This window comes from Shimazuella alba, from assembly GCF_009831235.1.
Classification (GTDB): domain Bacteria; phylum Bacillota; class Bacilli; order Thermoactinomycetales; family Thermoactinomycetaceae; genus Shimazuella; species Shimazuella alba.
Map to the genome: position 1 here is coordinate 115,343 of NZ_WUUL01000010.1, position 48,014 is coordinate 163,356.

Annotated in this window: 49 protein-coding genes and 1 pseudogene (1 of these 50 cut by a window edge); 33 read left to right on the plus strand and 17 right to left on the minus strand. The window is 35.6% G+C overall.

Annotated features, from left to right (window positions below; translation table 11 throughout):
- The 14 genes and pseudogenes from hisJ to GSM42_RS14840 all read left to right on the plus strand — a co-directional run.
- On the plus strand, positions 1–731 hold the 3' portion of the coding sequence (gene hisJ, locus GSM42_RS14775; protein ID WP_160802312.1) for a histidinol-phosphatase HisJ. It extends 100 nt beyond the left edge of the window; the window shows 731 of its 831 coding nt (coding positions 101–831); the start codon falls outside the window, past its left edge; its stop codon occupies positions 729–731.
- Between the two features lie 37 nt (positions 732–768).
- Positions 769–1,767, plus strand: coding sequence for a phosphotransferase (locus GSM42_RS14780; RefSeq protein WP_160802313.1), 999 nt, complete (start codon positions 769–771; stop codon positions 1,765–1,767).
- Positions 1,768–1,831: 64 nt separating this feature from the next.
- Positions 1,832–1,939: an NUDIX domain-containing protein gene (locus GSM42_RS20705; protein WP_338055312.1), complete on the plus strand. Its 108-nt coding sequence runs from the start codon at positions 1,832–1,834 to the stop codon at positions 1,937–1,939.
- A pseudogene (locus GSM42_RS20710) lies at positions 1,936–2,207 on the plus strand (LD-carboxypeptidase); the annotation flags it as partial. The gene GSM42_RS20705 and the pseudogene GSM42_RS20710, both read left to right, overlap by 4 nt.
- Before the next feature lie 103 nt (positions 2,208–2,310).
- Entirely contained in the window at positions 2,311–3,291 is a 981-nt protein-coding gene (locus GSM42_RS14795) for a S66 family peptidase (protein ID WP_160802314.1), read from the plus strand.
- Positions 3,292–3,315: 24 nt separating this feature from the next.
- On the plus strand, positions 3,316–3,816 hold the full coding sequence (locus GSM42_RS14800; protein WP_160802315.1) for a protein kinase family protein: 501 nt from the start codon (positions 3,316–3,318) through the stop codon (positions 3,814–3,816).
- A gap of 51 nt (positions 3,817–3,867) precedes the next feature.
- Positions 3,868–4,284 (plus strand): phosphotransferase, encoded by a 417-nt coding sequence (locus GSM42_RS14805; protein ID WP_160802316.1) that lies wholly within the window; start codon positions 3,868–3,870, stop codon positions 4,282–4,284.
- 75 nt (positions 4,285–4,359) lie between these two features.
- Positions 4,360–6,306 carry an ATP-binding protein gene (locus tag GSM42_RS14810; protein ID WP_160802317.1) on the plus strand — a complete coding sequence of 649 codons (1,947 nt, stop codon included), beginning with the start codon at positions 4,360–4,362 and terminating at the stop codon, positions 6,304–6,306.
- Between the two features lie 2 nt (positions 6,307–6,308).
- Entirely contained in the window at positions 6,309–7,625 is a 1,317-nt protein-coding gene (locus GSM42_RS14815) for a hypothetical protein (protein WP_160802318.1), read from the plus strand.
- 8 nt (positions 7,626–7,633) lie between these two features.
- Positions 7,634–8,494, plus strand: a complete 861-nt coding sequence (locus tag GSM42_RS14820) for a DNA adenine methylase (protein WP_160802319.1) — start codon at positions 7,634–7,636, stop codon at positions 8,492–8,494.
- A 396-nt stretch (positions 8,495–8,890) separates the two neighbouring features.
- Entirely contained in the window at positions 8,891–9,940 is a 1,050-nt protein-coding gene (locus GSM42_RS14825) for a Wadjet anti-phage system protein JetD domain-containing protein (protein ID WP_160802320.1), read from the plus strand.
- Positions 9,933–11,465 (plus strand): hypothetical protein, encoded by a 1,533-nt coding sequence (locus GSM42_RS14830; protein WP_160802321.1) that lies wholly within the window; start codon positions 9,933–9,935, stop codon positions 11,463–11,465. Before GSM42_RS14825 ends, GSM42_RS14830 begins: the two co-directional genes overlap by 8 nt.
- A complete protein-coding gene (locus tag GSM42_RS14835) occupies positions 11,462–12,199 on the plus strand; it encodes a DUF6063 family protein (protein WP_160802322.1) in 738 nt (245 codons plus the stop codon). The genes GSM42_RS14830 and GSM42_RS14835 overlap by 4 nt, the downstream gene beginning before the upstream one ends.
- 4 nt (positions 12,200–12,203) lie before the next feature.
- Positions 12,204–16,556 carry a coiled-coil domain-containing protein gene (locus GSM42_RS14840; protein WP_160802323.1) on the plus strand — a complete coding sequence of 1,451 codons (4,353 nt, stop codon included), beginning with the start codon at positions 12,204–12,206 and terminating at the stop codon, positions 16,554–16,556.
- A 362-nt stretch (positions 16,557–16,918) separates the two neighbouring features.
- Here the strand turns inward: GSM42_RS14840 and GSM42_RS14845 are convergent, their stop codons facing one another.
- The gene (locus GSM42_RS14845) at positions 16,919–17,581 is read right to left on the minus strand and encodes a tyrosine-type recombinase/integrase (RefSeq protein WP_160802324.1); all 663 of its coding nucleotides are present in this window, start codon (positions 17,579–17,581) and stop codon (positions 16,919–16,921) included.
- 115 nt (positions 17,582–17,696) lie between these two features.
- On the opposite strand from GSM42_RS14845, the gene GSM42_RS14850 reads away from it, so the two are divergent.
- From GSM42_RS14850 to GSM42_RS14865, 4 genes are all read left to right on the plus strand, one after another.
- The gene (locus tag GSM42_RS14850) at positions 17,697–18,500 is read left to right on the plus strand and encodes an AraC family transcriptional regulator (RefSeq protein WP_160802325.1); all 804 of its coding nucleotides are present in this window, start codon (positions 17,697–17,699) and stop codon (positions 18,498–18,500) included.
- A gap of 91 nt (positions 18,501–18,591) precedes the next feature.
- The gene (locus GSM42_RS14855) at positions 18,592–19,998 is read left to right on the plus strand and encodes an MFS transporter (protein WP_160802326.1); all 1,407 of its coding nucleotides are present in this window, start codon (positions 18,592–18,594) and stop codon (positions 19,996–19,998) included.
- Positions 19,988–20,365: a VOC family protein gene (locus GSM42_RS14860; RefSeq protein ID WP_160802327.1), complete on the plus strand. Its 378-nt coding sequence runs from the start codon at positions 19,988–19,990 to the stop codon at positions 20,363–20,365. The genes GSM42_RS14855 and GSM42_RS14860 overlap by 11 nt, the downstream gene beginning before the upstream one ends.
- Positions 20,366–21,152: 787 nt before the next feature.
- Positions 21,153–21,335 carry a hypothetical protein gene (locus GSM42_RS14865; RefSeq protein ID WP_160802328.1) on the plus strand — a complete coding sequence of 61 codons (183 nt, stop codon included), beginning with the start codon at positions 21,153–21,155 and terminating at the stop codon, positions 21,333–21,335.
- A gap of 194 nt (positions 21,336–21,529) precedes the next feature.
- Here the strand turns inward: GSM42_RS14865 and GSM42_RS20715 are convergent, their stop codons facing one another.
- The 5 genes from GSM42_RS20715 to GSM42_RS14890 form a co-directional block, all read right to left on the minus strand.
- Entirely contained in the window at positions 21,530–21,640 is a 111-nt protein-coding gene (locus tag GSM42_RS20715; protein WP_237446628.1) for a cytochrome P450, read from the minus strand.
- 500 nt (positions 21,641–22,140) lie between these two features.
- Positions 22,141–22,980, minus strand: a complete 840-nt coding sequence (locus GSM42_RS14875; protein ID WP_160802329.1) for an alpha/beta fold hydrolase — start codon at positions 22,978–22,980, stop codon at positions 22,141–22,143.
- Positions 22,981–23,080: 100 nt separating this feature from the next.
- The gene (locus tag GSM42_RS14880) at positions 23,081–24,376 is read right to left on the minus strand and encodes an ArsB/NhaD family transporter (RefSeq protein WP_160802330.1); all 1,296 of its coding nucleotides are present in this window, start codon (positions 24,374–24,376) and stop codon (positions 23,081–23,083) included.
- Between the two features lie 164 nt (positions 24,377–24,540).
- Positions 24,541–24,822 carry a hypothetical protein gene (locus GSM42_RS14885; RefSeq protein ID WP_160802331.1) on the minus strand — a complete coding sequence of 94 codons (282 nt, stop codon included), beginning with the start codon at positions 24,820–24,822 and terminating at the stop codon, positions 24,541–24,543.
- Positions 24,823–25,425: 603 nt separating this feature from the next.
- The gene (locus GSM42_RS14890; RefSeq protein WP_237446641.1) at positions 25,426–25,860 is read right to left on the minus strand and encodes a fluoride efflux transporter FluC; all 435 of its coding nucleotides are present in this window, start codon (positions 25,858–25,860) and stop codon (positions 25,426–25,428) included.
- Between the two features lie 274 nt (positions 25,861–26,134).
- Between GSM42_RS14890 and GSM42_RS14895 the strand changes: the two genes are divergently transcribed.
- The 6 genes from GSM42_RS14895 to GSM42_RS14920 all read left to right on the plus strand — a co-directional run bounded on the left by GSM42_RS14895 (position 26,135) and on the right by GSM42_RS14920 (position 30,612).
- Positions 26,135–27,346, plus strand: a complete 1,212-nt coding sequence (locus GSM42_RS14895) for a chromate transporter (protein WP_160802333.1) — start codon at positions 26,135–26,137, stop codon at positions 27,344–27,346.
- A gap of 181 nt (positions 27,347–27,527) precedes the next feature.
- Positions 27,528–27,812, plus strand: coding sequence for an ArsR/SmtB family transcription factor (locus tag GSM42_RS14900; protein ID WP_202404942.1), 285 nt, complete (start codon positions 27,528–27,530; stop codon positions 27,810–27,812).
- 77 nt (positions 27,813–27,889) lie between these two features.
- On the plus strand, positions 27,890–28,942 hold the full coding sequence (locus tag GSM42_RS14905; protein WP_160802334.1) for a flavin-containing monooxygenase: 1,053 nt from the start codon (positions 27,890–27,892) through the stop codon (positions 28,940–28,942).
- Between the two features lie 126 nt (positions 28,943–29,068).
- Positions 29,069–29,518, plus strand: coding sequence for a MarR family transcriptional regulator (locus GSM42_RS14910; protein ID WP_160802335.1), 450 nt, complete (start codon positions 29,069–29,071; stop codon positions 29,516–29,518).
- Between the two features lie 107 nt (positions 29,519–29,625).
- On the plus strand, positions 29,626–30,024 hold the full coding sequence (locus GSM42_RS14915; RefSeq protein WP_237446629.1) for an ArsI/CadI family heavy metal resistance metalloenzyme: 399 nt from the start codon (positions 29,626–29,628) through the stop codon (positions 30,022–30,024).
- A gap of 27 nt (positions 30,025–30,051) precedes the next feature.
- Positions 30,052–30,612: an NAD(P)H-dependent oxidoreductase gene (locus GSM42_RS14920; RefSeq protein WP_160802359.1), complete on the plus strand. Its 561-nt coding sequence runs from the start codon at positions 30,052–30,054 to the stop codon at positions 30,610–30,612.
- A gap of 268 nt (positions 30,613–30,880) precedes the next feature.
- On the opposite strand, the gene arsC is transcribed toward GSM42_RS14920, so the two are convergent.
- From arsC to GSM42_RS14935, 3 genes are all read right to left on the minus strand, one after another.
- Entirely contained in the window at positions 30,881–31,303 is a 423-nt protein-coding gene (gene arsC, locus GSM42_RS14925) for an arsenate reductase (thioredoxin) (RefSeq protein ID WP_160802336.1), read from the minus strand.
- Positions 31,296–32,351, minus strand: a complete 1,056-nt coding sequence (gene arsB, locus GSM42_RS14930) for an ACR3 family arsenite efflux transporter (protein WP_160802360.1) — start codon at positions 32,349–32,351, stop codon at positions 31,296–31,298. The genes arsC and arsB overlap by 8 nt, the downstream gene beginning before the upstream one ends.
- A gap of 62 nt (positions 32,352–32,413) precedes the next feature.
- Positions 32,414–32,740 (minus strand): ArsR/SmtB family transcription factor, encoded by a 327-nt coding sequence (locus GSM42_RS14935; protein ID WP_160802337.1) that lies wholly within the window; start codon positions 32,738–32,740, stop codon positions 32,414–32,416.
- A gap of 301 nt (positions 32,741–33,041) precedes the next feature.
- Between GSM42_RS14935 and GSM42_RS21040 the strand changes: the two genes are divergently transcribed.
- From GSM42_RS21040 to GSM42_RS14960, 5 genes are all read left to right on the plus strand, one after another.
- Positions 33,042–33,167, plus strand: a complete 126-nt coding sequence (locus GSM42_RS21040) for a hypothetical protein (protein WP_275402157.1) — start codon at positions 33,042–33,044, stop codon at positions 33,165–33,167.
- A gap of 371 nt (positions 33,168–33,538) precedes the next feature.
- Entirely contained in the window at positions 33,539–33,694 is a 156-nt protein-coding gene (locus GSM42_RS14940) for a hypothetical protein (protein ID WP_160802338.1), read from the plus strand.
- 388 nt (positions 33,695–34,082) lie between these two features.
- On the plus strand, positions 34,083–34,382 hold the full coding sequence (locus tag GSM42_RS14945; RefSeq protein WP_160802339.1) for a hypothetical protein: 300 nt from the start codon (positions 34,083–34,085) through the stop codon (positions 34,380–34,382).
- Positions 34,383–34,771: 389 nt separating this feature from the next.
- Positions 34,772–35,395 (plus strand): histidine phosphatase family protein, encoded by a 624-nt coding sequence (locus GSM42_RS14950; protein ID WP_160802340.1) that lies wholly within the window; start codon positions 34,772–34,774, stop codon positions 35,393–35,395.
- A 203-nt stretch (positions 35,396–35,598) separates the two neighbouring features.
- Positions 35,599–35,733: an IS3 family transposase gene (locus GSM42_RS14960; RefSeq protein WP_160802342.1), complete on the plus strand. Its 135-nt coding sequence runs from the start codon at positions 35,599–35,601 to the stop codon at positions 35,731–35,733.
- 68 nt (positions 35,734–35,801) lie between these two features.
- On the opposite strand, the gene GSM42_RS14965 is transcribed toward GSM42_RS14960, so the two are convergent.
- From GSM42_RS14965 to GSM42_RS14985, 5 genes are all read right to left on the minus strand, one after another.
- A complete protein-coding gene (locus GSM42_RS14965) occupies positions 35,802–36,347 on the minus strand; it encodes an NUDIX hydrolase (RefSeq protein ID WP_160802343.1) in 546 nt (181 codons plus the stop codon).
- A 463-nt stretch (positions 36,348–36,810) separates the two neighbouring features.
- On the minus strand, positions 36,811–37,527 hold the full coding sequence (locus GSM42_RS14970; protein WP_160802344.1) for a YdcF family protein: 717 nt from the start codon (positions 37,525–37,527) through the stop codon (positions 36,811–36,813).
- Positions 37,524–37,733, minus strand: coding sequence for a hypothetical protein (locus GSM42_RS14975; RefSeq protein WP_160802345.1), 210 nt, complete (start codon positions 37,731–37,733; stop codon positions 37,524–37,526). Before GSM42_RS14975 ends, GSM42_RS14970 begins: the two co-directional genes overlap by 4 nt.
- 415 nt (positions 37,734–38,148) lie before the next feature.
- Entirely contained in the window at positions 38,149–38,571 is a 423-nt protein-coding gene (locus tag GSM42_RS14980) for a hypothetical protein (RefSeq protein WP_160802346.1), read from the minus strand.
- Between the two features lie 415 nt (positions 38,572–38,986).
- Entirely contained in the window at positions 38,987–39,436 is a 450-nt protein-coding gene (locus GSM42_RS14985; protein WP_160802347.1) for a hypothetical protein, read from the minus strand.
- 467 nt (positions 39,437–39,903) lie between these two features.
- Between GSM42_RS14985 and GSM42_RS14990 the strand changes: the two genes are divergently transcribed.
- The 3 genes from GSM42_RS14990 (at position 39,904) to GSM42_RS15000 (ending at position 42,642) form a co-directional block, all read left to right on the plus strand.
- The gene (locus GSM42_RS14990; protein WP_160802348.1) at positions 39,904–40,056 is read left to right on the plus strand and encodes a hypothetical protein; all 153 of its coding nucleotides are present in this window, start codon (positions 39,904–39,906) and stop codon (positions 40,054–40,056) included.
- 1,217 nt (positions 40,057–41,273) lie between these two features.
- The gene (locus tag GSM42_RS14995) at positions 41,274–42,266 is read left to right on the plus strand and encodes a site-specific integrase (RefSeq protein ID WP_160802349.1); all 993 of its coding nucleotides are present in this window, start codon (positions 41,274–41,276) and stop codon (positions 42,264–42,266) included.
- Between the two features lie 37 nt (positions 42,267–42,303).
- Positions 42,304–42,642, plus strand: coding sequence for a ribonucleotide-diphosphate reductase subunit beta (locus GSM42_RS15000; RefSeq protein ID WP_420821005.1), 339 nt, complete (start codon positions 42,304–42,306; stop codon positions 42,640–42,642).
- Between the two features lie 89 nt (positions 42,643–42,731).
- On the opposite strand, the gene GSM42_RS21415 is transcribed toward GSM42_RS15000, so the two are convergent.
- Together GSM42_RS21415 and GSM42_RS21205 are read right to left on the minus strand one after the other, a co-directional pair.
- Positions 42,732–42,986, minus strand: coding sequence for an ATP-dependent DNA ligase (locus GSM42_RS21415; protein ID WP_420821006.1), 255 nt, complete (start codon positions 42,984–42,986; stop codon positions 42,732–42,734).
- Between the two features lie 578 nt (positions 42,987–43,564).
- A complete protein-coding gene (locus tag GSM42_RS21205; protein WP_338055313.1) occupies positions 43,565–44,671 on the minus strand; it encodes a cytochrome P450 in 1,107 nt (368 codons plus the stop codon).
- A 523-nt stretch (positions 44,672–45,194) separates the two neighbouring features.
- Here GSM42_RS21205 and GSM42_RS15015 point away from each other — a divergent pair.
- Positions 45,195–45,584, plus strand: a complete 390-nt coding sequence (locus tag GSM42_RS15015) for a hypothetical protein (RefSeq protein WP_160802352.1) — start codon at positions 45,195–45,197, stop codon at positions 45,582–45,584.
- Positions 45,585–46,549: 965 nt separating this feature from the next.
- On the opposite strand, the gene GSM42_RS15020 is transcribed toward GSM42_RS15015, so the two are convergent.
- Positions 46,550–47,713, minus strand: coding sequence for a nucleotide disphospho-sugar-binding domain-containing protein (locus tag GSM42_RS15020; RefSeq protein WP_160802353.1), 1,164 nt, complete (start codon positions 47,711–47,713; stop codon positions 46,550–46,552).
- Positions 47,714–48,014 lie beyond the last annotated feature (301 nt).

Genomic DNA, 48,014 nt, shown 5'->3' on the forward strand with positions numbered 1-48,014 from the left:
GATATGTTTTAACTGAACATGCTCCATTACCTCGTTCATTCTGTGAAGCTTTGCCATATGAGAAAGAATTGGTTCAATACTTTACCATGAAAGAAACAGAGTTTGATGACTATATAAAAGAAATGCATCAGTTAAAACGTAAATACAAAGACCAAATTGAGATACGTGTAGGGTTTGAGCTCGATTATTTATCCGAGTATATCGATTGGACGCGAAATCTACTTCGAGAATATCAGGGTTATATAGAAGAAACGGTTCTATCTGTACATTTTCTAAAAGGAGTAGATGGATGGCGTTGTATAGATCATACTCCTGAGGAATTAGAAGAAAATGTTGTTTTATACCATGGGAATTTTCAATCCGTACAGAAGACTTACTATGAAACGATCAAAGAGGCCATCCTTCAGTTCCAACCTTCCAGAATAGGTCATCTCTCCTTGTGTCAAAAATTCCAACATTATTTTGATGAAGGGACCCTGGTGGCAGACAAGGCAAAAAATGAAGTCGAACAAATCCTGATATTGCTCAAGAAAAAAGGGATTGCATTGGATTTCAATACTGCTGGAATTGATAATAAATATTGCTTGGAGCCTTATCCATCAAATTGGATTGTGAAAAAAGCGCAAAAAATGGGGATTCCATTTATCTTTGGATCAGATGCACATGCAGTTGATGAGGTGGGGAGATCGTATAGTTTGTTTCAGTCAGTGATACTATCTAGTTTGGGCTAATTCATCCTTTTATTTTATCGAGAAGTGGGGGTTATCGTTGCTAGAAAAAAAGCCGTATTGGGCAGATGTTCCTGCTATGTTACAGTACGAAATAGAACAAATGATGGGCTCTCGAATTGTAAAAGCTGATCGGGTTTTTGGAGGATTTGGACCTAGTGCAACATTCCGTCTCTATATGGAAGATGGGCGCACGATTTTTGCCAAGGGAGCTGGTAAGGGATCAACTTCTTATAATTGGGAATCGGTTTCTTCAGAAGAATATATCTATGAAACCGTCAATTGTATCAAGCCTTTTGCACCAGTTTATCTGGGATCAATGAAAACGTCTGAATGGCATTTGATTTTTCTTGAAGATGTGAGCAAGGATAGAGAAGTACCCCCATGGACCGAAAATTTGGCGAAACAGGCGATGCACGGTATCGCTAACTTTCATATAAGTGGTTTGGATGAACGAGAAAAGGTGACAACGATCGATATAACGGAGTACAATGAGAATTGGAAATCACTGAAAGAAAATGAAGCGAAAAGAGAATGTTTCTTTGCTTTGTATGGAGACAAAAAATCAGAGGCAGAATTTTGGTTTTGGGAAGTGATTGATCAGCTAATGGATGCAGAAGGCGATGTTCTGGCATCAGATCAACCGTGGGGTCTGATTCACTTTGATCTACGAGCTGATAATATGCGTTTTCGAGATGGAAGACTCATACTATTCGATTGGTCGCTGATGTGTTATGGACCATTGATATTGGACGCCACATTCTTTTTCCCCAGTGTGAAAGGGCAAGGTGGACCAACAGCCAAAGTTTTAATGCGTGAATATCAAAAGGTATTGAAAAAAATTAATATCACATTTCCTCATTTTTGTATTGATGCTGCCGCAGCTTTCACCGCAGGTTATTTTGCCTCCAGAGCAGGGAAAGAGCAGAAACCACTATTGCCAAGGATTCGGGAACTTCAGCGTATGCAACTTGGTCCAGCACTTGAATGGATGACAATAAGGATGAATTTGCCTCAGTCGCCTTGCATCAAATTTTAGTACTAAGGAGAGCCAAACAATGTATGTATCTGTAAGCGCATATATTGAAAATGATTTTGGTTAAGTGCTGCTTGTAAAAACGATCAAACGATCTGATACTTGGGAATTTCCGGGTGGTCAAGTTGAGGATAAGGAATCGCTGCTGTCTGCTCTCAAAAGGGAAGTTGTATGAAAAAGGGTATGGATTATACCATCGATTATTTGCAAAAGTGTCTTATGATAGAAAGTTCATTGAAAATAGGACCTTTCATGAGAATAGAGGTTGGACTGTTATTCAAGAAGGAGAAGCAGAGGGAGTGAGTATAGGAGGAAATCTATGCACCTTAAATCTACTTCAAGGAACGGAATACATGCCATTTCTAGAAGGTAGTATTCTTTTTCTAGAAGATGATTACCTAACTTTCCCTGCTAATTTTGATCGAGATCTCCAATCTCTTTTGTTTTTGGTTCCGTTGCACATGCAGTTAAAGAAGTATGACGGCACTATAACCGTTATGAATCTATATTTGAACAGTAGTACTCTAGGGAAAGGAATACGGAACTATGTTATTTCCAAAAAGATGTAAATCAGGTGACCATATCCGAGTTGTTTCTCCATCTAGCAGTTTCTCTATTTTATCGAAAGAAACGGTAGATATTGCCCTGCAAAGATTAAGTAATCTAGGGTTTACCATCTCGATATCACAACATGCATCTGTGATCGATGGGTTTGATTCCTCATCTATCGAGGCGAGGATCGAGGATATCCATGATGCTTTTGCAGATGAGAGAGTGGATGCCATTATTACAACGATTGGAGGACATAACTGCAATCAATTATTGAAATATTTGGATTACAAACTCATCAAACAAAATCCGAAAATACTTGTTGGATACTCAGACATAACAGCTCTATCCAATACGATCTATGCCAAAACAGGTCTCGTCACGTATTCTGGTTCACATTTTTCTACGTTTGGGATGAAAAAAGGTGTAGAATACACCATTTCATATTTTCAAAAGTGTCTCATGATGGAAGATTCATTAGCCGTGAAACCATCTACACATTGGAGTGATGATGCATGGTATTTGGATCAAGAAAATAGAACTTTTCATGTGAATAGAGGTTGGACTGTTATTCAAGAAGGAGAAGCAGAGGGAGTGAGCATAGGTGGAAATTTATGCACCTTAAATCTACTTCAAGGAACGGAATACATGCCATCTCTAGAAGGTAGTATTCTTTTTCTAGAAGATGACTATCTAACCTTTCCTGCCAATTTTGATCGAGATCTCCAATCTCTGATTCATCAATCTGGTTTCGAAGGAGTAAAAGGTATCCTAATAGGTAGATTTCAACTCAAAAGTGGCGTAACGGACGAGCTCTTGCAAAAGATAATAGCTTCTAAGAAAGAGCTAAGAGGAATACCTATACTTGCAAATGTAGACTTTGGGCATACCAGTCCCATATTTACCTTTCCAATTGGTGGGAGAGTGAAAATGAGAGCGATGAAGGAAGGATCGAGTCTTGTCATCCAACAACACTAAATTACTTAGAGAATTATTGTCGAGGTGAGTGAAATCAAAGCAATTCAAGAATCTATTTTTCATACAATGGAATCGATGCTATCTGTAGAAGTACAGTCTGAAGAACCGATTCTTCGAGGACGTAAAAATTTAAAGTGGATCGTTACTTTATCCAGTGGAGAAAAATTATTTGTAAAACAGTATCATCAACAACGGTACATGGGAAAGCTTTCATACGTCAAAAAAGCTTTAGCGATCCAAAATACACTTCAACACCAAGGAGTCGTTTGTCCGAAAATCCATACTTGGAATGGAGAATATATTTTAACTACTCCAGACGGAGTTTTGTTTTCATTCATGGAGGTGTGTAAAGGAGAGTTTGTAAAGCCCAGTCATACAACTGTGAAACAAATGCAGTCTCTTGGATATGAACTAGGAAAAATGCATTCTGCTTTTCGAAGACTACCTGCCAGTGTGCTCCATTGGTCACCATCAAAAGAACACATTCAGGATGAGTGGGAAAAACAATACAAACAAGCAAAATAAGGTGAATGCACTCCTCGAATTCTGTCTACATTGTAGCAACAACGAGAGATTTTGAATCACCTTGATTTTACCCTATTTCAACTTTGTACTCATGGTTGGACTCACTGGGATCTCCACCTTGATAATGTGCTATTTCAAGATGATCATGTTTCAGCAATCTTAGATTTTGATCGAGAGAGGTATGTGTACCCAGAATTAGATGTGGCACGGGTAGTATTATCTGGTTGCATAGATGAAAATGGTTTAAATAAGGCAAAGTTAGATTCTTTTTTTAAAGGTTACCAAGAATGGTTTCCATCTTTTGAGTTGAAAGACTTAGGACGAGCACTTCAATTGTTATGGATAGTGGAAGCACCTTGGTGGATAAAAACAGATATCGAAAAATGCAGTGTAGTTCCACAACGATTTTTTCTAGAGATCGAGTGGTTACAAAAGAACTGGGGTATTTTCAATGAAAATTCACAATAAAAATATTTTATAGAAAAATCGAAGGAATTTAGCAATATGAATAGAATTTAATACCTTGATGGAGGGATGTATATTATGAATAAAGTGTTAGAAGGTTTAGATGAAAGCCTATCTATTTTCGGAGGTTTTAAAAGTTTCTTTCGGAAAAATCCCGATTCATTAGTTGGATATGTCATGGATTTGGGTTACGAAGAAGGGGTAGTGATAACAAATGATTTTTACAAACTTCGAAACCAAGGTATCCCCAAAAATTCATTTGTAATTATCAAATTGATTGATACAAATGTCAATGTTATTGATAGGAATACAAATAAAAGTATAGGTGTGCCTGAACATTACATTCTTGCTAGAGTGAAAGAACCAACAGCTACACCTCTTTCAAGTGATGTTTCGAGAACCTATTTTGAATTGCATAAAAGTCATATGCCTGAGATAGATATTTTTACAAAGGCGGAATTACAATGGAGTGCACTAAAAATAGCTGTTTTAGGTACATATTATGAAAATGAAGAAGGTAATTTAGAGTTTGCTGGTGATATAGAAAGTTATTTTTCTCCACACTTATATGAAGTGTACAGACCTTCTAACGAAATTCTTGACAACATAATAAATAGTTCGATTCAAAAAAATATATTCAATATCGGAAAACTTCGATATACAGAATCAAAATTGTATAAATCAGTTGACGTTAAAGTAAATGTTTCAGTTGATGATTTTATTGGTTCCAGAACTGCCTTATTTGGAAAAACAAGAATGGGTAAAAGCAATACTGTAAAGATCATTGCAGAATCTATTATAACGAATCAAGATAATGATAAAACAGTTGGGCAAATTATCTTCGATATGAATGGTGAATATGCCAATAAAAATGGTCAAGATGATACATCATTGTATGAAAAATACAACAGTAAGTGTACTAGGTATTCTGTTAATAAGAAAGCAGGAATGGAAACTTTAAAAGCAAATATGTATGAAGATCTAAAGCTCGGACATGAGATCATTAAACAAATGTTGCTAGAGGAAAATGTTAAGGCTGATTATATTAATGGTTTCACCAGTTTTGAGCTACAAGATGATCAAGAACAAGAAGATATTAAAAATCGTAGTTATGGAGATTACAAACGTTATAGACGTCACGAGAGCATTTATAAATGTATCCTAAAAAAGGCTAAATTTGAATGTGGTGATAAATATAAAGTTTACTTTGATATAAACTCACAAATACTATCAACGGTATTTGGGGAAAATTTCAAATTGCAAGGAAAATATATTCCCATTGGTGACGCTATTTCGTACTACAGTAAAATTTGGGATACTTACGTTGATCTGAAAGGTAAGGGCCCATTTATTAAAAAGAATAAAGATAAAGAAAGTATAGAAAAACCATATTTTGATGAAACGGATATCTCTTTGCTCAGTATTTTAACAGGAAAAAAACACAGCGGTTCAAACGTCAGTGGAATAACAAAAATAATGAAATATAGTGACTATCATGATTACTCAGCCAACAATGCACTATACAAAATGTTAGATGATATATATAAAGAAAAGACAGTGATTTTAGATTTGAGTAATTCTAATCCAGTAATTTCACGTTTTTTTACTGAAAAATTGTGCAATACCATTTTTTCCGAACAAATGGAGCTATTTACAGAAAATAATTTAAATGGTCGTTATGTACAAATGTATTTTGAAGAAGCCCACAATATTTTCCCTTCGAATGATAATGACATGTCTAATATATATAATCGATTAGCTAAAGAAGGAGCTAAATTAAACATTGGTTTGATTTATTCAACACAAAGTATCAGTACTTTGAGCAGAGATCTGCTAAAGAATACGGAAAACTTTTTTATCGCTCATTTAAATGATCAAAATGAAATTAAAGAATTAACCAAGTTCTATGAATTTAAAGATGTAGGGTTGGATGTTCAAAAGACAAAATCAAAAGGATTTGTGAGGCTTGTTACACAATCACATAAATATGCATTACCAGTTCAAATCAAAAAGTTTGAGGTGTAGACATGGCCTATAATTCTAATGGAAAGATGCCATTTGAATTCGCTAGTAAGTTAGGACATTTAGACATTATAAAAAATGATTTTGTGAAGGAACTAATTAATGAGTTTGAGTCAGTACAATTTAATTCAGATCCCAAGCATATTGAGGAAAATACCTACACAGTAGATGTAGACAAAAGCGATATACGTGCAATTATTACCATTGATGGGAGTTGCAGCACTCTTGAAAATGCAATAAATAAAAAGAAATCAATTTCATTTATTAAGATCGCCACTCTGATGATAGGTTTAGAGAAGTTAGAACAGGCCCAAAGTGTCATTGTTGATCCCAAACTAATTAATGAGATTATCACTCAATATTCGGATACCATATGTACAGTTCTCCCTTTGAACAATGTAAAAATCAAAGGGATCTCTCCATTAGAAACGATTAGGAGAATTGTAAATATAACCATTAGAGAAAAGTATCCAGTTTTATATGAAACTCTTCGATTTTTGGTATTTAAAGAATGGCTTAATAACTATGATTCTACTATCAGTTTTTCATGCCCCATGTGTGGTCATGTAAACATAAAGATAGGTGAATTTGACCAATTTATATGTGGAAATGTAGAATGCGGACAGAATATTTTCTTAACAGACTATATTGGATTGCACATGGAATTTAGTGAAGAAAATACAAATGAAAGTATTGCATTGAATTTCATGCAAGTATTGGAGCATCTTTGGTATTTAAGTTATTTGATTTCAATTTACAAAGATAAAAAATATCGCTTGTCACAAATTTTATTATTAAAAGATGGTCCATTAATTCTTAACTCGCAATATTCAAGATTAGTAATTCCTATAAGAGAATTTATTCAACATCTCAAAGATAGTGATGTCAAAGCATATTTGGTAGGAATAGAGAAGAGCGGTCCCTTTACAGATCATGCAGAAATTATCTCCAAGAATTTAAAACAGGTTGGAGAAGTATTCATTCCGAGTAATAAGTATATTTTTTCAAATATAAAATCGGGTGGATCAGATACGGATTATGGTGAAAGAGTGCTATATGGTTCAAAATTATTCGTAAAAATAGATGAGAATAATGTTATAGTAGCTACTATACCGACTGGTGAGTATACCTCTAATCCAAAATATGAGGACTTCTATGGTATTAATGAGATAGTAAAAATCCTTGTTCAGCTAAGATCCAAACAATTCGCGAATGCCTTATTACCAATTGTTGCAGTTAATAAACTTGCTTCAATGTCTGTTTATCCAACAAACAACATTTTACAGAAATTCGCGGATAGCATGATAGGTGTGGAGAGATGAGGTGAACAATGTTACAAGTAGTGCCAAATAAAGGTACAACGAAATTTAAAAATGAATTACCTGAAAAAGCGATTGGAAAACCATTTCTAAAGTGGGCTGGTGGAAAGACAGCGTTACTGTCAAAGATTTTCCCATTTCTTCCTAAGTATTTCAATTCATACTATGAACCTTTTATTGGTGGAGGAGCTTTGTTCTTTGCCACTAATCCTTATAATTCGGTTATATCCGATATTAATGGAGAATTGATTAATGTATATGTTCAAGTAAGAGACAATTGTGAAGCGATTATTTGTGCTCTTAAACAAATGCCTTATGATGAAGATTTTTATTATGAAACTCGAAAAAAAAAGCCAACTAATTTGATTGACAGAGCAATAAGAATGATCTATTTAAATAGGACATGTTGGAACGGATTGTATAGAGAAAACCTAAAAGGCGAATTTAATGTTCCTTTTGGAAAGTTTAAAAATGCAATTATTTGTGATGAAGTGGCTATTCGAAATGCATCAACAATGTTAAAAAAAGCAAAGATCATGAATAGTGATTTTCAAGATGCCCTTGTAAATGTCCAAGAAGGTGATTTAGTTTTTATTGATCCGCCATATACTGTCATAAATGAATCTGATAGGTTTACAAAATATAATTCAAAAATATTTTCTTGGGAAGATCAAATCAGACTTGCAAAAACAGCTAAAGAATTGACAGAAAGAGGTGCATATATTGTAGTTAGTAATGCACATCATAAAGAAATCAAAAAATTATATCAAGATTTTAATAGCCATGTAATTAAACGTACTAGTTTAATAAGTGGTGATAAAAAAGGTAGAAGAAAAACAACCGAGTACTTATTTACGAATATTTCATTGTAGATAAAAAAGCAACAATTAGCGAGCTGTTTTTTTGTTCAGTAGAATTAATTTTACCCGAAAACTTTAAATCGCTTTTAATTTCTGCGGAAAGTGCATATCTTAGATAATTATAACTAAGTAGGCATAATTCTTAATATTCAACTCAGTAAAGTTCGATTCATGTATTAATTAAATCCTTCAATTTGCAACTAAATGGACTTTTGTAAGAGTTTTAAAAAGCAGGTAATTCGATAATGAATTACCTGCTTTTTATAAATTGTTGGTCAATTTTATATGCTTAACTGAAATATAAGTAGGAAAATTGATAATGGAAATCGAAGTGATAATAATATTAATTTATCGGAAGGTACAATTAATCAAACTAAAAATAGTTATTCAAAGATTTTGGAGGAAAAAATGAAACAACGCATACTAGCATGGATCAGTCAACAGAAAAGAAAGACTTTTGAAATATATAATTTACAATATGAATTGGAAAAAAAATACGAATTAAAATACAACGAATTTGCTGCTACTATTAATCAATTAGTTGAAGAAGATTTGATTGAATCAGTTAAAAGTAGTGGTAAGAACCATCGAGTTAATTCTCTATATAATAAGTACAAATATAAACTGAAAAAAACTAAGATGGGTCAACATGAATTTGAAAAACTACTTTTAACATACCATCCAAAAATTAAATTGAACCATTATAGTGCACACAAAGATGAATTTGAGAAGGACAAGTCATATTTGGACTGTATTAATACATTTTTAAAGAGTACTAAGATCAAACATTGGTTATCTGTTAATGAGCGTTCTTATGAATTATTTGGAGATGAAAAATGGTTACAGAAAAATGGACAAAAGATACTTAAAAAGATTGGACTTTCTTTTAGCGATTTAAAATGTGAAATAGAGCATGAGCCCTTTTTTTATTATCAATGTCCAACATGGAACACGAAAGATCAAGTCAAAGTTCTGATTATTGAAAACAAAGATACTTTTGGTAGTTTTAAACGTTTGTTTAAGAGAGGGATGACTAATTTTTTTAAACATACATTCGATCTCTTAATATATGGGGAAGGCAGAAAAATAGAAAGTAGTATTAAAAGTATTGAGGATATTGAGGGGATGAAAACGAAACATATCCAAGGATTTTATTTTGGTGATTTAGATCCAGTCGGAATAAATATTTATCTTTCTTTAAAAGAGATAGATATAATACAAGTCTTTCCATTTCATGAACTATACGAAGAGATGATTTCGCGTTTCACACCAAAAGCAAAATTGCGTATCACAAATCAGGTATATTCACATAAAGATGTTCTAGATTTTCTTCAGTATATAAACAGTGAATATCACGAACAAGTTATAGGATTATTGCAAAATTATTATATACCACAAGAGTCACTAAATCGTGAGATATTAGAATCATTTGGCAGTAAGGGGATCAATAATGTTTAATGAGATTTTTCATGGGTTTTCAAATCGAATGAACTCATTATTAGTTATTCAACCAATTTTGGATTTAGAGAAAAAAGAACGTTATAAGCAGTATCCATTAGTTTCGATTGGTGTATCTATATTATTATTTATTTTAGAAAATATGTTGCGAAATAGTGATCGAAATACGTACGAAGATATTGCACGTTTTCTTCAAGTTTTACTAAGAGACAGATGGAACGAAGAGCTTTCGTTCGAAGAATCATTGGAAATGACAAAGGTAATAGTCCGAGAATATCTTCGAAATAATGGACAGCCTTTTCAAATTTCCTATTATGATTTTGAGCAAAAACAACAAAAAACAAAGTATTACCACTTGATTGATTTCAGCGATAACTACACTTTAAAAGATATCAAACGTAATGCCTCTTTCCGACTTACCCCTGATGCTATTGAATCTCTCTTTAAAACGCGAGAAATATTTCAGGAGATGCAAATATCTATTATGCAAATGTATTTCCGTCAACAGATCCAACGCAAGGTATTTGATGGGGCTTTACAAACTACTGAGGAACTAATCTTTTCAATAAACAATGAGAAAATTAAAATGAAGCAATTAATTGAACGAATCGTTAAAGATGTACTACAAATTGCAAAAGAAAATGAGTTTGAAGCAATGCTAGTGAGATATGAAAAAAGAATGGAGCAAGAAAAAAGGCAATTTGATGAAATAAGTAATTTAATTACTCATACAATATCTGAATATCATAAAGAAATGTTTGCTCAAAAAGAAGATCGAGCTTTTGAGTTAATCAAGAAAGTACAGCGGAATTGGTGGGAGGCTAAGGATTGTCATGCGGAATTGTTTACTTTAAAACAGGATGTGCAAAAGTTTTTTATAGACAGTATGGAGTCTATCATTTTCCAATCTTTTCAATCCAATATTAACTTTGAAACAGAAGTTATTCCTTTAGTAATGGAGAAAAAGCTTCAACTCAAAGATTTACGTACTATCTTGCAACCTCTCAATCCGTTGAGATCCATGCGACTATTTCATCCAAGTATATTTTTTGAAACACACAAAAGACGACAAACGCAGATAAGAGAGGAAAAAACACTGAACGAATTAACGGATGTGGAGAAAATTCGTATAGAGCAAGAGGAACGTGAACAAAAACATCAACGATTGAATCTAATCAAAGATATGATAAGCTTTCTGTTTTCCCCTTTGCATACAAAAGAATATTACCAGATGAGTAAATATCTTAATCAAAATCAGCCAGAGTGGTTAACAAATCCGCTGTTTGCTAACACTTTAATTCAATTACACCAATATAAAAATATTTCATTGGAATTAATTGATTCAGTGAACCTATTATCACTAGATGATATCCATAGAGCAATTGGGGAATATGTTATCGAAAGTAGAATAGATCAAGTTACAAAGTGTGCACATCTAGAAATATTACTAGATGAAGTCATCATCATATCGAATGGTTCAAAAGAAATATCTGATTTTTATGTGAAAAGGGGAGAGAAAAAATGAGTTTGTATGAGAAAAATGATGTTCAAGATGCCTTTCGTTTTTTTTTAACTATTATGGATAAACAAAAAATAGAACATAGGGATCGTGAGTTTTTTAACATTTATAAACAAGATAGGATAAAAGAAATTTTAGAAGATGTTATCGAGACAGTTGCTGGTGTGAAATTTGTGCAATCAGACTCTACTAAAACGATATATGTTATCCCTAGTTTTGATAATGAGTGGTTTCGTTACACTAACGAAGAATTACGTTCGTTATGGAATTTAAAAACGAATCAGGAGCTTTACCTTGTACAATTTTGCATGTTGGTACTGGTATCGATGTTTTACAATCGGGATACACGCACATTCACAGATCGTTCTTCTGTTTCAATAGAAGAATTTGAACGAAAATTGTCTAGCTATATACAACAAATAAAACAAATGGATGAAGACGATATTGAAACACAAAGTGATGAAGTAGAACTAGATTTAAAAAGCATAGTGTCTTTATGGGAACAAAAAGTATTAATTGTAGAAACAGCAAAACAACCAGATAAAGCAAGTAGTGGAAAAATAGGAACATTGAACAAAGTTTTGAGGTTTTTAGAGAAAGAAGAGCTATTGATTTTAACCGAAGATGGAGAAATCCGTCTTAGGGAGAAAATGGATGCAATGGTAACACGGTTTTATTTTAATAAGTCTAGACGGGATCAATTGTTTGACTTTCTAACTAATATATCGAAAGGTGAATAACATTATGCCGGTTGTGAATAAAGTCCGTTTATGCAATATACATTTGGAAGATGGAGATAAGCAAATACCACACAAGGTATTATCTCTACAAGGATTAACATCCTTGTACTTGTTGGAAAACGGCGGAGGGAAAACTAGTTTTATTCAACTCTTTTTACAAACAATACTTCCAAATACAAAAACTAATCAGCGCACTTTACAAGAGACGGTTGCCAATGGAGAAAATGGTCATATTGCAATCGAGTGGAATACAGATATTACTGGAGAACACAAGGTGTTAACTGGTTTTAGCTATGATAATCCATCCGATCCTCACGAAAACATTCGTTTTTTTATGTATGTATGTGATTACAAAAAAGATCAATTTAGTATAGATGATTTGCAATTTATTTCTGAGATCGATGGAAGTAAAAAAATCACAGGATATGAACAATTACGTCATCAATTGAAAAAAGAGACTCGTGTACACATACAATTGTTTAATTCGTCTGAGCGATCAAAATACAAGGAAACATTACTATCACATGGACTTCTATCAAATGAATGGGAAAGTATCAAAAAAATAAATGTATCTGAAGGAGGGGTAGCTGAATTTTTTGAGAAAGCTACAGATGTGGAGAGTTTATTAACAAGGCTACTAATACCATCCATTGAAGAAGCAATTTCAAAAGATGGAACCTTAACCAGATCGTTTGAAACTTATCAAGAAAATTTATTTAGATTACCAGAAATTGAAAAAAATATAAAAGATTGTGATGTAATAGAAGAATCTGTAGAAGATTTGATTAATGCTACTCAGATGTATCAAGAAGTTCATAGTGAGCTTAAAAATCAGCAAATGCATTTGCTAAAGACAGGTGCTACCCTTAAGTTTTTCCGGGAAAAAGAAGAGAATCACCTAGAATCTCTTATAAATCAAATGAATGAAACGAAAAACCAGATACGAAATGGAGAATGGAAACGTGATAGTTACGAGATATACACATTGGAAAAAAAACAAAATAATGATCGGACAAAACAGAAAGACAAAGAAAATATACTATCTGTAAAAACCAATCTTCTAGACGAAATCAATCATAAACTTTTGGAATTTGAAGCATTTCAGGAATTCGAGGGTTGGCAACGAATTTCTAGGAAAGCTGCTGGAGTCCAAGAGAAATTATATGCACTAAAACAATCAGATCCAGAACTTGAAAAAGAGGTCACTTATTTATTTGAGCAGACTTCTTTGGCTTGGGCAAAAGAAATAAATAATAACCAGGAGCAGATAAAGAGAATTAAAAATGATATAGATGAATTGAAAAATAAAAGAAATCAATACTCACTTCAACAAGAGAAGCTTCAAGTAGATGAATCTGATCAAAGGTCTAGATTGGTTGAAGTTGAACATTGGTGGAAAGAGTATGAAAAAAAACGAAAGATACTTTTAAATTGGTTTGAAGAATGGGATCTGTTGGACCCTAATGCTTGTTACGAGATTCTTTGTATAGAGGAACAATCAAATCTCATGGATCAGAAAGAGCTTTCCGATCATGTAAAAAGGTTGGATAAGGATATTGAAAATTGTTTTCAAGAAAAAGCTGAGCTATTTAACAAGAAAGGACAGGGTGAAGAGAAGATTAAAAATTTAGATGAATGGGAGGATTACAAACTCACCCAGGAAAAATCATTGAAGGAACTAGTATCTCATTTTGGTCGAAATGTTCCTCAAACGGAGGTAGAAAAAGATGAGTTGGTAGAAATGCTTCGTACTCGTATTCAACAATTTGAAAATGAAGTGAGAATGATCGAGTTGAAAAAACAAAAGGGGATAGATGAGCTAGAGCTTTTAGGAGATCGATCATATTTTGTGCCTCATAAAGGGCTTTTGGATGTGAAAAAACATCTTGCAGATAAAGATATTTATGTTTTGCTGGGTAGTGAATGGATTTCTATGCAAGAGATAGATATTGATGATAAAAGAAAAATATTACAATTATTTCCGGCTCTACCTTATAGTATTTTATCAGAATCAGCTTCTTTTCGAATGGTTAGTAAGGCATTAGAAAGTTTTCAGTATCAAAAGGAAATTCCTATTTTATTCTTAAATCGGGAAGGATTATCAAAAGAAATCCACCCAGATCAATTCGGAACATTGTTTTGTTTAGGAAATGATACATGGATGCATCAAAATTTAGATGTTGAATGGTTTGTTGATAAACGAAAAGTGGAACTTCGTAAAAAAGAACTAATATATCAACTTAATGACTTAGATGAACAACGAAAGATTCAAGTGAATAAACAAAAAAATGCAGAAAAAACTTTGAACGAATTACAAAAATACTGGGAAGAGTTTCGTCCTTATATATGGGAAGAAAAAACCGGACTAAAAAAGAAAATTATTGAGAACGTAAATCAAATTGAAAGCAGATTAGATTGTTTAATGAGTACCATTGCTTCTTGTACTAGAAGTAAAGAAGAAAGTCAAACCAAAGTGGAGGAGCTGCAAAATCTACAGAGACTAATAGTCAAAAAGAGAGAAGCATTTGATGTTTTTTTAGATAATTACAAGCAAAAAGATAAAATGTATACGGAGAAACAATCTCTTTTGAAGTGGGGCAAGGATATACAAGTAGAAAAGAAATTGTTAGCAGAAGAGGATGAAAAAGCTAAAAGTTTACAGGAGGAGTTTGAATCTAAACAAAGGGATTTTAACCATATTTTAAAGGAACTAAACAAAGATCAACAAAAATACCAATGGATACAAGGGTTAGTAGTAGATAGAGATTTACATTATTTTGAAGAAAAAGAACGTTATTTAGCAAAAAAGAGTGTTTTAGAGAAAAAACAGCAAGATCGATCCAACTTGGAAGATCATTTTAGTGATTTACAGGCTTCAATCCGAAAGCATGAAAAAAAAATTGAGGAAACATGTATCGAAATGGATTGGTTACAAGAGAATTACAGGTCTATTGCATCTGAGGAAATAAAGCAAAAAAAGAAAGAAAAAGGTTCAGTAGAAGAGGAGAAGGAGACACTTTTCAGAGAAATTACAGGTCTAAAATTAAAAATCGAAAACTTGAATGGCCATATTTCGGAGAAAGTTAACATTATAAAAAAGCAATTTGAGAAAGAACCATATATATATAACAGTGATGAAGAGTATCCATTAGTTTTAAAAAAACTTGATGCAGATAAGAATAGTGTTACTGCCCAGCAAAAAGAAGTAAACCAAAGTGAACATCTAATTCAATTGTATGACCAAAGCTTGAGCTTACTTCATTTTAATGAAGATATTTTAAATGTCATAAATACAATTAAACCTTTGGAACAAGCTCCGTGGGAACAAGATGTTCGATCTTATCTTGAACAAATCATTCGAAAATGGAATCAGTTAAATGAAGAAATTATTGTTAAGAAGGATAATGTTAAGACTCAGTTTAGACAATATCAAAAACGTTTGGAACAGACACAAAATCCAAGTATGAATCAAGTTATTCGTTCCCTTGAACTGATTTTTACCGAAGATCGTTTGTTCGACCATGATTATGTTACCGAAAAATTCTTATACATCATGGAAGGAATAACTCAGTATCGTAAAAGGGAAGAAACTTTTAAAGAAATAGCAAAACGTGATCAAAATCACCTTCTAGACATGTGCTATAGTCGTGTAATTGAAATTTATGAAAAAATCAAGGAAATACCAAGAAGTTCTAAAATGACTTTATATGGCCAAAAACTCCAAGCAATTAAGTTTACTTGGGATACTTTTGATGAAGAGACTACCAAAAAGAAACTTACGGAACATATTCAAACAATGATTGCAGAAATCAAAAAAATGAGAGAAGAAGGAACAGAAGAAGAAATAATTTCTAGATTTATCAACAGGGAATTGCAAGCTAAGGAATTGATGAAATCCTATGCACCATATTCCCAATGTCGTATCCGAGTGTTTAAACCTAAGAAAAAAAATGTATTACAAGAAAAGATTCGATATGAGAACTGGGAGATTGCAGCTAAATGGAGTGGTGGTGAAAAGTACACGATATATATGATTATGTTCATGGTATTCATTTCACATCTACGTCAAATGATCACAGGACGTGCAAAAGATTCTTATACTATTCTGGTGGATAATCCTTTTGGACAAGCGTCGAGTGACCATGTCGTAGATCCAGTAATAGAGATCGCTAAAAGTAACCGAATTCAACTCATTTGTTTAACAGCACATAATAATGAAAGTATCATTCAAAAATTTCCTGTTGTATATAGTAATGTTTATCGACAAGTATTTGATAAGGAAATTATGGATTCACAACTCGTTCAGACAATGGAATCGATGTATGTAGCTGAATCTGAGCAGATGGATTTGTTTTAAAGGGTTAAAAAATTGCTAACATATAATGTCGTCGATTTACTTCTTTGAATTTTTATTAAAATTCAAAGAAGTAAAGACTCAAATTGAATTATTAACTCATATGAATTGACCACATTTTGCCCACACACTAAAAATCCTCGGGTTCTCCCACATACACACAAGTGAACACAAACCCTTGAAACACCGGACTTCATGCACCTATGTAACCCAGAGGAAACCCAAGGAAACACCTATATTTAATATGGAAGTATAATCGACACTCACTAAACGAGAGCCAATTTTCCTTGATAGATAAGGGGTTTTGGCTTTTCGTTTTTGTTTAAAACCTCATTTGACCACATTTTGGTCACGTAGCATCTTTTCTATATCGTTTTTGGACTATTTTTTTTCATTGCAGTGTCGAAATTTTCGGCTAAGCTTTTTTGCATATTGGGGAGAACATGACTATAAGTGTTGAGAGTGATCCCGATATTTGCGTGTCCTAATCTTTCTGAAACAACTTTTGCATTTTCACCAATGGAAAGAAGCATGGTAGCATGAGTGTGTCGTAACCCGTGAAAAGATATTTTTGGAAGGTTATGTTTCTTTATGACATATGCCATGTCTTTGTTGATATCACTTGTGTCAATTGGATTCCCAATGGCACTACAAACAACTAAATCATTGTCTTGATAAGCAGATCCCAGTTTTAGTTTCAATTGAGCCTGAGCAATTTTATGTTTTTCCAGACATGAGGTTGCATAATGGGGAAGAGTGATGGTTCTTTCTGAACCACTTGTTTTTGGCTCTTGGAAAGTTAATTTTCCTCTTGCTTTTGCAAGTGTTTGCTGGTTGCTTATTTTTCCTTCCTCAAGATCACAATCTTTCCAACGAAGACCAAGAATTTCACCTTTGCGCATACCCGTGTAGATTCCTAACACATAAGCGATAAAAAACCGTCGTTTCTCCACTAAAGTCAAAAATAAATTAGCTGTTTCCAGAGACCATACCTCTACTTTTCTTTTTGGTATACGAGGAGGTTTCACAATGGAGGAATATTCTTAGAAATATATTCCCATTCTGAAATAAGGAAATATTGTCGATCTAATATTTAGCAAATGAATATCAAGCAAATAATGATAAGGGGGGTATCTTAAGTAAATGATGAACGAGTATCGTCCTATACAGCCACCTAAATTGCAACAGATACAGAGCCCTGATTACAGCTACCGAGAATATGTTCCGTGCGAAAGCTTAGCATCACATGTCGTTTGTTATTGGACCATGGATTTTCATGCAGAAGATAAGAATCAGTTACATCGAATCCTCCCTGATGGTTGCATAGATATAATTGTTGACCGTCAGTCCGCTTCTTCTTGGAAAGCCGCTTTTGTTGAGGGATTGATGACTCGATTTGAAGTCTTAAGTCTTTCCAAATCCCAATCATTGTTCGGCATTCGTTTCTATCCAGAGCCAGCACACTCTATTTTAAAATTTCCCGCCTCTACATTTATCGGACAACATGTTTTTCTGGAAGATATATGGGGAATGGAAGGGCTATTCATGGTTGAAGAAATCTTATCCACTCAAGTAGTCTCAAAAATTATTGAAATTGTGGAGCGAAAACTGAATCATTTGTTGGCATTAAACAACACTTCAACCAATTCCTTGGTGCTTCAAAGTATGCAATATATATACGCATTTAAGGGGAATATTTCAACATTGGATCTGGCGGAAAAGCTCCATTTTACGGAAAGGCATATGAGGAGAATCTTTGATAGAGAACTGGGATTAAGCCCAAAGGAAATGCTAGGAATTGTTAGATTTCAATCCATACTACAGGAACTCTATAGCGGCACTAGTACCAGCTTTACGGACATTGCATTGAAATATGGTTACTATGATCAATCGCATTTTATTAAAAACTTTAAACGTTATTATGGGATACTCCCCAAACAGTTGTAAAAAACGGATCTCATAAGTCCGTTTTTTACTATTTTTTATGGTGAAGTAAAGGTTATCATTTTCAATAAATCCAATGCAAAGGAGGTATCTTATGTCAATAGTAGTAACTTCCTCTCCAAGTGAAGATGACATAAAAAGAATTGTACCTTGGATCCTTTATGTCATCTTTTTCTCCGTTCTGAATGAAACGGTATTTAATGTAGCAACACCAAGTATTTCAAAACAATTTCATTTACAACCTTCACAAGTCAGTTGGGTTGTAACTATTTTTATTCTTTTTTTCGGAATCGGATCCATTATGTTTGGAAAACTTAGCGATTTGTTTAGCCTAAAGCATCTTATGGTGATTGGAATAATCATTTATGTCTCTAGTTCCGTTCTTGGTTTCCTTTTTCGTGATCATTACGTAACCATTATTCTTTTTCGCGCAATTCAAGGATTAGGAGCTTCAGCTATCCCGGCTATAAACAACACGATCATTACACGTTATTTTACAGTTACTGGACGCAAGAAAATGTTTGGTCTGGTTACATCAACGTTCTCTTTCGGCGTTGCTATAGGACCTGTACTTGGTGGATATATTACTGGATATATAGACTGGGCATACTTATTTTTAATCCCGGTTTTTATTCTTGCAGCTATTCCCTTTTTCTTGAGAATTTTACCTAAAGAGGAGAGAAAAGAAGGGGAATTCGATTTGTTTGGCGCTATTCTCGTAAGTGTTATGATTACAAGTCTAATATTGTTCTTAACCTTGATGAATCTGGTGTATCTTGCGTGTAGTCTGGCAGCTGGTATTTGGTTTGTAATCCACCTTCGTGTGCATCCATATCCATTTATCCAAGTCGCTATTTTAAGAAAACCTCTGTACAGAATCGGCGTTATCATTGGGTTTCTGGTTTTTAGTGCCTATATGACGATGATGTTTCTGCTTCCGTTGTTGCTGTCTCAGGTATCTGCTTTACGTGCCGAAACGATAGGTATGCTTATGTTTCCTGGGGCCCTCTGTGCAGCATTATGTGGAAAATTGGCAGGCGATAGCATTGTAAAAAAAGGAGCACGGTACGTTACGATTGCTGGGTTAGGGTTGATTGCCCTTGGTTTCCTATTCATTTGGCTAAGCATTGATCAGAGGATATGGTGGATAGTTGTAGCCTTTATGGTCTTGAATATAGGCAATGCTTTCTCTCAAACATCATTAACCGAAAGCGTGTCTTCTACGCTCCATGAGAATCAGATTGGAATCGGAATGGGTGTGTTTAACTTAGGGTTGTTCTTTGCGCAAGCATTAGGCACATCTGTTGCAGCTAAATTGTTGGATGTCTCCTTTCTTAACTTTCCATTTCATCCGTTCGTCTTAAAAGAACAATCGTTTGTGTATGCGAACGTGACACTTTTCTTACTTATGATTATTTTGTACAGTGCTTTTATGTATTTTTTATTTTCACAGCGTGTAAATCAGATTTCACATATAGGAGATGAGATTCATGGGAATTAAATTCGATATGATCGGTGTTGTGGTAAAAGACATGAGAAAAGCTTTAGAGTTTTATCGTATTCTAGGATTAGATATACCAGAGAGTGCCTATGACGAAATGCACGTTGAGGTTGTGCAAAACGGTTTTCGATTTGCCTTTGATTTACAGGAAATCGTTGAAAATATTTATGGTAGTTGGGACGAGCCAGTAGGTCACCGTATAGAGCTGGCATTTTTGTGCGACAGCCGGGAAGCAGTAGATGAATTATTTAAAAAAATAACAGAGCATGGATATATAGGCCATCGCGAGCCATGGGATGCATTTTGGGGGCAGCGCTATGCGATTGTTCAGGACCCAGACGGGAATTTAATCAGTCTCTTTGCATAGCTTTGCACACAAATAGTTGGAATATCTTAAGCAGGAGACTGTTTATTCCGTCACCTAAGAACAATAGTTAAAAATTTTGGTTTAGATCGTATCTCATTAATTATTGATTTATTATCCGTGAATTCCTTAGTAGGTAGTAGGTCTAGAATCAAACAGTCGACAACAGACACAGGCAACGTAACCTTATATTGAATAATACATAAAAGAAAACGTATGAAATATTTCTTCCATACGTTTTCTTTTATGTGAACATATATTATTATCAGAGCCCTAACAGCCGCTTGGAAGGAAGTTGTTCAGGTGTACTCTATTGCGGAGCACATCTACAGGAAAACTTATTCCTGAGGGCTCTAAGTGATAACTTCAGAGCAGAATGTCGAAGATTTTCCCCCTTGAGTCCTTCGCTCACCTCCGGTTGTCGTGCTGGTCGAGGTGGCAGCGGATCACGATGCCGTCGGGCTCGACGACTCTACCATCTAATACAAAATAGCTGGCATCTGAAAAAGATATTAAAAAAATGGGGAGTATCTTTTTTACACCTATATCATTATGGATAATGATATTTTTGTTGTTAGGGTACAAGGTGGAGTAGGGAGAATAGGAAGTAGAGTCGAAAAAAATACATGGGATTTGTAACAATGTTTGGTCACATCTCTGGTCACACACTTCTGATAACATAAATAAACAAGAGTAAAAAGCAATATACATTACTCTTTACTCTGTGCACATATTTCACCTAAAAGATACACAGGGTTATTACTCCAACTTCGAGATCATGGAGTAGACGATGTTAAAAATGTATTTATTGCGGAATGGTTGGAAGAAGACGGATTGCTTGTCCAAACTTTTGACCAAGTTTCAGCTAAAAGAAATCCATCTATATTTAAACATTGAAGTAGCTTACGTCGAGTTTCAAGAGAGCCATTCGTTTATTATTAAAATTACCTTCTTATCAGGCGGACGTATGTGAGTTGTTGGTAATATGTAAGGATGAGCGGTAAGAGATACATAAACGTTTTACTATGATCTGATAATCCCACGAAAACTACATACTTTATCAGGTGAAGTCGACATATTGATTGATTTTTCCCTTCACTGGAACTCTGCTGAACTTACCATCTTGGGGAACTATCTTCATGGGTATTCCGTGGATGGGTCGCATCATTATAATAGAGTAATCTTTGAATCGGGATTTATTACGAATCGAAACCATTGAAGGAGTATTGCGAGTATTACCTTCATTTCCTGTGTAGCACAATTCCAACCAATGCACATATGTTGTCCTGCGCTGAATGGAAGATTTTCGTAAGGTGAGCGTTTGAGGGTACTCCAGCAATTATTTTGAAAGTAAAGACGAACTGATTCATAGCACCTTGTTTTTTATCATGGCAAAGAAAATAGGAATATAGGAAACTGTCCTGTCGCAGGATATCCCTTTCCATGAAAAAATGAAACGTATTATGGTCGATCAGGAAGAAACTGCAGAAAATATACAGGTAAACTTGTTGCATAGCCACTTGGATGATGTAGTTATTCAAGCTCATAGGGAAGAATTTTATCAAAAGAAAACGGTTCCTTTTTTTACAAAGATAGTGGATAAAGGAAAAAAGAAGGTTCTATCCATCCTGGTTATATATTCAGATGTTTAAAGAAGCCTTTGCGAAACTAGGATTCTTGGCACAAACCAATTCATCCATGCTTAAGGATCTAGATCATTTGCTATACTTTGGTCTTATTGGACAACCACAAATAGAAAACTAACTAAAGCCATGTATCTATTTTTCTAGAAAGGAAGCTACTTTTTCTTTGATCTTTTCATGGTGATCATGAAACCAAATCAGGTGGCTTTCAGCCTCGGATAAAAATAACTCTGCATGTGGGATGTGATTCGCTGCATATTCGGCATGTGTAACCGGGTTACTTCCGTCATATTTGCTGTGAATAATAAGGGTAGGAACTCGAATACGACTAAGATCTCCCGATCGATGGCGTATATCTTTCAAAAATCCGGAGCCGGATTGAAGATGTTGTAGAAATTTGATTGCTTCCATTTGTTGATTGTCACTCATCTGTTTGATTATTTGTTCTACCGGTAGAGTTGTAAAACTTTTCATCATTATTTTTAATGTCCCAAGTGGATATTTTTGGATTAGAAATCGAAAAAAACCCCAAATCCCTTTTTCTACAATGGGATTAAACAGAAAGTAGGAAAGGAGCTTTGTTTTCTTATTTGGCCAATCATCATGGATGAGGGCTCCTTGAAGAACTATTTTTTCTACATGATCTGGATGCCTGCCAGCTAATTGTAAAGCGGTTCGACCACCAGCAGAAATCGCTAGGATAGTAACAGATGGGATATGAAGAATATCCAAAACTTCTATAAGCATATCGGCAAACTGTTCTGCTTTTCGACCAGTAGAAGAAGGGGTATTGCCGTAACCAGGTCGAGAGGGAATCAATAGCTGATATCCAAGATCAGTCAAAAATGCTTCAAATGGTATAGGGGAAGAACAATCTGAACAATGTCCACCATTTAGAATCAGAATCACGGATTCTCTTTCTTCTGTTAATCGATACTCGATGGGATCATTCGTTGTTTTTATGACTTGTTTCATAGAGCCTTTTTATCCTTTCGTTTTCAACTTGTTGTTGGATTCAGAATTTATGAGAAAAAGAAATGCCATCACATATAGAAGTGATGACATGAAGTTGTCATTATAAATAGCGAATTAGTAAATAGATATTTGCTATGACTAGGGAGATCAAAGTAATAGGAGCACCGATCTTTAAAAATTCCATGTAACTGAATCCTTTTCCCTCTTTGGAAGCAAGACTTGCAACGATCACATTAGCAGAAGCTCCTAGAATCGTACCATTTCCACCTAAGCAAGCCCCTAATGCCAAAGACCACCATAACGTATTGATTTCAGGTGCATTTACAGCCATTCCTAAACTGTTTGCCATTTCCTGAATCAGAGGAATCATGGTAGCAACAAAGGGAATATTGTCTATCGTGGCAGATGCAATTCCCGAGATCCATAAAATTAAAATAGCAGCTAGGGACAGGTCGCCATTTGTAATATCCAGTACGTATTTCGCAATCTGTTTGATAACCCCTACTTCTTGCAACCCTCCAACCAGCGTAAACAATCCTGCAAAAAAGAAAATCGTGGTCCATTCCACGGTGGCAAATGTTTTTTCGATTTGATGTTCATTTAATCCGATCAATAGCAAGAGGCTAGCGCCTGCAAAAGCAATCACAGACGCTTCGACATGAAGAATGGAATGAAGGGTAAAACCAACAATAGTCAGCCCTAAGACAACAAGTGATTTTTTCATCAAAGGAATATTTTCAATGGATTCGTTTTCATCCAAGTTGGCCAATTGCTGTTTGTCTTCTTCCGATACTGTAAGCTTTTTTCGATAGATGAAATATAACATCACAAGAGTGATCACAAGAATAATGGCTGCAATCGGACCAAGGTGGATCAGAAAAGAATTAAAAGTTAAATGTTTGTTTGCAGCACCGATCATGATATTGGGTGGATCCCCAATTAAGGTGGCAGTCCCGCCAACATTGGAAGCGATTACTTCGGAAATCAGATAAGGTACAGGATTCACTTTTAGGATGCGAGTAATGGAAAAAGTAATGGGAACGATGAGTAAGACAGTCGTTACATTGTCTAATAAGGCAGATCCAACAGCTGTTAGGAGGGATAACATGATCAACAGGTGAATGGGGTTCCCTTTCACGGACTTTGCTGTTTTTATCGCTAACCACTGAAAAACACCGGTTGTATTGGTGATGGTGACTAAGATCATCATTCCAATCAATAACGCGATGGTGTTCCACTCGATATAATGGGTAAAAATTTGATGAACATCTACAATGCCTGCAAGAACCATAATGGATGCACCCAATAAGGAAATCACTGCTCGATTCCATTTTTCAGTGATAATGAACGCATAAATAATCAAAAAAATGCCGATGGCTAAAATGGTTGTGTACATAGAACACCCGCCTTTTTTACATAGTAAAAAGCCCGTCAACATATAAACTTCCCTTTTTCATCAGAAAAATGAAAGTTTATATGTGACAGGCTCCTCCAAAAATATACATATTCACATTAATTTTTATTATATAGGAAATGAAATCTGGAGGCAAGGGAAGGTTGTTAGTGTTTCCACTCCACTTTTTGAAGCAGTTGATGTCTCATTAACATTAAAATCAGATCGTTATAGTAATCTGGTTTTACAATGATTCGATACTCATTATTTTTACAATAATAAAAGAGTACTTCTGTATAACGATCATTTCCATCAAAGAAATCTTTCACTTGCTTCAAATATTTTGCGTATGGTTCTGGCTGTAGTAGTTTAATTTGGATTTCGATTTCTTCGTTATTTGGACTTTCTTCTAAGTGTATGGTGTTTGTATCAAATTGATAGTTCAGCATATGAAAACTCTCCTTCTGCTCTTATTTGTTATAGCCAAAAGATCCATGATTTAACCATTTAGTATTGATCTAGGAACTTCTGCTCGATTATATTGCCTGTAATTCTTGTGTTAGTATTTAAGTGGTCAACTAAAAGAGTTTTATACAACAACTTTTCCATCAATTTTTGTGGTCCTTTTATTAGGATATATCTAATTCGAATTGCTTATTACTAGTTTTCTTGCTTCCTCTAGTTGTTTATTGCCTCATCGTGGTGTGTATCTTCAAACCATGGTGGAATATCTGGATCAGGACAATAAGATAGTTCGTAATCTATAACTTTTATTAACAACTGTAATGCTTTTTTTGTTTTCTCACCTATCAATATAATTCATTTCCTTTTCCATAAATCAGTCACTTAATCTCCAAAACCTACATAAAAAAGATTCATAAAAAGGAGGACAAGAATGATTTATTGGATAATTGAATTTTCTGGAGTAATCGGAATCTTACTTAGATATTATGTGGACTATACATAAAGAAAAAGCCCATCAACATATAAACTTCCTTTTTGCATCAGGGAAAAGAAGTTGTATGTTTACAGGCTCCACCGTATTTGTCTTCTTACATTATAATGGAAATTGGATGAGAGGGCAAAGGAAATAGGTTAGGTTCTCTAAAAAATGAAAGTTCATAATCTATAACTTTCACCGAAAACATATCCAAGAAAGGCACATAAGATTCCAACCGAGTAACTAAGCCCAATGTACCAAAAAAATTTTTACTGTTCTTTTCGTTTCTCATTTGTATACTTTCCCATTGTAAGGTTGAAAAGATAGTAAAAGATCGAATAAATCCAGTTGTGATTCCTGTTTTGAACCAAGTTGGCATGGATGAATAGCAAGTAGACCATACCGTGAACCAACTCAGGAAAAACGATCCAACTAAATTGATGAGCAAAGACCCCAATGGAAAATTCAAAATCCAAGAAGTTGGAATCCAAATACCAACATAATAACGAAGTAATACACCAAGCGCTCCAGCGATTCCAATGACCATATAAATCACAACATGTCCTCTCGAAAATATTTCTAGAAATAAACAGACTCCTACCAGCATGTACTGGTAGGAGTCATCAGCTTTTATCAGCAATTGTGGCGAATTTCATCGGCTATGTTAAGAATTTGTCTTATTCTATCACAATGATCATTAGATGATAAGTTTTCTTTTGTCTGACTATTTATTCATGGATGGTATATACTGAGATAGTTCCATAATTATCGAGTGTTTTTTCTTAGGAATCACATAGATAAGATTAGAAGGGGATGAAGAAATGACAGAGGAAGGGGTCGCCGAAGCCAATCCACCGAAAAAACAAAGAAATTCGGTACTGGAAGTCTTAGGGGTTGCTACCCGTTTAGGACTTACTTCTTTTGGGGGACCGATTGCCCATCTAGGGTACTTTCGGGAAGAATACGTGCATCGACGGAAATGGTTAGATGAAAAAGCATATGCTGATTTGGTTGCTCTTTGTCAATTCTTGCCGGGACCAGCGAGCAGTCAGGTAGGGATTGCCATTGGGATGATTCGGGCAGGTTTACCTGGTGCAATCGCTTCTTGGATCGGATTTACCCTTCCTTCCATTTTCATCCTTGTACTATTTGCACTGGTAGTAAAACGGTTTCCAATGCATGAAACAGACTGGCTACATGGACTACTAGTGGTCGCTGTCGCCGTCGTTGCTCAAGCAGTATGGGGAATGGCCAAAAATTTAGCACCCGATCGTCCACGAAGAGCAATCGCCATTTTATCCGCGATGGTTGTGGTCACTTGGCAAACTGCTCTCAGTCAGGTTCTTATCATTGGGATAGCTGGATTCATCGGGTGGTGGTTATTACCGAAGAACTCGGTTTCGGAATCTCCGTCCATCCGAGTACCTTTGAGTCGGAAAGCAGCTTTGTTTTCTTGGGGATTATTTTTTGCTCTTTTGCTCCTACTTCCTCTTATGCGACAAATCTCTTCCGGACAGTGGATACCGATGTTAGATAGCTTTTTTCGAACAGGTTCCTTCGTATTTGGAGGTGGTCATGTTGTGCTTCCACTCCTTCAAGCGGAAGTTGTGCCAACGGGATGGATGAGTTCGGATCAGTTTCTAGCTGGTTATGGAGCAGCACAAGCGGTTCCGGGACCTCTTTTTACTTTTTCTGCATATTTAGGGGCAGTAATCAGTGGCTGGTCGGGAGTACTACTGGCTACAGTTGCTGTCTTTCTTCCATCCTTTTTGTTGATTATTGGAGCATTGCCCTTTTGGGACTGGATTCGAAAAAAGTCTTCTTTTCAAGCAACGTTGAATGGGATCAATGCCGCAGTAGTAGGAATTTTGCTTGCCGCTCTCTATGATCCAGTATGGACAAAAGCGATTCATACCCCAGCTGATTTTAGCCTTGCTTTGATCTCCTTTGGACTCTTGGTGATTTGGAAGCTTCCTCCTTGGATGGTTGTATTGTTTTCTGCAATTGGCGGAGCGATTCTATCTCTTTTTTAGCAAGCATTCCGGTTCTTTTTAGAACTGGACTTTATTAAATACTACGAGAAAAGAGTATTGAAGAAAGGGGAACTGATTTTTAATTATCTGGTTGCATCCCTTTGGTTTTCGATAAATCTATTGACAGATTGTCTTCTTTTATATATCGTTAAATAGTGATATAACGAAATGGGGGATTTCATTGTTAGACGAAGAAATTCATCTTTTTCTTAAGGCATTAGCCAGTGAAAAAAGACAAGAGATGATGTTTTTATTTTTAGAGAAGGGAGAAATCACCGTAAATGAAGTGGCAGAACGAATTGGAATTGGTCAATCAACTGCTTCCGAACAATTAGCGATTTTAAAAAGAGCGGGGATATTGCTCTCACGAAAAAAAGGAAAAGAAGTATACTATTTTCCTAACAAATCGAATGTGATGAAACTCTTACAACGTTTTACTTCTATCATTTCAGATTGTTGCAAATGAACAAAGACTTACTTGATATGTTCTTCTTTTTTGGAAAACATATCGGTTTAAAACCGATATAAGGAAGGGTTATTTGAATGGGAAAAATATTAGATTCGATTGTGATCGGCGCTGGTCAAGCTGGACTTGCTTCCGCCTATCATTTACAAAGGGGAAATGCAGAATATGTGGTTCTCGAAGCTAGTGACCAAACAGCAGGATCTTGGCCGAACTACTACGACAGTTTGACGTTGTTTTCACCTGCTAGGTATTCTTCTCTTCCAGAGTATGTCTTTCCGGATGATCCTGATCGATATCCTTCGAAGGAAGAAGTGGTAACTTATTTAACTGATTATGCGAAACATTTTCATTTTCCTATTCGGACAGGAGAAAAAGTGATAAGGGTTCAAAAAAAGAACTATGTATTTCAAGTTGAAACAGAATCAGGAGATCAATTTCTAGCTAAGACAGTAATTGCAGCAACGGGAGCTTTTTCTCATCCATTTATACCGAACATTTCAGGGAAAGAACAATATATAGGAAGTGTAATACATTCCTGCCACTATCGAAAGGTAGACGAATTCCAAAATCAACGAGTGGTGGTGGTTGGAGGTGGGAACTCAGCAGTTCAGATTGCATATGAACTGGCACAAGTTGCACAGGTATCCCTTGCTACTCGAAAACCCATCTCTTTTAGTCCACAGCGAATTTTGGGAAGAGACGTGCACTTTTGGTTAACGGTATCTGGCTTAGATCGTTTCTCACTGACAAAAGGATTGGCAACCAAAGTTTCGGTACTCGATACGGGAATGTATCAAGAAGCGATCCACAATGGGAAACCAGATAGAAGAGAGATGTTTGTGAAATTCACAGAAGAAGGCGTGGTGTGGAAGGATGGCACAGTAGAAAAGATAGACGCTGTTATTTTTGGTACAGGATATCGTCCGAATGTTGCATATTTAGAATCGCTTCCAAAAGCATTGGACACCCAAGGTAATCCAATGCAACAAAATGGAGTGAGTACTCATGTGGAAGGTCTGTATTTTGTTGGACTAAATAGGCAAAGGTCGTTTGCTTCTGCTACGCTTCGCGGTGTAGGAAATGATGCAAAATATGTGATCCAAAAGGCCAAGTCTCTTATAGAGAGCTAAGATAGAATAAAATTTTTAAAAAAGTTATTGACGCATAAGAAGTTAAGATATAGGATAGAAACAAATAAATTACTTGAATTATTCAAGTAAATACCTAGAAAATATACATTTAAAGGTGGTGATCGAGTGGAAAATGTGCGTGAATTAATTCAAATCATGACTCGTCGTTTTGGTTTTTTAGATAGAAATTGTTGTAGTGTAGGAGATACAGACCTTTCTCTTGTACAAAGCCATATCCTTTACGAGATTGACCGTCAACACCAACCATCGATGCAACAAATAGCACAGACATTAGGTATCGATATTACTACCTTTAGCAAACAAATCCAATCTCTCGTGAAAATGAAACTAGTGAAAAAGACACCTTCTCCAGATGATCGAAGAGTAAGTATTCTTTCCCTAACGACAGAAGGTACTTTTATTGCGACCATGATTGATCAAGAAATGAATCAGTATTTGGAAGAAGTTTTCGGTTATATGAGTGTAGAAGAGAGAGAGATGGTTCTCCGCTCGATTAAGCTATTAAATGCAAACATGGCTAAATCGAAGAAGTGTTGTAATCCAATTGGAGAATAACCTTTTTCTATTAAATACTTGAATTTTTCAACTAAATTCAATTGAAATTAATAAAGGAGTGTTTTTCCTATGATATTAAAACCACATGTTGCTGTAAACGTAAGAGTTTGGATCAGTCCGTACCATTCTATACCAATCTATTTGGTATGGAACCTGTGAAAGTGAAAACCGGTTATGCAAAGTTTGATTTGGAACAACCTGCGCTCAACTTCACGTTAAATGAAGGCGGTGAAATTTCAGGAGGTTTGAATCACTTAGGTATTCAAGTATCCTCTACAGAAGATGTTTTAAAGGTCAAAGAAAGATTACAACAAGCAAACTTAGCGACTTTTGATGAAATGAATACCAACTGTTGTTATGCCAGGCAAGATAAAATTTGGGTCACCAGTCCTGATGGTCATCGTTGGGAAGTGTTTACGGTACATGAAAACGTGGAGGAGAATGATGCAGGGTCATCTATAGATGAACAAGCTTCCAACAACATTTCTTCTTGTTGCCAATCGTGAAGTTTTAGGAAGGAAAGTGGAATGGATATGAAAACATTAGTCATTGTAGCGCATCCTAATATAGCAATATCCCGCGTAAATAAGAGGTGGTTGCGAGAATTACAGGGTCAAAATCAAGTAACAGTACATGAATTGTATGCAACATATCCAACTGGAAAAATTGATGTACAAAAAGAACAAGAACTTCTCCTTCAACATGATCGTCTTGTTTTTCAATTTCCTTTTTATTGGTATAGTACACCTGCTTTGCTTAAGGAATGGCAAGATGTTGTTTTAACCTATGGATGGGCATATGGGAGACCATATGGGACAAAGTTAGTAGGAAAAGAATTTGTTCTAGCCATTTCCATAGGAGGTCCTGAGGAATCGTATCAAGTGGGTGGATACAGTAATTATACAACAGAGGAATTAACGCTTCCTCTGCAAGCAATGGCCAATTTAACAGGAATGAAAATGCTGCAGACGTTTAAATTTCATGGAACTGTTCGTGCTACCGATTCCCAAATTGATGCGAGCGCAAAAGAATTTCTAGGCCATATTCTTCATAGAAATCTAGGAGCAGTACCACTTTACTTTAAAAGAGCTTAAATGATGTTAGCTGTAGTTAAATAGAATAGTCATAAGATGAACGCTATGCACAGTTTTTATGAAATGGAACAGGCTGTAAAGATAAAATAAGAAATATTATATCAGGATCGACATACTCTCCGACGGATCAAATCAAATAAGAAATCTGCTTTCTTTTCTTAGATTTCAAAAGTTTTTTGCTCTTGTACAGGAATCCACGTGGTGTATATCATCCTAATGATTAATTAGGTAGTAAAAAAGTCACTTCCTAAACAGAAGTGACTTTTTCTTATGGATTCATAGTCGCAAACTGTTGAATACGAGCTTCGATTTCATCTCGTACTCGTTCGAAGACTTCCCACTTTTCTTCTTCTGTTCCTTGTGCTCTTGCTGGATCATCAAATCCCCAATGATCCCGTTGTATATGTGGGGGAGTCATCGGGCATTTATCATTAGCATCCCCACAGAGTGTGATGACGTAATCCGCTTTATTCAATAGCTCTGGATTAATGATATCCGAAGTTTGATGGGAAATATCAATGCCTTTTTCAGCCATGACTTTCACTGCTTTTGGATTCAGTCCATGTGCTTCGATTCCTGCACTGTATACTTCAAAGTTATCTCCTAAATATTTCTTTCCGAATCCTTCTGCGATCTGACTTCTGCAAGAGTTTCCCGTGCAAAGAAAGTAAATAATTTTCTTTTTACTCATCGATGACCCTCCTTGGTTTTGCTTGAAAGTATTTCTTTTGAAACCAAAATGCAATATTTACTAAACCAATAAGTACGGGCACTTCTACCAATGGACCGATAACTGCTGCAAAGGCAGCCCCAGAGTTAATTCCGAATACTCCAATGGCAACTGCAATCGCCAATTCAAAGTTGTTGCTTGCTGCTGTAAAGGAAAGAGAAACGGTTTGAGAATAATCCGCTCCAGCCTTTTTGCCCATATAAAAAGAGATAAAGAACATGATGACAAAATAAATCAATAGGGGTACAGCAATTTGGAGTACATCGAAAGGTAACTGTACAATTTGATCTCCTTTGAGGGAGAACATGACAAAGATAGTAAAGAGGAGAGCGATCAAGGTAATGGGACTGATCATGGGAATAAAACTTTTTTCATACCAATCTCGACCCTTTGCTTTTACGAGACTAAATCGAGTGATCATTCCAGCAACGAAGGGAATACCAAGGTAAATCAATACACTTTCCGCTACTTGCCCCATCGTGATATTTACAACTTGCCCCTTAAGTCCAAGCCAAGTTGGGAAAATCGTAAGAAACAAATAAGCATAAACAGAATAAAAGAGAATTTGAAACACGGAGTTAAAGGCAACTAGTCCTGCTGCATATTCTCGATTACCATTTGCTAATTCATTCCAAACAATGACCATTGCAATACATCGTGCTAAGCCAATCAAAACCAAACCTACCATATATTCAGGTTTATCTCGCAAAAAGATAAGAGCTAGGGCAAACATGAGAATCGGACCAATTACCCAATTTTGGACAAGCGATAAACTAAGAATTTTCACGTTGCGAAAAACTTGACTCAGTTCTTCATAGCGTACTTTTGCTAGAGGAGGATACATCATCAAAATCAAACCAATAGCTATAGGGATAGAAGTAGTCCCAGCTTGATATTGAGTTAGACTTTTTACCATGCTCGGAAAAAGAGAACCTGCTCCAATTCCAATCCCCATCGCAAGAAAAATCCAGAGTGTTAAATAGCGATCTAAGAAAGAAAGTCTTCTCATCACTCCACTCATCAAATCACAACCTTTCCATCACAATAGATGAATAGAGGCGATAATTCAGTTTAGTTACAAAGAACCCGAAGTCCCTTTTTCTTTAGTTCCTCGATTTCTTTCTGCATGTCTGGGAGTGTCTCTAAGATCGATTCAAAAAAGGGATAGTTGCTCCCATCCAAGGAATAAAAGACCCATTGTCCGTTTCGACGCTCTTTTACCAACTTTGCTGTTTTTAATTTTCTCATGTGCTGAGAAACAGCAGGTTGACTAATCTGGAGAATCTCCACAAGTTCACAGACACACAACTCATCTTCTTTTAATAAAGAGAGGATGTGTAAACGAGTCTTATCCCCAAGGATTTTAAGACATTCTGCTAACTGCTCCCAATTCAACATAGTACATCACCTCACAAATATATAAGCATATGCTTATATATTTGTCAAAATTACTGTTGCCATTGAAATATGCATCATTAGTTGAATGAAAGAGGGTAGTAACAATGGAACGACATCCGTCAAATCCGTTATAAAACTTTTTTGTTAGATGTGTTTATTATTTCTATCGATATTAGTAACGTAATTTTTTGTGTCTAGGAAGGGAAGTTGAAAGTACATGCTGAGTTGTTACCACAACATAAGGTGGAAGAAATAGAGAAGTTAGAATCCTTGTATACTAATAGTTTACGAGTGGATGAGGATGAGCTTCGGGGAGATTGCAAGAAAGGCTGCCGAAGCAGTCAAACAAGCGGTTCGACTGACAGAAATTGAGTTGACAGGCAATATTCGAGAGAACAGCCTAGTGGATCATGGAAGATTATTTTAGTTTATGGAACATGAAAGCAACAGGGAGCTTTGAGCTATAAGGTATATACTGCTGTATGCTCGTTATGCCAACGATAGAACCGGGATTTATGGTCTTTCAGGGAAACCCATCCAATCTAAGAAGTAAGGGAACACCATTACTCCAAAGCGTCCCGATGATGTTCTTGTTTTTGAAATCGATGGAAAAACCATCTTTGCTAAAGCAGTGAAATCACCAAGAGCACCACTGGTATTTCGAGTAGGTGGAAAGACGGTACATGCCATGAGCGTGAGAGGGATAAAAGGGAGAAAATATGTAAAAAAAGCCATTTCAAAAATGGAACAAAGAAAAGTGGAATTTGTAGAAATAGCATTGGCGAAAGTTGGGTTAACATGAGTTACGCTATTGACACCCGTAAATTAGCAGAGATACGCAATGAAATAAAAGAAGCTATTTTACAAAAGTTACAAGACTCAAGATCAGATGTATCTCCTGTCGCTTCAAGTATATGGCGATCAAATGGAAGTAGGAAAATCCCTGTCCTATGATACTGCCTGCTTCTCATCAACCAGAGTTGAAAGGAGGACATACAGCCCTTCATGATTTCATCTTTTATTTTTAGTCATGGTGCATGATTTAGAATCCATCACAGAAAAAGAGTTAGCAGAAGAGATAACCGCTAGAATATATGATGTGATCGTTTCAGATCGAACGCTAGGAAAGAAAGTGTTTGATGTACGAGCTTTAAACTTTGATTAAGCTATGAAGCAGTTGCAAATTCCAATATCTATTGGGCAAGCTGTGAATTTGCTTTTCGGATTCAAAGAAGAGAGTAAGTCAGTAGAAGTTCATAATAAACTAGAATGTATATTTTGATTTTTGTATACTGTAGATACGGAACCCACAACCCTGTAATTAGGAAGGAAGATGGTCATTATGACCACGCTGAAGCAAACCTTCATGTCGGCTGTCCAGAACGCTCTCAATGGTGAGCGAGGTAGGGTTCGGACCTATGTTCAGAAAGCAGTGAACGAGTTGCTCGATGAGCAGTCAGAGGAAGAGCTGGATAAGCTCGATGACATGTATCAGACCCTGTGGTTGAGGTACAACAGTTGGAATGTTGGGATCAAGGAGTTCGTGAATGCCTACATCTGGTACATCACGAATGTGTTCGATGACGAAACTCTCTGGTCTCAGCACCTCAACAGTTATAGAACTCGTCTGGCAGCTGAGTGATCTTTTACTTTATGGAGTCTGCTCCAGTGAGTGAGGTTCCCGGTCGAGCAATGCTCGACCGGATGCAAATAATGAAATACAAATAGAAAAGTAACAAGCTAATTTGGTGCGATAACAAGTTAGCTTGTTTTCTTTTATAGTAAGAAGAAATACATGATAAAATAACTTGGGCTATGGAAGCTAGAGCTAATTGTCTGTTGTTTACTAAGAGTGGTTATGATCTCAGGTTATTACAAAAAGCTTTAAATAAGATATATTCGAATGAATAAAAGAATAAAGGGGAAATCCATGTAAGATTTCCCTTTCCTGCTATAATAGTTATTTGTACCTAACAATTTTATTTTCGCTAAAAAAATGGATTATCCATTCATGAAAGGTTTGATTTTGGTGTGGATACCACCATTTATATAGTAAGACATGGACAAACAGAATGGAATATAGAAGGACGTTTACAAGGGAGACTAGACTCTCCGTTGACAGATGCTGGTGTGGAACAGGCTAAGCAATTAGCACAACGTTTGCAGAATATCTCCTTTGATTCCATTTATTCTAGTTCAAGTAACCGTGCATTTTCTACTGCACTTCATTTGAAAAAAGATCGAGCAATCGAAGTGAATAAATCAGATCACCTTATGGAGATGGATTTTGCAACTTGGGAAGGGAGGAAATGGAGTGAAATTCAGGATTTATTCCCTGAAGAATTACTACTCATGAATGAACACCCAGAACGTTTTGAAGCAAAGGAAACTAAAGGAGAAACCTTTCATGATATGCAGAAGAGATTAGCATCTTTTATTGATCAAATTTTAAAACAGCATGCTGGACAAAACATTTTACTCGTATCCCATTCCATTACAATTAAGGTGCTGATTAACTATCTCCGAGGAGGAAATTTAAAGTATTTATGGGATGGACCAGATATTCATTGGGCAAGTCTGTATGAAGTTGGTTTTACAGAAGATAAAACGAAAATATTTTTTGAAGGAGAGGAAATCCTTCCTTTGCAATATTAAATTACAACATGACCTGATCAGAAATATGTACTTCGCCCAGATGTACTACATTGGAGGTGTTTTTTATGACGAAGTACTCACTAGAGACGAAATTAGAAGCAGTGCAAGCCTATTTGGATTGCGTAGAATCGTATAAGGATGCCGCTCAAAAGCATCAGTCAGATCCTTGTATGTAAGACGTTGGGCGGATAGGTATCGAGAGCATGAAGCATTTCAACCGAGAATTAGACCGTTATATTCATTGTTACAATCACAAACGAATGAAAATAAAAGGAAAAGGTATGAGTCCGATTCTAATCGAACTCATGCTCAACAAGGGGATTAAATTTCGTGTCTAATTTTTTGGGTTCAGATCAAAGTCAAGTCAGAGCCATACCAGTGTCCCTCTAGGCTTTATGTTAGCACTTTAACTTGGATCTATATACAGACGTAATAGTTTTTCAGTGGAAGAGAAAGCAAGGTTATTCCAAGGAATTTCATTAAAATAGAAAAAACAACCTCGTGCACTTTCAATGTTAACAACTACTTCTTCATTATCAGCAATTGTTTCGTAGGTTAATTGGATTAGTCCATCTTTAGGAGAAGAGAATGTATCAACAATCTCATTTACCTCTACAGAAAGACCTGTTTCTTCCTTCACTTCCTTTTTTATTGTTTCAAAAAGATCATCTCCACGTTCTACATGTCCTCCTGGAAATGCCCATAATCCTTTCCCAGGTTCTTCGTCTCTCTGAAGCAGAAGTACTTTGTCTTTTTTTCTATTCAGAACAATCGCTACAACTGCCAATTTTGGATCTAAGTAAAATATAAATTGACACTGATGACAAATAAGCTGAGGTTGGTTGGGAATATGTATGTCTTCTAGAGAGAATTGGTGTCCGCAGCGTGGACAAAATTTTAGATCCTCTTTTTCATATTTCCACTGGTAGGTAAAATAGAGCTCTTTATTCATTTTAAATCTCCTTAGTGATGGGCTCGTTGTTCCGAATAAGAGTCCAGATATTAAAATACATATACATATTTTCAATTTAATGTCTTTTATTAATCATTGCTAGAATATAGCTAATATTTAATGATTTTCTATTGCTAGTAATCATGTCTATTACAATTAGATAAAAAAAGTTCCAAATGCTTTTAATCTTCTTTATTGGTAGTAATAGAAGAAAGACTCTGTGACGAGCCTTTTCTGAGTTGTTGCTGTCGAAATCAATTTAAGTTCTTATTATTGATTATTTAACATCAAAAACGTGCCTAGCTCATATCTAGATGTTGGCTAGAAAATCCAATGGAAAATGGAACGTAAATTAGGTAGTGACGCTGGTATAACTCTAACCTCTGGTTGTTCAACACCCTATCTTGCCAACTCGGATATACGTTTTTCTTTGGTAACAACTCATATTTCATTCGTTATAGAGCTAAAGATCGCCTTTCGCTCTATATAATTTAATTCGTTCGATTTCACCATGAACAATGTGGCGATTTTTACTCGACAGAAACCAAGTGGCGGGATGCCATCCATTTGTATCAGAGAAGTTCGTGATCTTTATATCATGTAAATCAAAAACCTTCTTAAATGTAAGATAGGTGCGAAGTTGATGGAATGGAGAAGTCACTAAGATGATGTGAGTGAAATGATGTTCTTTTAACAGATCAAGCAAAAGCACATATTCTGCGTTTTCACGTGTGTGCAAGGATTGATCTTCCACTAGAATGGAGTCCGCAGGAATCCCCATAGCCAAAGCTTTATTTCGTAAATAGTTGGCGCCAAGATTTACATCCCATGTCTCAGCTGCCCTCGCAATATCTTTTTCTTGAATTCGGCCGTTTCTAGCAGCAGCTTGAAGGTCGTCTAAAGGGATAAGATTTGGTTCTCCAGAACCGGCTACTTTCGCACTAAACCTACCACTACAAATGATGTAAGGAGCCCACTCGTTGCGGTACAAATTGATAGCTGTCTGAATTTTACTATCTAAAAATTTGATATTGCCCCGTGTACCTGCAAGTACAACAATTGCGTCGGCCTTATGTAACCGATTCCTCAAGGCAAACTGTTTACCCTTAATGTAGAAGATCAACCAACTTAAGATAAACAAAAAGACTATTGAGCTTGCAGTAAGAAGGATTGTTTTCATTTTTCACCAGTCAGTATGTCACTTAAATCAGTAACATACTGATCCTTTCTCCAAGGGGATTGTAACAATTTACGGTGTAGATCTTTCACTTTACTTATTATCTTACTAGAGCCAATGGAGTTTGCCAGTTGAAAAGCACCTTGTGCATAGCGAACAGAAGCATCAACAGCTCCCAATCCATAATAAGCCACAGCTTTTTGAATCAATAACCTTGCACGACCTCTCATACTAATTAATGAAAAAAATCTCGAAAAAATTCGAGCATTAGAAGCTAAGATAAAAGAATTAGAAGGACAAGTAGAAAAGATAGAGAAGTAAGTTAATTAGAATTGGAACATTAGGAATATATCAATATTTTAAATGGATGCAAACTCTCTTATTAATTCTAATTGAGCAAAATCGGGATTATATTTAATAACTCACAAAGAAAGAGAAAATAAAAGCCCCTCTAAACAGCACAGTGTACCTTCAATTATTACGGAGCTAGGTAAATAGTGATTATTTGTATCTATATTTGCTTAAATGCAACTATTAGTCTAAGTAGTCTGTGGGATCTACTTCTATCCAATCGAGTTTATCACCAAGATCTTTTGGATCTGCATTGCTCATGCTTGCCAGTTTTCAGTTATCACCTTCTTTTTTCATGTTTATTTCTAAGTATGAATCTTCTTTTTTATTACTGACCCAGATGACAATATAATCTAAACTTGTTGCTGTTCCTTTTGGAAAGCGGATAAGGAAAGAGCGTTGAGTATCTGATTTATGCTTCCTTGGTACATTAGCAACATAATAATGTTTGTCTAAACCCGTAGTCATGTATTGAGTTATTTCAAAAATATCATTTTCATCGTATAGATTTTTATCCTTGGCTTCAAGAACAGAAATGATTTTTGCAAGACGTTCTTTTGCAGATGTTTTATCACTCTTGGCATATTGGTTATTAATAAAGGTAACACCAGCTATTTGGGCATCATCTAAACCGCAGCCAGCAATCATAGTAGTACCTATCAAGAGTAAAAGTCCAGTTAATACCCATTTTTTCAATGTACTCCACCTCAAATATATGAACTTTGCCACTTTTAATAGTATATAGAAGAGACAGATGATTGTCTTGCCCAATGAAAAGGCTTACGGTTTATTTGTTTTTCTATTGTAAGAATATTAATAAATATGTGATAAAGATGGGTAGAAAAGTAACATTTACTTTAATCGTAGGAATTTCAAACGCTGAATAGAAAGAAACATTCACACTTGAAGAAGAAGAGGACTATCAGTCAGAAGAAGAATTAGAGGAAATTTGAAATAAGTGTGGAGAAATTGGGTATTAGAACAAATTGATGGTGGAGTAGACATTGGATAAAAGTTTAATTTTCTAAAGATGTGGCTTATTTTCTCTTCTAATGCACGAAGCGCGTGACACCACCGTATGGGGTGTCACGCACTCAGGCTACCGCTTCAGTCAGACACAAGGTGAGTGAGGTGACATCCCTGCTTCCTCCTGCATCTTCATCACCCACTCCAGCAACTCCTCCAGGTCCTTGAAGTCCTTCTCGAACTTCATGAGCACGGTGAGGGTTCCCGAGATAGTTGGCCAGAGCGGAGCCTGACCCTTGAACTGGGAGAGTGGTTCGTATAGATCCCTTACCTTCTTGATGTCGTTGCGAAATCCATCGACCCAGGGCCACTTAAGGGCGTCAGTTCCCGGCTTGACCTTCATCTGCTCGACCCCCTTGGGGAGCAGGTAGTCTCGGGCCAAATCGCCAAGCATCCAGATGGTCGACCGCATATTGCGTTCGAGTTTGAGAGCCAGTTCCGACTCGTTGAGGTTGTCCTTGAACAGATCGATCGCATACACCGCAGTAGCGGCGCTCGCGTTCGTCAGTTGGAGCAGGGACCTGAAGTCACTCACGGTAGCCTCCCTAGGCTTGTAGGTATGTACATTATATATGATTTGCCTATTAGTAGAAACATTTCTATTGTGATTTTTTCTTAGATATATGGACTTATCTATACTGCTATTTGAAGTTAAAGAATTTAGCACACCAAATAGCAGATCTAATTGGGGTAAATATATTTCTTTAGGTTAAGAAAATACTAAAATTTTATAAAGGAGATGGTGCTAAATGCTAAAATACAAAGTTGGCGACAAAGCCGTAATTTCAGGAGATCGTTCTGGTCATGGATTTAAAATGAGAACAATACTGACAATTACAGAGTTGTTTCTAGAAGGAACTCCGCCACACTACTATACTAGTGATAAGAATGGAGATTCTTGGTATGTTAGAGAAGGTGATCTTTCGTCATGCTGAATAAAAGAAATCACACTTAATAACCAAAATAAAAAGTAATAAATAATTATGTAATGGGGAGATGTCTATGAATAACAAGACAAAGCGAGCTCAAATTGTGCTAAGGGATGGTTGGCATATAGACACGCCGACTGGCGATGTTTTATGGGAATGCCCAACAAGTGGTCAACCAATGGGGGAGCCAAGGGGTAAGAACTTTTATGAAAATGGGGACAGTTAGCATTGTGATGTTTGGAATAATCCCTGTGGTCATATTGCTAAGTATGTTAATCTTAAAATGAAGAGAAATGATGGAACATTCGAAACTTGGAGAGACATACTCTGTAAACGAAAGAAATAATGGTTTGCCTTGCTTTTGATAATACTCAAACTTATAAGAATTCAGGTTTTTCAAATTTGTAATTTATTTATATGAGCAACCTCTTTTTTATTCTAAAAAGATACGAAGTAAAGTAAAATAGAGGTTAGCATAAAATGATTATGCTATTTGTTGAACCTTTTTTGGAGGGGAAATGGATCTCAGTAAGGAATCAGTTCCGGAGAGACGAGAGAATGGACGTCATGCTTCTACTTACTCTAAGCCGGTAAAGGTGAGGCGCCGAAGCCGTTTGGGGAGAATCTGGGACGGTTTCTGTGAAGTAGTTGAAGCCTGTCTTGATTTTGGCATTGATGTCTTGCTTCTGCCCTTCCGAATCATCTGGTGGTGCCTTAGGGCGCTAGGAAAGGGCCTGGAGGCTCTCGGAAGCATCTTCGATTGATCCTTTCACTGAATCAAAGGGACTTGGTTACAATGTAACCAAGTCCCGAAAAGATATCTTAAGTATAAAGAAAGATGAATAAAAGGATTATTTTAAATAAAATAAACCACAAGCTTTCTGCACAAATGCAATATATAGTGATAAAATAGAAACAATGAACTAAAAGAACATTTTTGGAATCACAGAGGTTATACCTGTTCCTTTCACTTAGCAAAATTTTGGGTGCTACTACTCTCGATTTGAAGGAATTCGTTAACATTTTTTTGAAAATGGAGATTTTGAACTAGAGGTAAAAAAAGATGCATGTTGAACTTTTGCTCTTTCTTTTACTTTGAAGGAGGGGTTTTGATGCAGGAATCGAAAAAGAGAATCAATGATGTGCAAGACGTTATAATTAAAGGGAGTTAATGAGGGAAATTGACAAAAATACATAATAGTGATATTAAGTTTGCATATGTGTGATTGAAAACAAAAACATGAAAAGGAGGTTATCGAAAAGAGTGATCTGAAACTCTTTTCGACACTCTCGATAAATCTACAAAATTTACTCTAATGCTAAGATTAACCTATCTAAGCTTGACATATGAAAAAAAATAACTTGATATTCGCTGGAGATACTATTATTACTTGCTTTTTTGGGTAGAATGCAGATGAGGTAAATTTGGGAGTGAAAAAAACTATGACAAAAGAAACTAATAGTTATATATTTAATGAAAACGTAAAGAATGAATTTCTAAAAACTATTACTAATGAAAAGACGGCCCATAATTATAATAGGATATTTGTTGTTACTCATAAATATGAAGAAGATTTAGGAAAAGATTTAAATCGATTCTCGTTAGAGCAATTGGAAAAGATACTTTATGATTTTGAAGCTAATAATCGACATACAATTGAATCATATGCCCGTATCATATCAAGCTACTTAAATTGGTGTGTACAGCAAGGTATATTGAAAAACAACCCTCTAAGTAAATTAACGTCAAGTGATTTTGATAAGTATGTAAGTGATCAGGAAGTCTTTTTATCTGAAAAACAATTACGCCGATATGAGGATCAATGTACAAACTACCAAGATGCTGTTATTTTCCGGTTACTATTTGAAGGGCTTTCTGGAAACCAGCATTCAGAGATCTGCAATTTGAAAGGTTCTGATGTTGATTTTGAAAACAATTCTTTGCATCTTATCAACAGTCTTAAAGTTGATGAAAAAGGCTTCCCATTAAAGTTCACTGAGAGAACGATTAAAGTAAGTGATCGTGCAATGGAGCTTGTCCGTGGTGCGATAGATCAAAAAACATATGTAAAACGAAATGGACTTATGTCAACAGCAGCATCTAATGTAAGAGATTTTCATGATTTGGTTGAAAACCAATATGTAGTTAAAGCTGCCGTCACTAGAAATAAAGAAGAGGTCAATGTACCAACTGATAGGTATGTTATCTTCAGAAGAATTAGATTAATTACACAAATTTTAGGTGTAGAACATGTCAATGCTAAAATAATTCAGCGTAGTGGGATGTTATATTTAGCCAATCAACTTGTTCAAGATGGAGAAGAGATTACTATTGATGATCTGAAAATCGTTGCGAATCGATATAATCTAAAAACATACTTTAACCTAAAGAGTTTCTTAACTTTAGAAAACATTAGAAAGGTATATCCAAAATAAAGGAGTGATGTGATGTAGAAACCATGCTATTATTCATATGTGGAATAATGAAGAGGCAAAGAAGGCCAAAGAAAAAAATAAAGAATATAAAAGTGAAAAGAAGTCTTTTGCCGAATGGGAAGAAAAACAGGATAGCCTTCGAGAACAAGGATACTCAGGGCAACGGGATCGGGCGAAAAAAGAGGTTGATTCTCTATTAAAAGTGCTAATGGAGAATGAATATCGTTACACAGAGGATTTATATACAAGTATTGGGCTAGACCACGAAGTAAAGGTCTTCTTACATTACAACGCAAATAAAGCTCTGATGAATTTGGGTTTAGAACCCACTATTGAAGATGAAGGGAACAAATTCAATTATTTTGAATGGCCTTAATACAAGTACTAAAACGCACGATTTCTTCAGTATGAAAGGAAACTCTTATATCAAGACTGTAAAAGTTGAACCTCTAACAGATAAAGATTTTACTTTTGAAAGATTAACCAAGCAAGGTTTACCTTGTTGATATCAGTTACACATATTTCACCATCCAAAATGGTATCAGGAGGTAGTTCGATATCTAATAGTTCGGGAAATTGAGCATTACATTGTGTGTTGTGTCTAGAGTAGAGATTTATTCTACCTCCAACAGTGGAGAGTATAAGTCTGATTCCATCTATTTTTAATTCACAGATATTGTCATGGTTGTTGAGTGGTTTGTCTGTTCTGTGGAGCAGCATGAGAGAAATAAACGTAATTATCACCTATACAAATTTAACATTATGTATAGGTGATGTATTTAGTGGATTTATGGCAATAAAATCTAACAGAATATGATTTTTATTCCATAGTTTGATTAGGAAATTCGACAATAGTAGGCTTGGACTTATCTTTTGCTGTAGCCAATACCTCCCTCCAGTTGAGTGACGAAGATGCTCCATCTTCATCGTAGTTTTTGAAGTAATCTTCTGATTTCACGTAATCTGCTAACTCGTAATTTCTCCAAATTTCAGTCTGATTTTCTGCTTCAAGTAATCATTTTAAGCATCCAAAACAGATCCTTTGTTATTTCATATTATCAATATTTTATTTAAAATTGGAGAACAGCTCAAATTGCTCTGCGGAACGAGCAATCTCTAGGTCAAAGGCTGCATAGAAGTAAGTAACTTTTAATTATGTTGTTAATAGAAAAACTGCACATTCATTTGTTAGGGTGTCTAACAGTGGAAAGTGCAGTTCATTTCATCTATATTACTTAATTAATATTCGTCGGTTGGCTAGGCAGCAAGGTACATTCCTTAAATGGAGTGTCATATTTTTACCTTTTTTGGAAAATTACCGGTAACTCCTTGATGGAGAACATGAGAGCAGTTTGATTCATCGTTAGTGGTCCATCAAACTTTAATTGAAATTCTTTGAACCGCTCAAACAAAATTCTCAGTACAATGTTTGCCTCTAAACGAGCCAAAGGGGCTCCTATACAAAAATGAACTCCATGTCCAAATGTGGTATGTCTCAAATTGGTTCGATGAATATCAAACTGATCGGGATTTTCAAACACGGATTCATCACGGTTGGCAGAGCCTATCCAAGTATTAACAAGGTCACCTTTTTTAATCAATTGCCCTCTTAGTTGAATATCTTTGGTAGCGATTCGAGTGGTATATAGAATAGGTGAACGATATCGCAATACTTCCTCGATTGCTTTTGCAATATCTTTTGGATGTTGGTATAGATGTTCTTGCACTTTAGGATTTTCCATGAAGGTAAACAAGGAATTACTAATCAAGTTGGTAGTGGTTTCATTTCCAGCTATTAATAAAGTGATACAAAAAGCTAATAGCTCTTTGGTTGACAATTTTCCGCCATCTATTTCTGCTTGTACGAGATGAGAGATCAGATCATTCGTGGGATTCTCCTGACGTGTTGCAATCATTTCTATAAAATATTGACTCATCTCTTGCTGAACTAGGAGATAGCCTTCGATTCCACCTTCTACTTCCGAGGGTTGTTTGACAAAGACAGTAGACCAATATTTAAATTTTTCTCGATCTTTATAGGGAACTCCTAACATTTTTGCAATAACTTGGATGGGTACTGGAGTTGCTAAATCCCTTACGATATCCATCTCACCTTGGTCAGTGACTTGATCAAGTAGTTCATTGGTGATCTCTTCAATCCAAGGTTTCATATCTTCAATTGCTTTTGGCGTAAAAGCTTTGGACGCTAATGAGCGAAGTTTCGTATGATAAGGTGGATCATTAGCGTCCAAAGCTTCCGTTAACGGACTTTCTTCCACTTTAGGAAGATATTCCGCGGAAAAGTTTTCATAATCGCTTAATACGCTTTGTACATCATCATAACGAAAAACATGCCATGTACCTTTTGAACCAAAAAAGTGTACAAAATCCGCATCGTAAACGATAGGGCTTCAGTAATCATTTTTTTAAACCAAGGAAAAGGATTATGAATAGAATGTTTCAAACTAGCCCTCCAAATTTCAAAATTATTATCTCTATATTCCGTTATAGATTAATATTCCGAAAATAAATAGTTTTTGAACCAGAATTTGCATTATTTTTGTTTTATTAATAAAAATAATTTTTCTGAGGATGTTGCATAATTAACGATTCCATGAATCTTTATCAATACTAGTGCTAGATTCTATAAATGCCAAATAGGCAATCAAATAAGCAAAAAGAACCCCCTCAGTCAAGGAGATTTGGTTTTTTGATGCAACTGGGTCTTCCTATTTAATCGAAAATTTGATAAATTAAACCATGAGACAGATGAAGGATACTCTTAAAATTAACTTTTTTTCATGAAAAAATCAACACATACCGAATAAATTATAATAACTATCATGTCAAAAAATTAATATTAATTCATCTGTAATTAAATAAATTGTATGGGCTTACATCTTTGACGTAAAAGGGGAAAATGGAAGTATGGTTAAATTGATTACAGTCTTTAAAAATATTGGGGATCTGGATGCTCTACTAAAACATTATACTGAGGAAATTTATCCTGTCATTCATAAAATGCCCGGGATTATTTGTACAGATGTAACGCTTATCTCTCATATTAGTCCTGATATTTCAAAAGAACTAAGGGGAATTGAACTTATAATGGAAACACATTTTGAATCCGAAGAAGTAATACAAGGGCTTATTTTTTCCGATCTAGGTAGTGAAATTATGACAAGGGCAACAAAAGTTACTCCCTGTGAAGTGTCGTTGTTTACGGGAAAAGTAAAAAGGTTTACTGGTGAAATGACAGATAACTTACGCCGAACTATTGCGCGGATTGGCTATGAAGTGGATGATTTAACAGAATAGGTTATCCAAAAAAAAATACATATTCTTATCAAAAGGGCAGACTATTCTAACAATAAATCTGCTCTTTTGATTTATGAATTTTAAATTCAGTTGTGATTCCTTAAATAGTTTTGAATTACCTTCTAATGGAGATGAGGAAGGTCTAAATTTTATAGACCTTGGTTTTAAATCTACAATTTTAATATGATGGAGAGGTTGTATCTGTTGACAGGTTACAAATATAATGATAGTAAATATATGAACATTTGTTCATATATTTCGGTGTTTTTCAATTTCTAATTTGTAAGATCAAGTGACATGCCGTTAGAGAAAAAAATTAACAAAAAGGGACAAGAAGCGAATGAAAGTACAAAAATAGAAGATAAAACGGAAATTTATATGAGAAGCATTAGATTGTGCGAATTGTGCTGCTAAAATTGAACAAGGAGTAGGACGTTGAAGGTGTAACCTTTTCGACCGTTGATTTTGTTTCTAAAACATTGATTATGGAAATAGATAACGTAGGTGAAGTGGATGGTATCGAAGTAGCAGCTACAAAGATAATCAAAAAATTAGAACCAGAGGTAGAAGTGATGGAGTATGATCGAAAAAGGGATTAGAAATATAGCTGAGATAACGGGAGTAAAAGAACGAAAAAAATGTTAGTTCGAAGAAGTGTCATTGGTTACAGAAAAGGGAGAGCTTCAACTCTCTACACTTTTCTCGAACGTTCATCAAAGGTTTTTTCCGAAACTTATAGGTATTACAAAAACTAAAACAAGACAATTTTCCCCAGATAAGAGAATAAAAACAACAATCCATGCAACCTGCATGCGATCATCATCGCCATGGGATAACCCATCAAATATTTTATCGGCATGGCGATGAACAATAAGATTAGATGAGACATATTTCAAGAATGCCGATGATACGAAAACGGCCAATAGGTTGTTTTAACTCAAAATATCAGTCCTTTCGTGATTTTACTAGATTACATCGTTCGGTGTGTCTTGTCTTTTTGCTGTTCCCTTTTCTCTGAAAAAGTCCTGGACAACGTCAGCTCCTTGATTACTTCCGCCACTTTTTTGAAGAACAGACTTCATTTCTTTTACCCTACTTCTCAAAGTAAAATCGGAATTTAGTTTCTCAACAGCTTTCTTTAATCGTTCTGCTGTGAGTGTTTTGAAATCCAAATTCAAACCCAGACCCAACTCTTCCACTCGGGCGGCAACAAGCGGTTGATCAGAGGATTGAGGAACCATTAGGAGCGGCACGCCAAACCAAATCGATTCCATAACCGAATTCATTCCTCCATGCGAGATGAAAACCTCTGCATGTTGAAGCACCTCCAATTGGGGAACAAAGGGATAAACCAGAAAATTAGACGGAATGTCAGCTTTTTCGGGAATCGATCTAGAGACCATGACCACTTTCCATTTCGTGTCGGCAAACGCATCCATACAAATTTGATAGAAATGTGGTTGATGGATCACGCTTCCCAATGAAATGTAAATCGTCGGGTGATTTTCAATACGTTCAATGGGGAAATCGACCTCTTGCTCTCTCTTGATGATGGTCGGACCTATAAATTCGTATGTATCATCCAAGTATTTGGAGTCTGGCTGAAACTCTCGAGGGATCGGCGCAATGTTTAATTCTTCCTTCACCATGAACATCTTTTTTACTACTTCTGGTATCTCTCCATGAAACTGAGTAGGAAAATATTGGAATATGGGTGAATCAGGAGTGATAACAATGCCCGAATAAAAAAGAATTCTGGGAATCTCCAGTTTTTCGGAAAGGTTGCGTCCCCAAAGGCACATGGGATCGCATACAATACCGTCAGCGCTTTCCGATTTCACCTTTTTCATAAGACGTGGAGCTTTTCTGGCATGATTCGAAAATATCTCAAGAAAGATTTCTGGGTTTAGAGCAGTGTCAGAAGAGACATTCGCACTCTCTTGAACCATTTGAATGCCGAATTCATCATCAATGACTCGGACCTCCGCACCGATTCCCTTAATTCTTTTCTCAAATTCTTTCGTTGTGTAATAAACAATTTGCTCACCGCGTCGGATCAGCTCTTTTGCCACTGGCAATGTCGGATTTACCTGACCATGAGCAGGCATGATAAAAAACAATAACTTCATCGTTAATCTCTTCCTTTCAACTAATTTTCAGGTATTTCAAAATAAAAACCAATGTGAAATCTATGACTTCTTGCAAGTATTTCATCAATATATCTATCGTGATGATTTTGAAATTTCTCGCATTACCTAGGATGAAAGGGGTCACCGTACCCAAAGAAGAAAAATTTACGTATTGGGTACTTTCAAAAAATGGATCAAAACGATGGAATCTAGGGTATGCATCACTATAATATTGTAAAAATAAGGGATCATTTCAGTATTAAGAATAATCCTGAAAGATGTAAATTTGATCGCTTATTCA

Coding starts and splice junctions, on each gene's coding strand:
- GSM42_RS14940 (WP_160802338.1), top strand. CDS start 33,539: ATGAGTTACGCTATTGACACCCGTAAATTAGCAGAGATACGCAATGAA.
- GSM42_RS14840 (WP_160802323.1), top strand. CDS start 12,204: ATGCCGGTTGTGAATAAAGTCCGTTTATGCAATATACATTTGGAAGAT.
- GSM42_RS14825 (WP_160802320.1), top strand. CDS start 8,891: ATGAAACAACGCATACTAGCATGGATCAGTCAACAGAAAAGAAAGACT.
- GSM42_RS14795 (WP_160802314.1), top strand. CDS start 2,311: ATGTTATTTCCAAAAAGATGTAAATCAGGTGACCATATCCGAGTTGTT.
- GSM42_RS14855 (WP_160802326.1), top strand. CDS start 18,592: ATGTCAATAGTAGTAACTTCCTCTCCAAGTGAAGATGACATAAAAAGA.
- GSM42_RS14990 (WP_160802348.1), top strand. CDS start 39,904: ATGAATAACAAGACAAAGCGAGCTCAAATTGTGCTAAGGGATGGTTGG.
- GSM42_RS14835 (WP_160802322.1), top strand. CDS start 11,462: ATGAGTTTGTATGAGAAAAATGATGTTCAAGATGCCTTTCGTTTTTTT.
- GSM42_RS14890 (WP_237446641.1), bottom strand. CDS start 25,860: ATGGTCATTGGAATCGCTGGAGCGCTTGGTGTATTACTTCGTTATTAT.
- GSM42_RS14860 (WP_160802327.1), top strand. CDS start 19,988: ATGGGAATTAAATTCGATATGATCGGTGTTGTGGTAAAAGACATGAGA.
- GSM42_RS15020 (WP_160802353.1), bottom strand. CDS start 47,713: ATGAAGTTATTGTTTTTTATCATGCCTGCTCATGGTCAGGTAAATCCG.
- GSM42_RS14850 (WP_160802325.1), top strand. CDS start 17,697: ATGATGAACGAGTATCGTCCTATACAGCCACCTAAATTGCAACAGATA.
- GSM42_RS14880 (WP_160802330.1), bottom strand. CDS start 24,376: ATGTACACAACCATTTTAGCCATCGGCATTTTTTTGATTATTTATGCG.
- GSM42_RS21040 (WP_275402157.1), top strand. CDS start 33,042: ATGAGCTTCGGGGAGATTGCAAGAAAGGCTGCCGAAGCAGTCAAACAA.
- GSM42_RS14995 (WP_160802349.1), top strand. CDS start 41,274: ATGACAAAAGAAACTAATAGTTATATATTTAATGAAAACGTAAAGAAT.
- GSM42_RS14945 (WP_160802339.1), top strand. CDS start 34,083: ATGACCACGCTGAAGCAAACCTTCATGTCGGCTGTCCAGAACGCTCTC.
- arsB (WP_160802360.1), bottom strand. CDS start 32,351: ATGAGAAGACTTTCTTTCTTAGATCGCTATTTAACACTCTGGATTTTT.
- GSM42_RS14960 (WP_160802342.1), top strand. CDS start 35,599: ATGAAGCATTTCAACCGAGAATTAGACCGTTATATTCATTGTTACAAT.
- GSM42_RS14965 (WP_160802343.1), bottom strand. CDS start 36,347: ATGAATAAAGAGCTCTATTTTACCTACCAGTGGAAATATGAAAAAGAG.
- GSM42_RS14935 (WP_160802337.1), bottom strand. CDS start 32,740: ATGTTGAATTGGGAGCAGTTAGCAGAATGTCTTAAAATCCTTGGGGAT.
- GSM42_RS14905 (WP_160802334.1), top strand. CDS start 27,890: ATGGGAAAAATATTAGATTCGATTGTGATCGGCGCTGGTCAAGCTGGA.
- GSM42_RS14895 (WP_160802333.1), top strand. CDS start 26,135: ATGACAGAGGAAGGGGTCGCCGAAGCCAATCCACCGAAAAAACAAAGA.
- GSM42_RS14820 (WP_160802319.1), top strand. CDS start 7,634: ATGTTACAAGTAGTGCCAAATAAAGGTACAACGAAATTTAAAAATGAA.
- GSM42_RS14885 (WP_160802331.1), bottom strand. CDS start 24,822: ATGCTGAACTATCAATTTGATACAAACACCATACACTTAGAAGAAAGT.
- GSM42_RS14920 (WP_160802359.1), top strand. CDS start 30,052: ATGAAAACATTAGTCATTGTAGCGCATCCTAATATAGCAATATCCCGC.
- GSM42_RS14865 (WP_160802328.1), top strand. CDS start 21,153: ATGTTAAAAATGTATTTATTGCGGAATGGTTGGAAGAAGACGGATTGC.
- GSM42_RS15015 (WP_160802352.1), top strand. CDS start 45,195: ATGGTTAAATTGATTACAGTCTTTAAAAATATTGGGGATCTGGATGCT.
- GSM42_RS15000 (WP_420821005.1), top strand. CDS start 42,304: ATGTGGAATAATGAAGAGGCAAAGAAGGCCAAAGAAAAAAATAAAGAA.
- GSM42_RS14875 (WP_160802329.1), bottom strand. CDS start 22,980: ATGAAACAAGTCATAAAAACAACGAATGATCCCATCGAGTATCGATTA.
- GSM42_RS20715 (WP_237446628.1), bottom strand. CDS start 21,640: ATGTGCATTGGTTGGAATTGTGCTACACAGGAAATGAAGGTAATACTC.
- GSM42_RS21415 (WP_420821006.1), bottom strand. CDS start 42,986: ATGCTGCTCCACAGAACAGACAAACCACTCAACAACCATGACAATATC.
- arsC (WP_160802336.1), bottom strand. CDS start 31,303: ATGAGTAAAAAGAAAATTATTTACTTTCTTTGCACGGGAAACTCTTGC.
- GSM42_RS14970 (WP_160802344.1), bottom strand. CDS start 37,527: ATGAAAACAATCCTTCTTACTGCAAGCTCAATAGTCTTTTTGTTTATC.
- GSM42_RS14830 (WP_160802321.1), top strand. CDS start 9,933: ATGTTTAATGAGATTTTTCATGGGTTTTCAAATCGAATGAACTCATTA.
- GSM42_RS14810 (WP_160802317.1), top strand. CDS start 4,360: ATGAATAAAGTGTTAGAAGGTTTAGATGAAAGCCTATCTATTTTCGGA.
- GSM42_RS14815 (WP_160802318.1), top strand. CDS start 6,309: ATGGCCTATAATTCTAATGGAAAGATGCCATTTGAATTCGCTAGTAAG.